The organism is Pantoea sp. ME81, assembly GCF_903970985.1.
GTDB classification, from domain to species: Bacteria; Pseudomonadota; Gammaproteobacteria; order Enterobacterales; family Enterobacteriaceae; genus Pantoea; species Pantoea communis.
Map to the genome: position 1 here is coordinate 1 of NZ_CAJCKS010000015.1, position 50,374 is coordinate 50,374.

A 50,374-nucleotide genomic window follows, 5' to 3' on the forward strand; every position below is an offset into this window, starting at 1 on the left:
GTTGATGGCGTGGCGACCCTTTAATCGGGGTTGCCACTGGGTTTGATGACGCTCTGTTAACCGCCCAAACTAAAAAGGGTCGCCCACTGGCGACCCTTTTTATGCACGCGGCAAACTTACGCCTCTGCCAGCTCGCGCAGATACTGGAAGATCTGACGGGTGGCTTTCGGTGGTTTGTTAGCGGCTTTCTCTTTCTGCGCATTACGGATCATGGTACGCAGCTGCTGGCGATCGGCCTGCGGATAGAGGTTAATCACTTCTGCGATCGCATCATCGCCTTTCTCGATCATGCGATCGCGCAGTTGCTCGAGTTTATGGAACAGCGCCACCTGCTGGTTATGGCGGTTCTTCAGCTTATCCAGTGCCTGACGAATCGGATCTTCATCGCGCGCGCGCAACATCTTACCGATCAGCTGCAACTGGCGGCGACGGCCTTCCTTTTTAATACGCTGTGCCAGCTCAATGGCGGCACGCAGATCATCGTCGAGTGGAATTTTGTCGAGGGAGTTTTTCCCCAGATCAACTAACTCGGCGCCCAGGCGTTTCAGCTCTTCGGCGTCGCGTTTAATTTCGCTTTTGCTGACCCAGATAATCTCTTCGTCTTCATCTTCTTCGTTTTGATTATCTGGCACATCGTCGAGCCAGTCATCGGGCTGCTTGGTCATCTCTTGGCTCCCTAAAAAAAAGAGGCTAATCCTACCAGTTTATCGGGCGACTGCGAAATTGTTCTCTGAGTCTGATAGACTCAATAAATTCATACTTAAGATTAGACGGCAGGTCGATGAACGTATCTACTCAGGTTGCAGAACAACGTAAAGTGTTAGAACAGGCTGTCGCGCAGGCGCTGGAACTGGCGAAAGCCAGCACTGATGGAGCAGAAGTCGCGGTGACCAAAACCACCGGCATCGGCGTCAGTACCCGCTATGGCGAAGTGGAAAACGTCGAATTCAACAGCGATGGTGCACTTGGCATCACCGTCTATCATCAGAACCGCAAAGGCAGTGCTTCTTCAACCGACCTCAGCCCGGATGCGATTAAACGCACCGTGCAGGCGGCGATCGACATTGCGCGTTACACCTCGGTTGATCCTTTTGGTGCCCCGGCTGATCCCGATCTGCTGGCATTTGAAGCGCCGGATCTCGATCTTTACCATCCGTGGGAGATCGATGCCGATCGCGCTATCGAATGGGCTGCACAGGCCGAACAGGCGTCGCTGCAGGCTGACAAGCGCATTACCAATACCGAAGGCGGCAGCTTCAACAGCCACGTCGGCATCAAAGTGTTCGGTAACAGCCACGGCATGTTGCAGAGCTACTGCTCCAGCCGCCATTCGCTCTCCAGCTGTGTGATTGCCGAGCAGGATGGCAACATGGAGCGCGATTACGCCTACACCATCGGCCGTTCCATTGACGATCTGCAAACTGCGGATTGGGTGGGACAAGAGTGCGCACGTCGCGTGTTGTCACGCCTGGCGCCGCGCAAACTGCCAACCATGAAAGCGCCGGTGATCTTCGCGCCGGAAGTGGCGACGGGTCTGTTTGGCCATCTGGTCGGCATGATCAGCGGCGGCAGTGTCTATCGTAAAGCGACTTTCCTGCTGGATTCACTCGGCAAACAGATTTTGCCTGAGTGGCTGACGATTGAAGAGAAGCCGCACCTGCTGAAAGGGCTGGCGTCTACGCCGTTCGACAGCGAAGGCGTGCGTACCCAGGCGCGTGACATCATCAAAGATGGCGTGCTGCAAAACTGGCTGCTGACCAGCTATTCGGCACGCAAGCTTGGCCTGCAGAGCACCGGCCATGCCGGCGGCATTCACAACTGGCGCATTGCAGGGCAGGGACATAGCTTTGAAGATATGCTGAAGCAGATGGGCCGTGGCCTGGTGGTCACCGAAATGATGGGCTCCAGCGTGAGTGCCATGACCGGTGACTATTCGCGCGGTGCCTCAGGCTTCTGGGTTGAGAACGGTGAAATCCAATATCCTGTGAGTGAGATCACAATTGCGGGCAACCTCAAGGATATGTGGCTCAATATGGTAACGCTCGGTAACGACATTGAAACGCGCAGCAATATACAATGCGGGTCGGTGCTGCTGCCGGAGATGAAAATCGCCGGACAATAAAGACATCGCTTCATGAAAGCAGCCCACGTGGCTGCTTTTTTTTTGCCAATAATAATACCCTCAATCATTCGCGTTAAAGGAAGGTGGCAAGTCAATGAATTCTCAGGAGCTTACATGAGTAACTGAGTTCAGTGAGCGCAGCCAATGCACCTGGAACGTGAAGGATGACGGGTAAATAAGGATATTTTTATGCGTAAGCATGTGATTGCAATGTTGTCTCTCTCGCTGTTGTTCTCCTCGGCTAGCGTATTCGCCGCTGACCTGAAGAATGATATGGATACCCTGAAAGATGGCCTGAGCGTGGTGAAAAAAACCTCCGATGCTCAGGAAATGCAAACCGCGCTCGGCAAGATGCGCCAGGCGGCGGAGGATGCTAAAAAATCCACGCCGGAAAAACTGGAAGGTCAGGCTGCCGATAGCGCCCAGATTAAGGATTATCACGCCGGTCTTGATTCTCTGATTGCGCAGATTGATGTCGTCGATCAGTTGGCGAAAGCCAACAAGCTCGATGAAGCCAAAACTGAAGCGAAGAAGCTGGAAGATATTCGTAACGCCAACCATAAGAAATTCCGCTGATAACCCGGCCAGCCCCCTGGCTGGCCTTATCTCCACTCGCATTCCCTCCGTTTAAATGCATCGATTTCCGGCATAACCCGCATTTTTGTGACCTGTTTCGCACACTTCATGCGTAGTGCGATCTGGCGCACACACGCCCGTGGGATTTCCACTTTGAGGTGGAAAAGATGCGTCTCCACAGCCTGAAGCGGAAAGCGTAATTTCTTTCTAACGCGAATTATCTCTAATTATCCGCAGTAAACAGGAGTAGCAAGGTGAGGAGTGAAGCTGTCCCGCTGAAACCGAGTACGCCAGAAGCCATTCAGGCGTTGGCGGATAACACGTTGAAGCAGATTGCGGCGATCTACGCCGCGCACCACATCGAAGCCAATGCCGTGCAGCAGCAAATGCTGGCCTCGCATGTACGGGCGATGGCAGCGCGTTCCCTCACGGGAGAAGCCTTGCCGGAAGTGGAAGCCGAACTGTTTGAAGATATCTCGCCAGAAACCATGGCGCTGGCACAGCAGGTGGTGGATCTGTTTGGCAATCTGCCCAAAGAAGAAGCCTGGTTGTTATCGGTGCATATCGAAGTGGCGAAATCCAACGAAGCATAAATCGAGAGGAATTGAACATGGTAACAGTCGTGATTGGTGATCGTCTGGGTAAAGGTCAGAAAGTCGCAGCAGGGATTGAGAAAGCAGGCGGCCGTGCCGTGGTGGTGCCGGGCGTCGCAGCGGACATGAAGCTGGGCGATGTGATGAAAGCGGAAAACGCCGACTTCGGCATCTCTTTCTGCGGCAGCGGCGGCGCGGGTGCCATCACTGCGCAAAACAAATATGGCTACAAAGCCAAACACGGTATGCGTTCGATTGATGAAGGCGTGACCGCCATCAACGAAGGCGCCACCGTGCTGGGCTTTGGCTTTATGGATAAAGAAGAGCTGGGTGAACGTCTGGTGCAGGCCTGGAATAAAAAACACGGCAGCTAAGCATGAAACAGCAATACGAGACGCAGGTCACGGTGCAGGGCAAAGGCGACAGCAAAGCGAAAGCCTTTTCCGATGCACTGAGCAAGGTGCAGCAGCAAGTGCTGCGCACCAGCCAAAAGATTCTGTTGCGCATTGAACCCATAGATGTGCGGGTGCTGCGCGCGCAGGAGAGCGTACGCACAGAGAAGTTCTTGTTCTTCTTTCTGGCGCGCGAACGACGGAATTACAGCGTCGAGCTGGAAATCACCGTCAGCGTCACCGTGATCGACACCGATAAGGTGGATTTCATCGCGACGAAATAAAAACGACAACAAAGGGTACAACAACATGTTTTTAATCATTTTGTTTAAGTCGTTGATCATTGGTGGATTGGTTGGCGTTGGAGTAGGAGCGGGCGCAGCGCGCATGTTCCATGCACCGACCACTCAAGGTATGGGCGCGTTTCGTACCTTGGGTGAACTCAATTCCTGTGAAGGCGATCCTGCATCGCACTTCTCCTTTGGTCTTGGCTTCTTCTTTAACGCCTGGGCATCGTCTGTGGCGGCAGGCTCCTTCACACAGGACGTTGACCACCGCATTCTGCCCAACTGGGGCGCGGCTGCGTTGATGGTGAAAAATCGTAACGTCGCGGAAACCCTGCACAACCCGAAACGCATGGCGATTGCCTGCGGCATCATCGGCATGATCGTGGTGGCGTTCCTCAACAGTACCGCTTCTGCGGTGCCAGCGGCATTACAGGTTACGGCGGTTAAAGTGCTGGTACCGGCGGCCAACCTGCTGGTGAACACCGTAATGCCGGTGATCTTCTGGCTGGCAGCGATTGATGCCGGTAAGAAATCCGGTTTCTGGGCGACCATCTTTGGTGGTCTGGCGCAGTTGATCATGGGCAATGCCGTACCGGGTCTGGTGCTGGGTATCCTGATTGGTAAAGGCGTGGAAGAGAGCGGCTGGAACAAAGTCACTAAAGTGATGATGTTCGCGATTGTGCTGCTGTTCGCTCTGAGTGGCTTCTTCCGTGGTTTCGACATGAAACTGCTGCAATCCTTCCAACTTGGCATTCCTGGCTGGCTGGACATGATTCACAACAGCCTGAGCGGCAAATAAGGAGCCTTGAGAATGAACGAGACCGAAAACAAAGGGTTCTGGTACGCCGACTGGTCTTTCCCGATCTTTGTTGGCCTGCTGTCCGCCGGGGTGTTTGCCGGTACGCACATGTATTACCTGTACGGCATTGGCGCGTTTAACGAAGTGGCGTTTGTTTCAATGCTGCGTTCCGGCATGGAAACCGGCGTGTATGGCGCCGTGGCGGCGTTTGGTGCCAGCTTCCTGTTTGCCCGCATCATCGAGGGTTCGCTGGTCGGGATTCTGGATATTGGCGGTGCGATTCAAACCGGTGTCGGGCTGGGCGTTCCGGCCTTGCTGCTCGGTGCGGGCATCGTGTTCCCGGTGGCGAACTTTGCCGCGTCACTGGCAACGGGCCTGGTGGTGGGTTTAGCGATTGGCTATCTGATTATCCTGGCGCGTAAGTTCACCATCAATCAGAGCGACTCCACCTACGGTGCGGACGTGATGATGGGCGCAGGTAATGCTTCCGGCCGCTTCCTTGGGCCGTTGATTATCCTGTCTGCGATGGCGGCATCGATTCCGATTGGCATCGGTTCGCTGGTGGGTGCGTTGTTGTTTTATCTGTGGAACAAACCGATCACCGGTGGCGCGATTTTAGGTGCCATGGCGTTAGGCGCGATGTTCCCGGTTTCGCTGTAAAGCTGTTTCCGATTTAACGGTCGCCCTTCACGGCGACCCTACGATTGAACAGCGCATTCTGTGGGGGCGTATTGATGCCCCCGCACAGATGTGATGCAGATTCCGAAGGGTGCGTATTCATGTGCACCAGGCTGAATGCAGGTTGTTAAGGAGTAAATATGTTTGATCTGATTCTGCGCCGCGCGCGTTTGTGCGACGAACAGCTGGTGGATATCGCCATCCAGCACGGCAAGATTGCTGCGGTCGGCGACGTCAGCGGTTCAGCTCAGCAGGAGCGCGATTTAGCAGGGCGCTACTACGTCAGTGCGGGTTGGATCGACAGCCACGTGCACTGCTATCCCAAATCCCCGATTTATCACGATGAAGCCGATGCGATTGGGATGGCGCAGGGCGTCACTACCGTGGTTGATGCAGGCAGCACCGGCGCGGATCATATCGACGATTTCTATCAGCTCACCCGTTCCGCCACCACTGAAGTACGCGCGCTGATCAACATCTCACGCACCGGCATCATCACCCAGAACGAACTGGCGGATATGGCGCAAATCGACGGTGATGCGGTGGTGCAGGCGGTGAAACGTCGCCCGGACTTTATCGTGGGATTAAAAGCGCGCATGAGCAGCAGCGTGGTGGGTGAAAATGGCATTCAGCCGCTGATTCGCGCCAAAGCCATTCAGCAGGCGGCGGGAAATCTGCCGCTGATGGTGCACATCGGCAACAACCCGCCGGTGCTGGAAGAGATCGCCGATTTGCTCACCTCCGGTGACATCATCACTCACTGCTTCAACGGCAAACCCAACCGCATTCTGTCGCCGCAGGGCGAACTGAAAGCCGCGGTGAAAAATGCCATCGCGCGCGGCGTGAAGCTGGATATCGGCCATGGTAGTGCCAGCTTCAGCTTTGAAGTGGCCCGTCAGGCCATCGCGCAGGGTATTCTGCCCGACACCATTAGCTCGGACATTTACTGTCGCAACCGCATCAACGGCCCGGTACATAGCCTGGCGCATGTGATGTCGAAATTCTTCAGCATTGGCATGACGCTGCCGCAGGTTATCGACTGCGTCACCGGTAATGCCGCTGCTGGCCTGCGCTTAGCGGGCAAAGGGCGCTTAACCGAAGGTTATGACGCCGACCTGACCATTTTTACCGTCAAAGAGGAAGCCCGCCCGTTCGTTGATGCTGAAGGCGAACGGGTTTTGGGTGAGCAACATTTGCTGCCGCTGGCCGTGGTTATCGCGGGTAAGTGGCATCTGACTGATGAAGGGAAAGCCAATCATGTCTTCGATTTATGAAAAATATGACCTGAAACAGGTCATCAATGCCTCCGGTCGTATGACCATTCTTGGTGTTTCAACGCCTTCTGCCGATGTGGTCGAGACCGTCAGCTACGGTTTGAATCACTATTTCGAGATCAAAGATCTGGTCAATAAAACCGGCGCGTATATCGCTAAACTGCTGGATGTCGAGAGCGCGGTGGTGGTCTCCTGCGCCTCTGCGGGCATCGCACAGAGCGTGGCGGCGGTGATCGTTAAAGATAACGACTGGCTGCTGGACAACCTGCATGCCGCGCCGCTGACCGTGCCGCACGATATCGTGGTGCCGAAAGGCCATAACGTGAACTTCGGCGCGCCGGTGGGGGCGATGGTGGCGCTGGGCGGCGGACGTCTGGTGGAAGCCGGCTACAGCAACGAATGTTCGCCAGAACAGCTGGCTGCGGCCATCACGCCAACCACGGCGGCGCTGCTTTACATCAAATCACACCACTGCGTGCAGAAGAGCCACCTAAGTGTGGAGCAGGCGGCGGTAGTCGCGCGTAAACACGGTATCCCGTTAATCGTGGATGCGGCGGCAGAAGAAGATCTGCAGTGCTACTACCAGATGGGCGCGGACCTGGTGATCTACAGCGGCGCCAAGGCGATCGAAGGGCCGACCAGCGGTCTGGTGATTGGCCGCACTCAGTACGTTGAGTGGGTAAAACGTCAGAGCAACGGCATTGGCCGCGCGATGAAAGTCGGTAAAGAGGGGATTCTCGGTCTGACGCAGGCGATTGAAAACTATCTGGTGCAGCCGAAAACCACCGGCGCTGAGATGGTCGCCAACATGACGCCGTTTATCGACAACCTCAATACGCTGAATGGTGTGTCCGCACGCGTAGTGTGGGATGCGGCGGGCCGCGATATCGCCCGTGCTGAGATCAAGTTCGATGAAGCCGTCACACAATGGCCAACCGGCGAGCTGGTGCAGGCGTTGAAAACCGGCGACATCGCTATCTACTTCCGTGGCTACAAGGCCAATGAAGGCATTATCGAAGCCGACGTGCGCAGCGTCAGTGCCGATCAGTTGCATATTATTTTTAGCCGTATCCAGGCGTTACTCAGCGGAGGAAAACGCGCATGAGTCTGAACCCGAATTTTTATCAGGGCCGTCTGTGCCTCAACGTGCTGGCCGGTTCTAAACAGAACGCCAAAGAGATCTGGCAGGCCGCAGAAGGCCACGTGCTGGTGGGTGTGTTATCAAAAAATTACGCGAGCAATGAAGAAGCGATTGCCGATATGCGTGAGTACGCGGCACTGATCGACAACGCGCTGTCCGTCGGACTGGGCGCGGGCGATCCGAATCAGTCGGCGATGGTGAGTGAGATCTCAGCGGTGCTGCAACCGCAGCACGTGAACCAGGTGTTTACCGGTGTGGCGACCAGCCGCGCGCTGCTCGGGCAGAATCACACCGTGGTCAACGGTTTGATTTCACCAACCGGCACGCCGGGACTGGTGAAAATTTCCACCGGACCGCGCAGCTCGCAACTGGAAGATGCGATTGTGCCGATCGACAGCGCTATCGCCATGCTGCAGGACATGGGCGGCAGTTCGGTGAAATACTTCCCGATGGGCGGCTTAAAAGCGGTGAATGAGTACCGTGCCGTTGCTGAAGCCTGTGCGCGTCACGACTTCTGGCTGGAACCGACCGGCGGCATCGATCTCAATAACTTCGAAGCCATTGTGCAGATTGCACTCGATGCGGGCGTCAGCAAAGTGATTCCACACGTCTATAGTTCGATCATCGACAGTGCCACTGGCGACACGCGCATTGACGATGTGCGTCAGCTTCTGGCAACGTGCAAGAAACTGCTGTAACAAACGAGTCACAGGTGAAGCTCCGTGAGATTTCCCAATCAGCGTCTGGCCCAACTTTTCGCTGCGCTGCAAAACGAAACGCTGCCGCAGGATGAGCTGGCGCGCCGCTTTTCTGTTTCAACGCGCACGGTGCGCACCGATATCACCGCGCTGAATGCGCTGCTGGAGCAACACGGCGCACAGTTCGTACTGGCGCGCGGCGCGGGATATCAGCTGAAGATCGATGATGTGGCGCTTTTTGACCGTCTGCAGGAAGAGAGCGCCGCGCCGCTGCGCGTGCCGCGCACTTCTCAGGATCGCGTACGCTATTTGCTCACGCGTTTTCTCACCGCCGCCTATTCACTCAAGTTGGAAGACCTGTCGGAAGAGTGGTTTGTCAGCCGTGCCACCCTGCAAAGCGACATGGCGGAGGTGCGAGAATGGCTTGGCCGCTATCATCTGAATATCGAAACCAAGCCGCATTACGGCATGAAGTTGTTCGGCAGCGAAGCGGCGATCCGCACCTGCCTGACGGATTTGCTGTGGCAAATTGATCAGGAGATGCCCGACAGCCCGCTGTTGACGGTGGAAGCGCTGCACAGCGGCATCCTGGCACAGCTGGAACCGCTGTTGCAGCACTGCTTTAATCAGTATGCGATTCGCCTGAGCGATGAGGGCGAGCGCTATCTGCAAATTTACTGTGCGGTGGCGGTGCGACGCATCAGCGAAGGTTTCCCGCTCAACGATCCCGGCGCAGAAGATGTCGGTGATGAGGTGCGCGAAGCCGCGCATCATCTGGTGAATCTGATGCAGCCGCTGGTCGGGAAACCGATCTCGCAGGCGGAAGAGAACTGGCTGCGCGTCAATATCGCCGCCCGGCAGATTCAGGCGCTGTCGCCCAGCACCATTAATGCTGATGACGCCGATGCGTTAGTCGATTACCTGCTGAACTACATCAACACCCATTACAACTACCGCTTGCAGCAGGATGAGCAGCTGCGGGCCGATCTGCTCACCCATATCAAAACTATGATTACCCGGGTGCGCTACCAGATTCACATCCCCAACCCACTGCTGAGTAACATCAAACAGCACTATCCGATGGCGTATGACGTGACGCTGGCGGCGGTCACCAGCTGGGGAAAATACACGCCTTATAGCATCAGCGAGAACGAAATCGGTTTTCTGGTGCTGCACATCGGTGTCGGGCTAGAGCGGCATTACGATGTCGGCTATCAACGCCATCCGCAGGTGCTGCTGGTGTGCGACAGCGGCAACTCCACACTGCGCATGATTGAAGCGCTGCTGCTGCGTAAATACCCGCAGTTGGTGGTCACGGCGCGTTTGTCGCAGCGTGATTACGAGATGCGCGAACACATTGACGAAGATTTCGTGATTTCCACCGTGCGTTTGAGTGAGAAGAATAAGCCGATTGCGGTGATGTCGCCGTTCCCGACCGAGTTCCAGCTGGAGCAGTTGGGTAAGCTGGTGCTGGTGGATCGCACACGGCCTTACATGCTGGAAAAATACTTCGATGCACAGCACTTTATGGTGCTGGATAAGCCGATGACGCAATCCGCGCTGTTCCGCGTGTTGTGCGATCAGCTGGAGTCAGAAGGCTGTGTGGATGCGGATTTTTATCCCTCCGTCGAAGAGCGAGAAGCGATTGTCAGCACCTTGCTCGGCGAAGGCATTGCGCTGCCACACTCACTGGGATTGCTGGCGAAGAAAACCGTGGTGTACACCGTGCTGGCGCCGCATGGCGTGAGCTGGGGTGATGAAACCGCTTCGGTGATTTTCCTGCTGGCGATCAGCAAAAGCGAATACGAAGAGGCGATGGCGATTTACGATCTGTTCGTTACTTTCCTGCGCGAGCGGGCGATGACCCGATTGCGCGATTGCGCGGATTTCGTCAGCTTTAAAGCGGTGGCGATCGATTGTCTGAGCCGGATGTGATGGTAAACCAGGGCCGGATGAAGCCAGCACTACAACGTCCGGCACGCATCCCGGCTCGTGATGTTTGCGATGAATATCCCGCTACACTGTTGGGGTAGAGTCAGTATTTATGCCGGCCTGGTCTTAATCAGCTACGCTGCTTCGCCAGCAACCGCGGGATTTCACGCAGGCACCACGCCTTGGCTTCACCCATGCTATCGCGGCGCCACGCCATAATGATATCCACTTCACGGGTGTATTCGGCACTCACCACACGCAGACGGCCTTCGGCGATATCCTGTTCCACCATCGGATAAGGCATGGTGGCGACTCCCAACCCCGCCAGCAGCGCTCGGCGTTTATCATCCATGCTGCTCACCGTCAGGCGTTGCTGTTTATCCAGCAGCTGCACCGTTAACACCGGGCGTTCGCGCGCGGTATCCGCCACCGCGATACCGCGATACTTCACGCGCGTCACTTCAGACAGCGGCTCGGCTTCCTGATGAATCGGGTGATCCGGACTGGCCACGTACACGCTCATAATGCTGTAAAGCTTACGGGTGTTGATCTCGGTTGAGGCACGGAAGTGCATATCAGGCGCAATCACGATATCCGCGCGGCCTTGTTCCAGGCGCTCCCAGGCACCGGCCAATACTTCGGTGACCAGTGAAATCTGCGTGTTGGCTTTCTCCGCCAGTTTTTCAACGACAGGGAACAGCAGGTTGGTGGGGATCAGCGCTTCGGCCACGATGGTGAGATGGGTTTCCCAACCGCGAGCCAGCGCTTCGGCATCGGTGGTGAGTTTATCGGCCGCTTCCAGCAGCACGCGCCCACGCTCCAGTAGCATACGCCCGACATTGGTGAACTTGGTGCGATGGCCAGATCGATCAAATAGAACCACATCCAACTCTTCTTCCAGTTTCTGCATGGTGTAGCTCAATGCAGAGGGAACGCGGCCCAGTTCATCGGCTGCCGCAGCAAAGCTGCCACGACGATCGATAGCATCCATCACACGTAAAGCTTCGAGGGTTAACGCGCGGTCTTTTGCCATGCCGGTTCTCTGTCAGTAAATTTGAATATGCCAGGCAGATTAACTGGCTAACAATCCGGCGTCCAGCCTTTTACCATTAACGTATAAAGCCTGTGGTCGAATCTCACCGCAGTGCGTCGGAGGTAAATCATGATGACAACCCGCTGCGCGTCAGCATGTGGCCAGGCCGATTTTGGTTGGTTGCAGGCGCGATACAGCTTCTCTTTTGGCCACTATTTTGACCCGAAATTAATGGGCTACGCTTCATTGCGTGTGCTTAATCAGGAAGTGCTGGCACCCGGTGCGGCGTTCCAGCCACGCAGCTATCCGCAGGTGGATGTGCTGAACCTGGTGTTGCAAGGCGAAGCAGAGTACCGCGATAGCGAAGGCAACCACCTGATCGCGCGGGAAGGCGAAGCCATGCTGTTGTCGGCGCGGCAGGGCGTGAACTACAGTGAAATCAATATCAGCAAAGATCACCCGCTAACACGCATGCAACTGTGGCTGGCGGCCTGCCCGGATCGAGAGAATCCGCTGCTGCAGAAAATCGCTGTGCCGCAGCAGACCCGTTTCTTGCTGGCCTCGCCAGACGGCGTGGATGGCAGCCTGCAACTGCGTCAGCAAGTTTGGGTCCATCAAGTGATACTCGCACCCGGTGAGCAGCATACGGTGAAACTGAACGGCCCTCGTGCCTATCTGCAATCTATCCACGGTTCGTTGGATCTGCAGGCAAGTAGCGCCAATCAGGAGTTACTGAGCTGCGGTGACGGCGCGTTCTTGAGTGAAGAACAGCAGATTACGTTGCAGGCGAAAACGCCGCTACGTGCCCTCGTCATCGATTTACCGGCATAAAAAAGGCAGCCCGCTGAGGCTGCCCTTGTCTGTGGTCGGGGCGCAGCTGACTGCGCCCGTCAACTGCAGATTACTTCAGGATGGTGAACGCGGTCGTTACGTGTTTCACACCGCTTACACGACTGGCCACATCGGCCGCCGCAGTGGCTTCCTGTTGTGTCACCAGACCCAGCAGGAACACTTCACCGTTTTCCGTGGTCACTTTCACGTTCGAGGATTTCACCTGATCGCTACCCAGCAGCTGCGAGCGGATTTTGGTGGTGATCCAGGTATCGGATGATGACGTGCCGAGGCTCACTTTCTGGCCGGTACGGATTTCGTTATACACTTCGGTGGCACCATCCACGCCCATCGCAATCTGCTTGGCGCGGCTCGCCAAATCCGCCGATGGTGATTGGCCGGTCAGCAGTACTTTGCCCTGATAAGCGGTGACCACGACGCGCGCCTGGTTTTTAATTTGTTCATCTTTAGCCAGTGCATTAGTGACACGCAGTTCCAGCGTACCATCATCCACTTGCGTACCGACGGTGCGCGGGTCCGTTGCTGTTTTGGTCGCCACAGCGGCGCCGCCTGCCACAACGGCAACACAGCCTTGCAGCATCATGGCAGTTAAAAGAATGGCGACAGCGTTCAATGCTTTCATTTGAGCTCCTTCAGTCATTCCTGGTGTGGGAACAAAGTGTTATCAATCAAATCACACAGGCAGTTCAGCGTCAGCATATGCATCTCCTGAATGCGTGCACTGCGATGTGACGGAATGCGAATTTCCACATCGTGCGGACCCAACAGGCCCGCCAGCTCACCGCCATCATGGCCGGTCAGCGCGACGATAGTCATATCGCGAGTCACCGCAGCTTCAACCGCTTTAACAATATCGCGGGTGTTGCCACGGGTTGAAATAGCCAGCAGCACATCACCGGCCTGACCAAGCGCGCGAACCTGCTTGGCATAAACTTCATCGTGGAGACGATCGTTGCCGATCGCCGTCAGCATGACATTGTCGGCGCTCAGTGCCAGCGCAGGCAGGCTGGGGCGCTCGGTCTCAAAACGGTTAATCATACTGGCGGCAAAATGCTGAGCATTGGCCGATGAAGCACCGTTACCACAACTCAGGATTTTGTTACCGTTCAGCAGCGACTGCACCAGCGTCATAGCGGCGCGAGAAATCGCATCCGGCAGTGCCTCCGCAGCGGCGATTTGAGTCTGAATACTTTCGGTAAAACACGCTTTAATTCTGTCCTGCACAAGACCACCTGGTTCTATCCATCGGCATTAAAGGCATCGGGCAGCCATTCCAGCTCACGCCCGGTAATGGCAATGATGTCAAAACGGCAATTCACCGTATCAAAACTGCCGCCGCGTGCCAGCAACCACCATGCAGCCGTACGCAGCAGCTTTTGTTGTTTCTGGCGCGTCACGCTGGCGGCGGCACCGCCGTAGCGCGCATCGCGTCGATAGCGCACTTCGACAAACACCCAGCAATCGGCGTCTTGCATAATGAGGTCAATTTCCCCACTGCGGCAACGCACGTTGCTGGCAACCCATCGCAGCCCGGCGCGCTCCAGATAGCCACGCGCCTGCTGCTCCTGCTCAGCGCCAATGCGCTGGCGGTTTACTGCACCGGAACGATTTGTCCCTGACGATACTGGTTCCATGCCAACTTCCTGTTGATCACGCAATCCGTGTCGGCGCTCAGCTTGCCGGTGTTGCCGTCAATGGCAAAGCCAGGCACCTGACGCATCTGGTTAAAGTGATTCGCCAGCGTCCAGGCATCAATGCCCATCGCGTAGAGGCGAACCAGCGAATAATCGTTGTTAAACGACTTCGCCGCCTGCTGCATCAGGCCCGGATTGTTGCCGGAGAGCAGCGGAATATCACTGAACTGCAGGCCATCCATTTCCAGACGGAAGTCTGGACCTGCACCCGCCTGTGCGCTGCGCGAACTGGCGTACAGCGCGATGTTGTTGCGGCTGCTGGTGCGCATCGCGATCATCGGCTTGATCAGTTGCAGCTCATCCTGGCTGGCCACGATGTACACTGCATCCACACTGCCGCCGCTGGCATCGGTCGTTGGCGCTGGCGGGGTGGTTTGCGGCGCTGGAATGGTCAGGCCCGCAACAGCCACGCCGGCAGACTGCGGCTGTTCAACTGTCAGCGGCGTGCCACTCAATGCGATACCGGCTCCGCTATTAATACCTTGTTTCAGCTCAGAAACGCCACCGAAACGCTGTTGCAGTACGGTGGAACCGCCGAGTTGCTGCCACTCCTGTGCGAACGCCTTGCTGACGCGATCGCCATAGCTGCTACGCGGTACCAGCAGTAATGGCTGGCGTTTGCCTTGCTCGTAGATATGGTGCGCGGCATCGCGCGCTTCGTCTTCAGGAGAAAGCGCAAAATAACAAATATTCGGATGGTTCTGGATCTGTTCTGGCTCGTTCAGCGCCAGCACGTTGAGTGGCGTCTGGCTGTTCACCACCGATTCCACGTCGTTTTTCAACAGTGGGCCCACCACGATGGTCGCGCCATCTTGCTGAGCCTGCTGCATTACCTGGGCAATCGGCTGACTGCTGGTGTCATAAACTTTAACCTGAGCGTTGCTGTCCGGCTGAGCCGCCGTAGTCGCCGGTTGTGCTGCGGGCTGCGGCTGTTCGGCCTGTGGCGGCATATTACCTGCCATGGCCGGGCTGACAACTGCGTTAGCGGCAGCGTTAGCATCGGCAGGCTGCTGTGCGTTCGCGTCGCCAGGCTGTTGTGCTGACGGCTGGCCATTGGCATCGGTTGCCGCTGTAGCGGCAGGGGCGGGTTGCGGGGCTGGTGCAGTTAACACGCCATTTTTGGCATCGTTAAAACCTTTCTGAATCGCATTGGCAAAAACCTGTGCCTGGCCATTCAGCGGCAGCAGTAGCGCGATGGTGCTGGTCGAGGCTTTGGTGAAGTTTTGCACCTGGCTAAGCTGCGTTGGTAATGTTTTCGCACCCGGGTTTTGCGGATAACGTGTCTGCCAGTCTTTGATCGCCGCTTTCAGCATCTGCGGATCCTGGCTGTTGGTGTGCCAGGTGTTGAGCAGATCCAGCCAGCCTTGCAGGGTGTTCTCATTGGCGTTAATCACCAGGCTGTTCAGCTGATCCTGCGTCATTTGCGTCAGAGCTTGCCAGGTGGCGTCAATATTGCTCTGGTGGTCGGCGCCTTGCAGCAACGGCTCCTGAGCAATATAGGCGCGTAAGAGCGCGAGTGAAGGGCGATTCTGCGCCGCAGCGATTTGCAGTGCGTAGTAGCGCACCTGCTGATCCTGAGACAGGCCATCAGTCTTCACCTGACCCAGCGTCTGCTGAGCGCCGCCGAAATCCTGCTGACCAATCTGCATCTGCGCGCGCAGTAATTGCAGCTCCTGCTGCTGCACTGCAGAGAGCTGCTGTGGCAGTTGCGAGATCTGATCGTTAGCCTGCGGATACTTTCCTTCCTTCAACAGGGCACGGATGGCAAGTAATTGCCAGTCGGTCTTGCTATCATCGCTGCTTTGCTGCACCTGCTGCAGATAATAGTCAGACCGGCCAGTAGCAGGCCCCTGAATATTGACGTTGGAGGTTTGCTGCGGTCCCTGGCCGCTACAGGCGGCTAAAATCAGTCCAGCGAGAAGAACAGGTACAAAGCGTCCTGCTTTATGACGTACGACTTTTGAAGGAAGCATACTGTATCCAGTGATGTTTTTTTCTAGATGCTCAATATTAAATCGGCAATTCGGATGAAACAATGAAACAACTCGATCGGGCAGAGATTTCTGCCAGCACGCTCTATATCGTTCCTACCCCGATCGGTAACCTGGGTGATATCACGCAGCGTGCGCTGACGGTGCTTGCGAGCGTCGATCTGGTCGCAGCGGAAGATACACGTCATACCGGGCTGTTGCTACAACATTTCGCCATCAATGCGCGACTGTTCGCACTTCACGACCACAACGAACAACAGAAAGCAGAAGTGTTGTTAGCCAAGCTGCAAGAAGGCCAGAGCATTGCGCTGGTCTCGGATGCGGGCACGCCATTAATCAACGATCCTGGCTATCATCTGGTACGTCGCTGCCGTGAAGCAGGTGTGCGCGTGGTTCCGTTGCCGGGTGCCTGCGCGGCGATTACAGCATTAAGTGCGGCGGGGTTACCGTCAGATCGTTTCTGTTACGAAGGATTTCTGCCCGCCAAGAGTAAAGGCCGCTGCGATGTGCTGCGCTCCCTTGAGAATGAACCACGTACCCTCATTTTTTATGAATCCACGCACCGTTTGATCGATAGCCTGCAAGATATGGTGAGCGTATGGGGTGCAGATCGCTATGTGGTGCTGGCGCGTGAAATCACCAAAACCTGGGAAACCATCCAGGGCGCGCCGGTGGGCGAACTGCTGGCCTGGGTACTGGAAGATGAAAACCGTCGCAAAGGCGAGATGGTGCTGATTGCTGAAGGGCACAATGCCGATGACGAAGCGCTGCCTGCCGAAGCGTTGCGCACCCTGGCGTTGCTGCAGACTGAGCTGCCGCTGAAAAAAGCCGCTGCGTTAACGGCGGAAATTCATGGCGTTAAGAAGAACGCCCTGTATAAGTACGCGCTGGAGCAGCAAGAGGCGTGACAAACGCGGGCGGATCGCCTATTATCCCGCGCCGAAGCTGACCAGACAGTCGCCGCTTTGTCGTCGTCCCTTTCGGGGGAGACGGGCAGAGGGGAGGAAAGTCCGGGCTCCATAGGGCAGGGTGCCAGGTAACGCCTGGGGGGCGCAAGCCTACGACCAGTGCAACAGAGAGCAAACCGCCGATGGCCCAGTAATGGGATCAGGTAAGGGTGAAAGGGTGCGGTAAGAGCGCACCGCGCGGCTGGCAACAGTTCGTGGCACGGTAAACTCCACCCGGAGCAAGGCCAAATAGGGGTTCACAAGGTACGGCCCGTACTGAACCCGGGTAGGCTGCTTGAGCCAGTGAGCGATTGCTGGCCTAGATGAATGACTGTCCACGACAGAACCCGGCTTATCGGTCAGTTTCGACTTTTTGAAAAACAATACGTTGGTGTGTCTCAGGCCTTTAAAGGTGAAAATGTGACACAGACTGTGATACAGAAGAGACACACCAACGGTTGTTCCATCCCCAATATCCTCAAGCGTGGCAATCGCTACAGCCTTCATTTCAGATTACCAGCAGGGCGTCTCTTTCGCGCTTCTCTGAGCTGCGATTCTGCCAGCAGAGCAAAATTCATTTCTTCCCGCCTTTCAATATTCATTTCTCTCGTTAAATCGGCGAGGATGGAGCCAGCCCAACTATTGGATATCGTGCAGAAAATGAAGCGGTTAGAACAAAAAGACATTGATAACTATTTGCTTAGCATTCAGATAGGATTTTATAGCGCAGCCAAAAACATCCCATCAACTGTACGTAGCACCCTGCGAGAATCAGGTTCATTAGCTCATGAAAAACGTAGTGCGTTTGATTTCGGGCAACTGCTTGATGGAACCTTTAAGAATGATGTTGAACCGATATCGACAGATACAGTCATTGAGGAACTTAGTAGTCAGTTTGATCTTACTGGCATGGAGAATGAAATCGATTATCTGGCATCAGAGTATGATCTTCTCTGGAGGCATTATTGCGATGCACACTTGGCCTTTATGGAGAACCGTAATTCTGATTATCGTCAGATCGTCAGTTCTATGCGACCAGACCGCGAATATTCCTCCATTCCAGCAGATAAACCCCACAAACCATCGAAACCCGTCATTACGCTCTCTCAGGCGTGGGAGGGGTTTGTCAGGTTTAAATCCGACTGGAAGCCGCAGATTCGGCAGGGTAATGAAAAATATTTCGAGGTGATCAAAGCGGTGCTGGGATCTGATACATCAGTTACAGATATTACCCGACGCGATATCAAAAATTTGCTCGAAGTAGTTGAAGGACTGCCACGTCAGAACAAGAAGCCATACAACAAAATGACGATCCAACAATGTCTCGATCTGGATGAAATTCCTGATGACGATCTCATATCGAGCAAGACAGTTAGAGATTATCTGAAACTTTGTCAGGGGCTATTTTCCACCTACTTAACCATGGAAATCGGAGCGCTGGATACAGCGCCAACGGATAAAGTCAGATACGAAGCTCAAAGCAAGAGTTATGGCAACTATAGCCGTACAGAGATGCGAAGACTGGTTGAGCACTTCACGACACTTGAAGACTGGAAGAAATGGGTGTTCTTGTTACTGTCATATACTGGTGCCAGACGTGCTGAGATATCGAAACTGACGGTATCGGATATTCGCTTTGATGACGACAGCCAGTGGCACTATATCATGATTGAGGACAGCAAAACGGATGCCGGGACGCGACAAGTTCCCCTTGCGCCTCGTCTCGTTGAGATGGGTTTCTTAGCATATGTGAAAGGTAAAGCGGCGGGTGAAAAGCTCTTTCCTGAAATAACTAACAGTACGCAACTTACTCGTATTTTCCATGTTATACGTGAGACGTTGGATATCGATTATATGGACGACTACAAAAGCCGACGTATCGTACATAGTTTACGCCACACTTTTATCACCGAAGTTCAAAAGACTAACAACACACAACTTGTGCAACAGGTGGTTGGTCATGAGCATTCAAACATAGGGCAGACGCAACGTTACACCCACCGATTCACTGTTTCTGATTTACTACCAGTAGTGAAATGTTTTGATTGGTTTAAATGATAATCAATCTCATCAAGGTTGATTTTTAAAAGGAAATGCTGTAAAATCAGTGGGTAGGGTGAAATCCCTTCCCATCATCATAAGGAGCATAATGTATGTAACGCCCACGCCAGCCGCTTTCACATTTCCCACCGATGAAGAGCGAATCCAACTGGCAACACTACTGAATACCGTTGACCTGCGTGCGACAACCCCAAGGATCAACGTCCTGCACTACCTGAACACAACCGATATTCCTGTAACCGCTGAGATGGTTTCAAATTACGTCGATCTCCCGTTATCTACAGCTTATCGGGCATTGACTGCGCTTGAAACCAATAGGCTTGCAGGTGTTACGTTTGGACGCTCCGAAGTAACCCGCTGGTTCCGGTTCCTCACGGACAGGCCTCAGCATTGCCCTGCGTGCGGGCAGAGCTTCTATACAGAGTACGCGTAAGCCGTACACAAAAACATTGACGAGATGATCGCACTACACGGTCACAACAAATGACGCTCACCACAGAGCGCCATTGGGCTTTTACGCCCATTTCCAACCGATTATGGAGACAATTATGACTACTAAAAGACAGGCCCATAAAGCCGCTGAGAGCGATCTACAGGCATTCCTGAGCGAAGTCGCAGAACGGTTCAAACCTGACGCCACCGTACTGGCAGCGCGGATTGATAACGCCGTCCATAGATACACAGCCACCAGCACCACTCAGCGCTTCAACGCCCCGGCAGCACTTGCAATGCAACAGCTACAGGAGCGGATTCTGGAGGGTTGGCGGTACGATATCGGCATTCCCCAATCGATATATCTCGCTGGTAGTTCAGGGAATATGGCAATCACGCTGCGCAAACCAGAATCGCTGGTGGAGCGGGAGATTGCCGACCTGAAACGACAGGTTGAAGATAGCTATCACGACGAGCTGGCAAACGCGATGGAACGCGAAGTCGACAAACTGGTACAAGACGCAGCCAACGAGAAAAAGCGCCTTGCTGAGGAAGCCGCAGCCACAGAACAAGACGGTATGCGAAAGCTCCTCCGCGATATGCTCCTGACTGGATCGATTGTATGACCGATACCAAAAGCGGGCCAGCAGTGCCCGCATATATCGATCCTGACGCACTGGAGCGAGCCATTGCCGCTGCTCGAAAAATCCGGGAAGCCAACCCGGAGCGCTACAGATCGCTACCCGTCCAGCCAGAGGAAAAACGATGAAAATTTACGATATCACCGTGACGGGAATAACCGCCGACTGGCTGACCGCCACGCGCGGAAATATGCCTCTGCCGGTATTCGTTCGTAAGCTGCTGACGGAGATCGCCAGCCAGCCCGAGAAATATAGTGACCTGACCCAAACCATTAACGACTCAGTGGAGTACAAATGCCAAACCCGAACAACGAAAAAATAATTGATAATGCTGCCAATGATTCCGATGGGATCTACATTGACGAAAAAAACGAACATGAGCGACTGGCACACCAGTTTGCGGCATACCTGATTAACCAGGGATTCATCTATCTGTCCCGGAAAAATGGCGCAGAGCTGTACAGCACGTTGACAGGTAAATTCCATCCGTTCCACGCGGAGACTAACCTCTATCAACAGTGGCTGCGAAAACAGTCAGAGCACAGACGCAGCGGTCACAATCCCCTGCTACACGATATTCTCCGCCAGCGGATTAAATACGCATCGGCGCGTGAATTTATCCCCGGAGGCGCTCGCCCTCTGGTATACGAGGCGGACGGTGTACCCGTTCTGAATACCTGGAAGCCATACGAACCACAGATAACCGCCGCAGCCGGTATTGATTTGTCACTCTGGACAGAATATCTGGAGCGCCTTTTCCCGGACGCTGACGAGCGGCACACCGTTGTACAATGGTTGGCGCATATGTTCCAGCACCCGGAGGTTAAACCCTCATGGCACCTCATGTTGACGAGTGCGACAGGCACAGGGAAGGGATTCCTGTTCGATCAGGTTCTCGCACCTCTTCTACTGGGGCAGGCATCGTTACTCAGTTCGTATGACAAACTGACTGGTCAGTTCAGCACTGTGATCGCCAATAATTTGCTGGTGTTTCTGGACGATTGTCGCAGTAGCTCAAAATCGCTGCATACCCGGTTGAAATCCCTGCTGACAGAGCGCCGCCAGCAGATCGAGGAGAAGCAGGAGCAGGCCCGGATGGTTTCAACCTATACCCGGTTTATCCTCGCCAGCAACGAGCGACGCCCGATCCGCTTTTCACCGAACGAGCGCGAGCGCCGTTGGTTCGTCGTCCGGTTCATGGAGCATCGCCATAACCCAGAGGAGACCGGCGAATTTATCGGTCGATTAGCACAATGGCTAACGCAGGATGGTAGCCTTGATGCCGTTTACTGGTGGTTGATGGCCTATGACCTAACTGGATTCAACCCGCATCATTGCCAAGCAACTGAGACACTGGAAGAGATGCAGGAACAATCGCGATCCATGCTGGATATCGAGTTATCCGACTGGCTGGAGTCAAACCGGGTCTTCAAAATGGAATCGTTTCGCTTGCTGTTTGATGCACCGGCAGACCTGATTAAGCACAGGCTGGAGGAACTTGGATATCGACAAGCGCCAATCAATACTAATGGTGCTGGTGTTGACCGTTCCCGCTACTGGTTCCCGAAGGACTGGAAGCCTAAACAGGCGGCACAGTGGCTTGAGGATGCAACAGACGGTACGACAGAGCAATTCTGACAGGGAGCTATACGCTCCCTTTTTTGCGTCCATCAGTCGAAAAAGCCCAAATAATCCCACCCATAGAGCAAGTAATCCCGCAATAATCCCATCGAAATCCATAATGAAAACCATTATAAATCAGATGATAAACGAAATAATCCCAACAATCCCAATAATCCCACGACCTCATTTAAATACAACGTAGTTACTGTGGCGCACGTCAGTAAGCAACAGGGGCAGCCGGAGGCAGAGCGTAGCATCGTGTGCAAATCCTAAAGCGGCGGCACTTTTCCTGGCTCAGGGACAAAGGCGGTGCTGGTGGAGAAATGCATATGCAACACAGGATCGCTAAACAAGGTTCGCCTTCACCGGGCAACTTATCACGCACACGATAAATTGCTGGAGGCCATATTCTCAGGACAGATTTCTCGCCAGCAGGCGCACCAATGCTTACAGTGATCCATGCGATGATACTTTTCTCATGCTAAATCATAAAAAAACATATATAGTTTTAATTAAGCCTCGCAGGCTCGTGACACATTGGGAACAAAGAAGGGGTCTACGGAAGTAGCTTAGTTCTATTAGATCAAACTTAATATGGTACACAAGCTGTGTTGAATATCACCCAAACAGAAATGGGAGTTTATACCATGGATGGATGTGGCTAATTATTTTTCATGTCATATAAAAATGCAGAACGCTAAGTAAATTCTCTTAGTGTTGAATTAATAATTAAATTAAAATTATAAGGGTTGTTATGAAATCTAAAGCTTATCATGCTTTCGAACAAAAAATAAGTTACTTTGATGATGATGTTGATTTAATAGATGTTTTAAGGGATGGTATATTAAAGGGTGAGTTGAATGATCCTGACTCTAAGTATTTAATTAAAAATATAGATGGTAGTAAACATAAACATTTATCCCGAAGAAGTAATTCAGATGGTAGTCGAGAATTAGTTATAAATCATCTTAGAACCACATTGTACTCTGGTTATATCAAGGATGTTTATGAAGAGGTGACGCATTATTTAAGAATGATACTTATCAAATCAGCTGAAAATGGATTTGATTCCGCAAGAATTGTTGGGGAACACACTTGTAAATTAGATGCTGCTAAAATACTTTCTTCTGGCAGTTGGCAAGGGGTTTCTGAACTGGTTGCAAACTCTATATTCCAAAGTTTAGAATCCGAACAAAGCACTCTTAAACTAATAAAAAAAATCTCTGATAAACTTGCTTTAAACGTCGACAGTACACTTATCAATAATGCTCTTCCCTATCTTGAGATTAGACACTTCTTGATTCACGCAGATGGTCGACTCACTCAAGACTTTATAAACAAAAATAAAAAAATAAAGCACAAAGACAGATACGTCAAGCTGGAATTAGAGCTTATTAAAAAATTAAGGTTGTCTGTGAGTGCTTTAATAAAAGAATTTGATAGTAAGGTTGTTAGTTGCAATCTATTAAAAGAAGAAGATTTGCAACCATAATAGTTAAATTTCATAAATAATGACTTCCTGATGGAGGTCATTATTTATATTGGTGGTGTGATAATTTTTAACTTTTATTATGAAGTTGTGTGTTTTTAATTAAGTGGCAAGTTAATAGTATTCTCTTTCAAGTGTCTTGCTCAATTCCGATATGAGAGATTACGATATTCACTTAAAGCCGACAGTCAGTTCCAGTCTGGACTAATGACGTTTACGCTTCCTTGATATTCCAATTCCGTTTAATTGTTGGTAGGCTCAAGCCTAACTTGAGTGCAACCTTAGACTGACTCAGTCCACTTAATTTGGCTTGCTGTACTCGCTTAAAGGTTTCAATCGCAGCCGGACGGCCTAACTTTTTGCCCTCGGTCTTGGCCCGCGCCAGACCCTCCTTAGTACGCTCAACGATGCGAGACTTTTCGAACTCAGCGAAAGCTGAAAACATGTGCAGCATCAACTTACCTTCCGCGCTGGTAAGATTACGTACTGGCAGATCCAACGACACTACATCAATACCCTTGGATAACAGCATCGCTATAGTTTGTTGCACATCGATGTTATCGCGCCCCAACCTGTCCAGCTTCAACACCACCAGCTGATCACCTTTCTCCAGTTTATGGGTGACCATATCAGCAAAGCCTTTACGCTTCATTGCCTGAACGCCACCAGACACCGTTTCCGATATCACGCGACTATCAAGGATGTCATGGCCTGCCTGGCGGATGGCTACAACCTGGTTTTCTGTCGTCTGCTCACTGGTCGAAACTCGGCAGTACGCAAAGGTGCGCCTCATAATATCCCCTCATGTGGTATCAAAAACGGTATCATAATCTATTTTTGGTATCATTATGTCAATACTCTATTTTAATGATACCATTTTTACATGGTGTTAGCTGGTGTCATAAAACGAACGATTGATGATACCTTTTTGATAAACAGCAGATGAGGCATACGCGAGATATTTTGAGAAGATCGGTGATAATTGAACAGGATGAGCAAAATCTGCCCAGCACCACAGTCCATATACATTTATTGCGAACAATAATAATGATATTTCACCATTTTCCAGTTAAATCATCCAAGAATAGTAAATGTGTTCGAGGCCGGACAGTATTGTTCCAAAGATTATTTTTTAAAGGTAGTGATTTGTACTTTTCTGCGTTACATCTATTCAGAATGTTCTGTAAAAAAATTTAATGCTCGAGTATGATTGAGTGAAAATTAAGCAAATGAAAATTGATATGTCAAACGATATTAAAAAAATCTATTGCAATAATTGCTCACGTGAAACAAAACATTCTATTCTTTCCTACAAGAAAAAAGTAGAAGTTGAGGAGGAAGGAGAGCAAATTACTTATTTTGAGGAGGATAACTATTATCTTTCTGAATGTATGGGTTGTGAAGGAATCACATTGTTCATCGAAAGCACATTCAGCGGGATGAATGACGAGTATTATTCTGTACAGTATCCACCTAAAACCATTAGAAAGGAACCGAAGTGGCTACATCGAATTGATGGTGATGCGATATTATTTAAGCAATCTGATAAAGCTGAGGTTTTCAGAGAGATTTATATAGCGTTGAAAAACAATATGCCTCGATTAGCAATTATGGGAGTTAGGGCATTGCTTGAAATGGTGATGGTTGAAGTTATTGGTGATCATGGGACCTTCAAGAAAAATTTATCTAAGTTAAAAGATGAAGGTTTCATATCAAAGTATCAATATGAAGCAATTGATAAAGTAATCGAAGCTGGTCATGCGAGTATGCATCGAAGTTACAAAGCTTCCAGTAGTGAAATAAATAGCATAATGGATATAACGGAAAATGTCATTGAATCTATCTACATAAATAAACTAAATGTAAGTAAAATAAACCCAACCCCCAGGGTTAAGATATGATAATAGAATGTGGAAAATTTATTATTTTTTAAATGGTTAGTTTTTCGTATGGTTCAATATGTAAAACATGACTTTAATATTTTTTTGATGATCTCATACAATGCCTGCAGGCTTCCTAAGATTAGCCGACTTGGATGATTTGCTCTTTAAATTATACTCATGTAAATACAAAGGGTTATCCAAAATGTCACAAGTAAAGGTGTACTGTAAATATTTCGGTTAAATCGCTATTTATAAGCGATGCATGTAAATTTAATAGGTCTAAAAATTTATCTAACTGCTTTTTATTATTTTGATAACTCGTGTTTATAGAGGAGTCAGTGGTAATTTACAAGAGAAATATTATGGTGTAACGTATCGGTAGATTGAAATGAATACAAAGGGGTATTTATCCCCAACTGTATATAATCCTCTAAAAATAAATGATGAAAATTATAGCATGAAAGAGGTATGCTTGAGATAGGGGCTGCCATTTATTTTTATTCAGCCTGGCATTAAAACTTATCTGACTCTACCATTTGTTAAGTGAAAATACCCCTGAGATATTAACTTGGATTTTGTTGGAACGTAAGGAAAGCTAAATGACAAAATTATTCGTTAAATCTGTTAGAAGTTACAGTCCTGACGTGGACGTAGAATTTGATTTCACTTCCAGAGTAAATCTAATTTATGGATTAAATGGAAGTGGTAAATCAACAATATCTGGTTATTTCTTCAATCCAAACAGTGCAGAATATGCTAATTGTAGGCTGACACCCGAGGAAGATGTTCAATTCCTTGTGTTTAATCAAGATTATATTGATGAAACATTCCACAATAGTCAAACTCAACCGGGAGTTTTTACACTTAACAGTGAAAATGCTGAAATAACTAAAATCATTGAGGATAACAAGAAGACTATAACGAGTAATATTAGAGAGATAGACATTAAGAATAATGATGCACAAGAGAAGAGAGAGTTAAAGGAGTCTGTATGCGCTAAAATAATAGATGAAGTTTGGAATAGGACTGCAAGTGTTAGGAAGTCTGAAATTAGTAATCTCGTAAACTGGATGTCAAGGAAACAAAAACTTTTTGAAGCTATTAATGAACATGATAAAGTCAAAGAAATTGAGTTTTCCAACTTGGAGGAAAGATATAAATATTTAAATAAGTTCAAAGAAGTCAAGTATTCACGCATACCTAAATTGATACTTCCAATATTATCAGACGAAGATAGTAAGGTCTTAAGCACACCATTATTAAGTACCAGTAATAGTCAGTTGTCGAAAGCTATAGAAAAGCTATCTAATTCTGACTGGATAAGAGCTGGTGTTCAATATTTAATGGATGATCAATGTCCATTTTGTCAACAGCAATTAAACAGAGATGCTTTCAAACAAGACTTAAACAATATATTCGACGAAACGTATAATGAAGGTTTATTAGAGGTTGATGCTGTAAAAAAACGTTATGCAATTTGGCGTGATAATTTAGACAACTACTTGGTTAGTTTTAATGATCTCGGTGAATTAGTAGATAATAACTTATTGTTAAAAAACATCAGAGATATTCAGCATCATTATGAAAAGAACGAAGAATTAATAGAAAGTAAAAAATCCTCTCCATCAGAGTCTATATATTTAAATGGCGACAAAAACATACTTAATGGTTTAATTGATCAGGTCAATGAGTTAAATGAAAAAATAGAAGAGCACAATAAGAGAATTGATAATTACGATGGTGAATGTGAAATATTACGACAAGACCTCCTCTCCCATTTAAGATTAATGAACGAGACATCCATCAATCGGTATCATGAGCAATCGAAAGAATTAGATGATTTGATTTATAAGCTGGTTGAAGAAGTTGAAAATATAAATAAAAAGAATAAGCAATTGCAATCCGAAAATAGAATAAAGTCGAGCGAGGTTATAAATATTGAAGAAACAATAAGTAAGATTAATGATAGCCTCGTATCTCTTGGTGTGATGGGATTCACATTAATAAAGCATAAAGATGAATCAGAAACATATAGACTTCACCGGGAGGGGCAAAGTAATACTAAGAGTGTATTTAAATCATTAAGCGAAGGTGAAAAAACGATAATATCGTTCTTGTATTTCTTAGAACAATGCAAAGGGATTAAAAATAAAGATGATGTCATCAAAGACAAGTTTATTGTAATCGATGATCCAATTTCAAGTCTTTCTCATAATTATATATATGAGATATCTGCAATGATCTTTAATGATCTAATTTTGAAGGATGTAGCAAAAAAGTTCATCATTTTGACGCACAGTCTATTTTTCTTCCAAGAGTTGGTTATAACAGCAAGTTCCGAAAAAAACATCATAAAGAATTGGAGTTTTAATCGAATAGTCAAAGGCCAGTTTAGCCAATGTTTTCAATTGAAAAGAGACGATATTCTGAATGAATATCAATCATTATGGCAAACATTGAAAGACGCAAAAAATGGGACCGTGAACTCCATCATCTTGCCAAATGTGATGAGAAATATTCTTGAGTATTATTTCAGTTTTTCTTGTAAGAAAGACAAGCTTAAAGAGGTTTTGAAATCACTTGCCGATTCTCATGCAGAACCTCGTTATAACTCATTCTATAGATTTATAAACAGGCATTCACATTCAGACGGGAAAAATATTCAGTCTATAGGTCATATTGAAGTTGGTGTTTACTTGGAAATGTTTGAGAGGATATTTACTGATACTGGAGATGAAGATCATTTTAATGCAATGATGGGAGCCGAAAAAACAGCATAACTTAAATTTATTGAGGTCGAGAGCTAACTAACTCGACCTTACAGTATCGGAGGTTACCACCGACGGGTGTATCACTTAGCGATTCGGCAATGAGCGTTTGTGCTTGCACACATCTTCCCAGCGACCGAAACGAAAGCGTTTGTATCTACATACATCGACGACTTTCGGACCCATGATGGCTCTCCTTTTCTTCCCAGTGGGACACTGGTTAGTCCTTGCACCCTGTGTACAAGCACGTAACAGGTAAGGTGAAGAGGCACCCGGGGTGGTAACATAACGAATTATAATGACTGAACATTTTATTTCAAGATGTAAGTGATTTTTTTTGCAGCTGATAAGCTGTCGGCGAGGGCTATATCGTGAGGATAAGCACTTCACTAATCTCATAAATTATGCGTTTGCGTTTGCGTTTCTTGTTAGCTTTATGAAATTAATCTTATTTATTATTTCTGATAACAGGATTCAAAGGGGGAATACGCTCCAGACTCATCAATCGATGATATGGCAATACATTAAGGGTTATGATGCTGAGTATAACGGTTTTATAATGGTGTAACATCAAAGTTATTGCGTCATAGACATTTAATGTATTAATTCATGAACACGTTTCGAACGTCACGGTATATTCGTCGGCGAAAGTTGAATTCTGAGCGTCATCCACCATACCACATTCAAAGCCCATATTATATATGTCGAATTGTGCTTTTTGTAACATTATGATTAAAATATGGGCCGGGATGAATTGTCAGCCAGTATTTCCGAAGTAGATGCCCCTCTTTTATAAAACTTAAGTTGATGTTTAAAACTTGCCATCATCTGCGATGAATGCTCTACGAAGAATGAATATCCAACTAATAATTTTAAGTGCAATAATTATGATTATGATCATATTATAGTAATAATCATAATTTCATAGGACTACAAAGTGATCTGGGCTGTATACATATCAGATAAACCACATTCGAAGATTAATTTCTCTATTGGCATGAATCAGGGAGTTTGGGGAGTAAAGGAGTCAAAGAAGGAAACTGTTCGGAACATAAAAACCGGTGATTTAGTTGCCTTTGTTTACTCTATCTCCTGGTTAAAAGCCGAAGGGGCACCACCCCCGGGCTTCTCCCGGGTGGGAAAAGAGCAGTTGCATAATTTTCGTGGGTTGGTACAAAAGATTGTAGTTGGTGAGGTTACAAATAGTTTTTATAGTTCATCGAAAAAAGTATGGCCGGATGATGATTATCCATACCGCTTCGACTTCGAAATTGTCCAAGATTATGGTGAGGACATATTTTTTGGAACAGAATTTTTCAATGAAGCATTCGTTGAGGCAGTGCGCTATTCTGCCTGTACACAGGGGGCAATCACTAAGGCCAGTTCTGTAGAACTGCTAACTGATATTACCTGCAACGCGGATGAACAAGCGGATGAAAAATCAACTCTTGAGACATCCGCGTATGAAGGTCAGCCTATCTTGAGATTGCATCTGTCCCGAGAGAGAAACTCAAAAATTGTTGAGCAGAAGAAAAAACAGGTGCGTAGTTTAACTGGCAAACTTGAGTGTGAAATCTGCTCGATGGATTTTGAGGGGATATACGGTGAATTAGGCCATGGTTTTGCAGAGTGCCATCACAAAAAACCTCTAAGCCTTCGGGATAAGAGCGAAGAAACTGAGCTTAATGACCTTGCTATTGTCTGTTCAAATTGCCACCGAATGCTACATAGAAAACGCCCATGGTTAACACTCGATGAGCTGAGGGAAATTTATGAAAAGCAAAAGTATTGAAGACTTACAGAAAAAATTAACTGATTTCGCACAAGTTAGAAATTGGGACAAATTTCATTCGCCGAAGAACCTCTCGGTTGCACTTTCTGTTGAAGTTGCTGAATTAAACGAGATTTTCCAATGGCTAACTGAGGAACAGAGTAAGAATCTTAATCTTCAACAGTCGACTCAAGCAGAACAAGAAGTGGCGGACGTTTTCTTATACCTTCTCCAGCTATCGAGCAAATTAGACATCAATATCCTTGATGCGGCTTATAGAAAGATTGAAATAAACGACAAGAAATACCCTGTGGACACCTGTTTTGGTTCAGCGAAAAAGTGCAATGAGTTTTAGCTCATATCCTCATCAACAGCAGCGAGGTGGCCAGTAGTAGTCCACTGACAATATTTGCCAATCGCTTCTTACGGTTACATTTTACCATTCAAATAGTTTAAATGTATTCCAAGAGGTACATTGCTTTTCTGGCTTGCAAGATATCTCTTGCAAGCAAATTCATTCTCGTGAGCTGTATGCGATACTCATGTAGGGAGAGGTTGAGATTAAGGATTAACTCAGAACTTCAACCGAAGCTCCTCCACGTTCATATTTAATTCTGAATTTGAAAGTCCTGTCGCATGTCACAATCAGTTCGTTGGCGAATGGTGTTGGCTGAACATCGTTTACACTGTCACATTCATAACCCACGTATCGAATTTCAGATTGCACCTTTTGGATATCCATTTTTTCTGTAGCAATGGCTTCTTGCATGACTCCGCACCAAATTACGAGCAACACAATGAATTTAATCATTTTTTATTGTACACCCTGCTGATTTCTCAATGTTAATCGTTAAATTTCACATGATTATTGATCGATAAAATCGATCAATTCAATAAAAATGATCGATTTTATCGATTATAAAAATACCAGCACTCATGACTTAACGAAGGGACTTAGGAAGGAGATGGAGTTGCAGGTGGGGATGGATTGTCCGTGGGATACAAACTGAGATACAGTGTGTGATACAAGAAAAACAGCAGTGCCGTAGATGCCTGATGTATTGGTGAAAGTTCCTGACTTATCGGTCAGTTTCGACTTCTTTATGGAAAAACCCCGCTCCGGCGGGGTTTTTGCTATCTGGCGTACGGCGCAAGATGAATGACTGTCCACTCCACTCTCTATGAAAAGAACGCGGCTTACCGGTCAGTTTCGACTTTTCAGGTAAAAACCCCGCTCCGGCGGGGTTTTTGCTATCTGGCGTACGGCGGCAAGATGAATGACTGTCCACTCCACTCTCTATGAAAAGAACGCGGCTTACCGGTCAGTTTCGACTTTTCAGGTAAAAACCCCGCTTCGGCGGGTTTTATGCTATCTGGCGTATGGCGGCAAGATGAATGACTGTCCACTCCACTCTCTATGAAAAGAACGCGGCTTATCATTCAGTTTCGACTTTTTCATGTGAAAAAACCGCCTCGGCGGGGTTTTTGCTATCTGGCGTCCAGCGGCAAGATGAATGACTGTCCACTCCACTCTCTATGAAAAGAACGCGGCTTACCAATAATTAAAATAAATTCTCGTTCGCAGAGAATAAAAAATGCCAAAGCGTAAAGAAATGAAAATCCCGCATAACAAAATAAACCTTATGCCAGAATAGGTGCGTATTTCACTACCGAGGACAATTTTTCATCCACATCGACGAAAAGCAACAGCGTGGATAAGTTGTAAAATTATGGATAAAATGCTCGCACCAATGATGGCAACCTCTATTTATCTCTCTGAACACTTCCACTGCTCGATCTGCGACCAGCACTGGCGCTTCGCGCTTTAGCACCACACTCTCCTTATTTAAAAATATTCTTAAAATTTCACATGCGTTTATTTCGCGTGATAGTTCTCTATTTCTCTTAAGGAGAGAAAGTATGCGCTATTGGCTTTTATTAGTTTTAGCTATCCTGGCTGAAATAACCGGCACGCTCTCTATGAAATGGGCCAGCGTCAATGACGACAACGCGGGTTTTATTTTTATGCTGGTGATGATTGCGCTCTCTTATATTTTCCTGTCTTTCGCCGTAAAACGTATCGCTTTAGGCGTGGCCTATGCGATGTGGGAAGGTATCGGCATTCTGTTTATCACCCTGTTCAGCGTCACGCTGTTCGATGAACCCTTATCGCTGATGAAGGTGGCGGGCTTAATCACGCTGGTGGCGGGAATTGCGCTAATCAAATCTGGCACGCTGACACGCAAGGAGCTGCAACATGGCCACGTTTAATGCGGTGCACGTTGCCTGGCTTGCACTGGCGATTGGGTTGGAGATCGTCGCGAATATCTTTCTCAAATACTCCGATGGTTTCCGCCGTGTCATTTACGGCCTGCTCTCACTGGTCGCGGTGCTGGGGGCATTCAGTGCGTTGTCACAAGCGGTGAAAGGGATCGATCTCTCAGTGGCTTATGCACTGTGGGGTGGTTTTGGTCTGGTGGCAACGGTAGCGGCTGGTTGGGTACTGTTTGGTCAACGTCTGAATCGCATCGGCTGGTTAGGGGTGGGATTGCTGATTGCTGGGATGGTGCTGATTAAGTTTGCTTAAAAGTGGGCACATCGGCCTGACTCTTAGCGGCTAACGCGCATGAAGAAATGGAGTGTCAGGCGGTTCACCTCGTATTCCACCTTTTAAAACCTGCACAACACACTCCTTAAAAAAGGAGTGTGTTGAACGCAATGATCCCCACTAACCTCAACCGCGGCCGTGTGGCTCATCCCAGTCAAACGCCGGGCCTAGCGAAATCACGCCGCTCGGGTTGATGGTCTTGTGGCTACAGTAATAGTGATGGCGAATATGTGGCAGATTCACCGTATCGGCGATGCCCGGCATCTGGTAGATATCACGCAGGAAGCCGCTCAAATTGCGGTAATCACTGATGCGGTGACGGTCGCACTTGAAATGCGTGACATACACCGGGTCGAAGCGGACTAAGGTGGTCCATAAACGCAAATCCGCTTCTGTCAGGCGATCGCCGGCCAGGTAGCGATGCTGCCCGAGGATCTGCTCAAGTCGCGCCAGCGAATGGAACAGCGCGGTGACTGATTCATCATAGGCCGCCTGTGAGGTCGCGAATCCGCTCTTATACACGCCATTGTTCACCGTGTCGTAAATCCAACCGTTCAGCTCATCGATCTTATCGCGCAACGCCGGCGGATAATAATCCCCGGCGCGGGCACCTTGTGCATCGAAGGCCGTGTTGAGCATACGGATAATATCAGCCGATTCATTACTGACGATGGTGTGCTGAGTTTTATCCCACAGCACCGGAACGGTCACGCGGCCTGTATATTGCGGGTCGGCGTGCAGGTAGAGTTGATAGAGGTATTCGTTTTGATACAGAGAGTCGCCGGTTGCGTCCGGGAAATCGTCGTCGAAGGTCCAGCCGTTTTCCAGCATCAATGGATGCACCACTGAGACGGAAATCATCTCTTCCAGCCCTTTAAGCTGGCGCATCAGCAGCGTGCGGTGTGCCCACGGACAGGCAAGAGAAACATAAAGATGATAGCGATCGCGCTCGGCAGCGAAACCCGCCTTGCCGGTGGGGCCAGCACTGCCATCTGCGGTGATCCAGTTGCGCCAGACTGCTTCTGTGCGTTTGAAGCGGCCACCGGTTGACTTCGTATCGTACCAGGTGTCATGCCATACACCGTCAATCAGTTGTCCCATAAGCCCTCCATAAAGAAAAAGGGCGAGGAAAATCCTCGCCCCTGCAAATCAGTATATGTGTTCTGGCAGCGCTTGTGTGCTTAGCGTGCGGCTGCTGGTGCGAAACGAGCACGAATCAGACGGTCGATGCTGTATGCACCCGGACCTACCAGACCCAGCACCAGGAAACCACCGGCGATGGACAGGTTCTTCATGAACATCAGCTGGTTAACGCCTTCAGCAAAGTTGCTGTGGAACAGGAACGCAGTCAGCACAGTGAAGCCCGCAGTGAACAGTGCGGTGAAACGCGTCAGGAAACCGAACAGAATTGCCAGACCGCCGCCGAACTCCAGCAGAATAACCAGCGGCAATAAGAAGCCCGGGACGCCCATCGCCTGCATGTATTGTGCGGTACCGGCATAACCGGTGATTTTGCCCCAGCCCGCAGTGATGAACAGAATGGTCATTAATACGCGTGCCAGCAACAGGCCTGAGTCTTCGAATTTTTTCATCATTTACTCCAACAAGAATTAAGAAGCAGGTTGTTGGCCTGCAAGGTTTTGATCCCGCAGAATCGCTGGTCGCAATTCGTTGGGCTGATGGAGGAAGATGATAGTCGCAGGTTGCAACAGTTGTAAGCGAGTTAAACTGTCAATGTTGTTCAGGGATTTTGATAAAGAAAAACCGAATCTTTTAGATCCGGTTTCAAATGAAGGCGTTAGCGAGGTTCGAGCGTGGATTTAATCATGCGCCAGGTACTCCAAAGCCCAAAACCGCGTTTTGCCCAACGCAAAATACGGTTAGGACTGCGGATTGACCAGATAGCCAGTGCGCTGCTGCCAATCGCCAGATAGCGGCGTAAGCTGAGAAACGTTAGCCAGCCGCGATCGTAGTGAGCGGTGCCATCCAGCCAGTCACGGCGTGCAGCACTGAGATCCAATCGCTGCTGCTGAACCTGATTCAACAGTTCATGAATGCGTGCTTCACGTTCACGACGGCTCATGAGCGATGCTCCTCCAGCAAGCTGCGATCGGTTTCCAGCTCCTTGCGGGTATGACGTAGCAACGTTGACTGGCGTGACTTATATAGCGTCCACACACCAAAGATCAGCGCCAGCGCAAACAGTACGGCGGTAGTAATGGCAATCGCCATCAGCCGATACTGCGCATCTACCGCCCAGATGATCAGCACCATCAGGCTCATTAAACCAAAAGCGGTAAACAGCATCGTCAGTCCAACCATCATCAGCATCTGAATCAGATTGGCTTTCTCCTCCTCCAGCTCGACAATCGCCAGACGGACGCGCGTTTCCACCATCCCGACCAGGGTGGTGACGATGCGCTGACCGATGTTGAAGACCCCTTTGCCTGGGCCGTGGCTCTGACTATCGCTCATATCAACGACGTGAGATCAGGATGCCGATCAGTACACCGACAGCTGCACCGATGCCTACGCCGTGCCACGGATTATCGCGCACATACTCGTCGGCCTTTTCTGCCGCTTCACGCGTGGATTGCGCGATGCGTTCACCGGAATCGCCCAGTCTCTCACGCGAACTTTCAATCGCGCCGCGCGCTTTGCTGCGCAGTTTGTCCAGTTCGGTTTTCGATTTATCCGCCGAGCTGCTCAGTACTTCTTCCAGGGTGTCAGCAAGGTTTTTCAGTTCCGCACGCAGATGTTCAGATGTGGTGTCTTTAGACATGAAGTTCTCCATTACATCATCTATTTAAGTCCGATTAGTAGGGCTCAGCCTCAAGCTTTTTCAGCTCGTGCTGTGCCTCTTCCAGCTTACGTTCGCGCTTCTCAATCTTATCTTTGTCGCCATCCTGACGCTCTTCCTTCAACTCACGCTCACGTTCCGCAATTTTGTGTTTTTGCTCTGCAATGCGTTCGCTGTGGGCTGACTTCAGTCTCTCATCAGTACAGTTCGCACGTACTTCAGTGAGCGCGCGCTCCAGCCCGGTCACCCGGCGCTGGTTATCATGCTGTTTAGCCATGTCGATTTCGCGCTGAATGTCGTGCTCTTTTTGCTGACACAGCGACTCAGCTGCCATCAGAGATCCCGAGAGGGAGAACAGAATAGCACCCAGCAGTAATTGATGTTTCATCAGGTTTTACCTTCCATTGTTGATGACCTGCCGCAAACCGGGCAGGAGAAGCGTCCCAGCTTGTCTTAACTCGCGCTACCTTTAAGCATAGACAGCAGACGAAAAAATTCAACGAAGACGCGGGGATAGCGAGGATTGATTCACCGTCTGGCTTATCACCAGACGGCTAAAATCAGCTGTAAGTTGGGCGGTTGCTGTCAGGTACTTGCTGCGAAGCTTGCGGTCCGCTTGCGACGACAAAGCCCTGTGGCAGTAAGCGTTTCAGCACTTTTTGGGCGGCAAGGCTTTGTTCTTCATTTTCGAAATGAATCACCAGCGCATCGCCCGCAGGTGTAATGCTTTTGATACGCACACCTTGCGCACTAAGCTGCTGATACAGATAAAAGCCATCCGGCAGATTGGTGCCATTGTGGGCAACACGGATTTGCACCACGGTATCGTGCTGCAACATCGACGGCACAAAAATCACCGCCAGCAGCGCCAGCACAGCGCCAAGCGCCCAGGGCACGAAGCGCCTGGGGAATCCACGGAATCTGATCATGGCTGTGAATTCCCATTGCGTGAAGACTGACGTTTACGCCACAGCACCACCAGAGAGCCCACCAGACCAATCACCAGTAACACCAGCGGTAACAGCATCAGGCAGAACATCAGTTCATCTTCATAGCGGCGGAAAATCGGCGTTTTGCCCAGCGCGAAACCGAGCACCGTCAGAATCAGCACCCACAGGAAGCCGCTCATCCAGTTGAAGAACTGAAAGCGTGCATTACTCAGGCCAGAAAGCCCCGCGATGGTCGGCAGCAGGGTGCGCACAAAGGCAATGAACCGACCGATCAGCAAGGCCGAAAGACCATGGCGATGGAATAAGCTGTGCGCGCGTTGATGATATTGCGCCGGAAGGTGCGAGAGCCACTTCTGTACGGTAGGCGTATTCCCCAGCCATCGGCCCTGAATGTAGCTTACCCAGCAGCCCAGACTGGCGCCAGTGGTCAGAATCAGGATGGTCAGCGGGAAACCCATGGTGCCTTTGGCAATCAAAACACCGACTAAAATCAACAGACTATCGCCGGGCAGAAACGCGGCGGGTAGCAGGCCATTCTCAAGAAACAGGATCAAGAACAGCACGCCATAAATGGCCCAAACCAGTGTCGGGTCGGAGAGCATTTCGTAATCCTGCTGCCACAGGGCATGCAGCAATGCTTTCAAAATATCCATCAATCATTCCTGAACATCATTGTTAAACGTGCCCGTAAGGGGCTGAGGCGCAGGCTGGCTTGGTTATACATTTTTGGTATGCAGCCGTTGCGGGATTTCCGGATCCATCCAGAATTGATTGTTAAATCAGCGACTTTTTAAAGCCCTGTCGCAAAGGGTAAGAAAAGGGCGATAACTGTAACAAAAATCACGCAGGTCAGACAGTGTAAAGTGGCGCTCGCACAGGAGTTTTACCTTTTGACGCAGATGCTCAAAAGGAGCTTTACATGAGCTGACACTATTGCAGATTAACTGACTTATTCGCCTGGAAATGCAGCAGAATCAATAAGAATTATCATTACCTTCCGGCAGGATGACGGGATTTTCCGCAAACATGTAACGGTCGACATTAAATTCAAAATCGTCGGCGGTGGCGTTAAACAGCATCTGTTTAGTATTTTCCAGGTGCTGCCACATTGCCAGCTTACTGGCGGCGGGATCTTTGCGCATAAGTGCTTTCAGAATCTGGTCATGATCGTCGCACCAGCTGGTGATGTTGCGCGCATCAATATGTTCGTGCAGTTTGAGCCAATAAGGGTTGTGCAGGCGATGCAACCACATCTTCTCGACAATCGCGGCGAGCGCGCTATTTTGCGTGGATTGAGCGATGCGGACGTGGAAATGCATATCCCATTCTGAATCACGAGAATGGTCTTCCTGGCGGGCTTTTTCCTGAATCGCCATCAACGCCATAATGTCCTGGCGTGTGACCTGGGTGGCGGCAAACTCGGCCACGTTGCTTTCTATAAGCTGGCGCGCCTGTAACAGCTCAAACGGTCCGAAGCTGGCAAATTCCAGTTGGCTGGGGGTGGTCTCACGGTTTTGCTGTTGATTGCTGATGACGTGGATGCCTGAGCCTTTACGTACTTCAACATACCCTTCCACTTCCAGCATAATGATGGCTTCGCGAACCACAGTGCGGCTGACTTCCATCTCTTCAGCGATCAGGCGTTCAGCAGGCAGCTTATCGCCTACACGATAATCATCCGCCTCGATACGACGTTTGAGTTCACTGGCGAGTTGTTGGTAAAGACGACGGGATTCGTTCAGATCCATTGCGCGGTTCGCTGTGGCAGGGAAGGATGAGTTGTTATACCACTTTGACCGGGTGGAGGAAATGGGCTGACGTGCGCCAGCCCAAAGCGTGGAGATTAAGTGCGAGCTGTTGCCGGTTGTGCCACGTGCTGTACGTCCAGCTCCGATACCGGCTGGTTTTTCAGCACGGTCCAGATCACACAGGCACCGAGCAGGTCAAATACTGCCAGCGCGGCAAACAGCGGACTGAAGCCCAGCGTATCAGCCAATGCACCCACCACCAGCGCAAACAGGGTGCTGGCAGTCCACGCGGCCATGCCGGTCAGGCCATTTGCCGTGGCCACTTCATTACGGCCAAATACATCCGAGGAGAGGGTGATCAATGCACCGGACAGTGCCTGATGGGCGAAGCCACCGACGCACAGCAAACCAATCGCTACGTAAGGGCTGGTAAACAAACCAATGGTGCCCGGTGCAATCATCAGCACCGCGCCCATGGTCACCACCAGTTTGCGCGACACAATCAGGTTCACGCCAAACCAGCGCTGGAACAGCGGTGGCAGGTAACCACCGACGATACAGCCGAGGTCGGCAAACAGCATCGGCATCCAGGCGAACATGGCGATCTCTTTCAGGTTGAAGCCGTATACCTTAAACATAAACAGCGGGATCCACGCGTTAAAGGTGCCCCATGCCGGTTCCGCGAGGAAACGTGGCAGGGCAATACCCCAGAACTGACGATTACGCAGAATCTGACGGGCTGACATTTTGCTGTTATTGCCGGTCTGATGCTGTACTTCCTGACCGGAAATAATGTAGTGACGCTCTTCATCGCTGAGCTTGGTTTGCTGTTTAGGATGTTTATAAAATATTAACCAGCACAACGCCCACGCCATGCTCAGCACGCCAGTAATGATAAAGGCCAGCTGCCAGCTGTGCGCCAGAATCGCCCATACCACCAGCGGTGGTGCCAGCATCGCACCAATCGATGAACCAACGTTGAAGTAGCCTACCGCGACGGAACGCTCTTTGGCCGGGAACCATTCGCTACTGGCTTTCAGGCCTGCAGGAATCATTGCCGCTTCGGCCGCGCCCACCGCGCCACGTGCCAGCGCAAAACCGCCCCAGCTGCCTGCCATGGCGGTGGCAGCACAGAAGATCGCCCAGAGGATGGCAAACACCGCGTAGCCAATTTTGGTGCCCAGCAAATCCAGCACATAACCTGCCACAGGTTGCATCACGGTGTAGCACGCCGAATAGGCGGCGACGATATAGGAATATTGTTGGGTGGTAATACCCAGCTGCGTTTCCAGCGTCGGCGCAGCCACGGCAATGGTATTACGCGTCAGGTAACCGAGTATGGTGCCCACTGTCACCAGCCCAATCATGTACCAGCGTAGCCCTTTGATCTTACGCATCATTAACCTCTTCCAGTCTGTCGTGACACTTGCCATTAAAGGTAGGGGAGCACTTGAGCACTCCCGCTGGCGGCGATGACGAATCAGACCTGCCGCCTTGTTGTTATGAGATGTGCCAGGAGGTTCGGCATCAACGAGGCGAGAGATTAACTTGTTATACAACTTTAAAAGTTGAATGCCATCACAAAAACCCTGCATGTGCTGTGTGATCCGCTAAACAGGCGTTATAACAGCAAGTTAGTACAATATGGCTGACTATTTTGTCCATATACCCACAGGGAAACTGTCATTATTGTGAGGTCTATCGCAAACAATTTTGCCGATCGTCAAAATTGGTATGATAACTTTGAATCAGAAGCCAATTGGCCCCAAACATGAGGAAGCAGGTATGTCGCGTTTTATGAGTGAGGATTTTCTACTCGATAGCGAGTTCGCCCGTCGTCTGTACCATGACTACGCCAAAGACCAGCCGATTTTCGACTATCACTGCCATTTACCGCCGCAGCAGATTGCCGAAAATTACCGCTTTACCAATCTCTATGACATTTGGCTGAAAGGCGATCATTACAAATGGCGTGCGATGCGTGCTAATGGCGTACCCGAAACGCTGTGCACCGGCGACGCCAGCGATCGCGAGAAATTCAACGCCTGGGCACGCACGGTGCCGCACACTATCGGCAATCCGCTGTATCACTGGACGCACCTTGAGCTGCGCCGTCCGTTTGGCATTACCGATGTATTGCTGAATGAGCAGAGCGCGGATCGCATCTGGCAGCAGTGCAATGAGCTGCTGGCGCAGGATGCCTTTAGCGCACGCGGCATCATGCAGCAGATGAAGGTGAAAATGGTCGGTACCACTGACGATCCACTTGACGATCTGCAGCACCATCGCACGCTGGCGGACGATGCCAGCTTTAGCGTTAAAGTGCTGCCAAGCTGGCGTCCGGATAAAGCCTTCAACATTGAGCTGGATACCTTCCTGCCTTGGATTCAGCGTCTGGAACAGGTCGCCGATGTCAGCGTGCAACGCTTTGATGATCTGCGCCGCGCGTTGAGCCTGCGTCTCGATCATTTTGCCGCACACGGCTGTAAAATCTCCGACCATGCGCTGGACGTAGTGCTGTTTGCCGAGGCCGATGAAAGCACGCTGGATAGTATCCTGGCGCGTCGCCTGCAAGGTGCTGCACCGACGCAAGAAGAAGTGGCGCAGTTCAAAACAGCGGTGCTGGTGTGGCTCGGCAGCGAATATGCGCGTCGCGGCTGGGCGCAGCAATATCACATTGGCGCGCTGCGTAATGCTAATCGTCGGCAGTTCGATATTCTCGGCCCGGATGTAGGCTTTGACTCCATCAATGACGCGCCGATGGCGATCCCGCTGGGCCGTTTACTGGATGCGCAGAACCGCAACAATGCACTGCCGAAAACCATCCTTTATTGCGTTAACCCGCGCGACAACGAAGTGCTGGCGACCATGGCGGGCAATTTCCAGGGCGAAGGTGAACCCGGCAAGATGCAGTTTGGTTCCGCATGGTGGTTTAACGATCAGCTTGATGGCATGCATCGTCAGATGACGCAGCTGGCGCAAATCGGCCTGTTGAGTCGCTTCGTCGGTATGCTCACCGACAGCCGTAGTTTCCTCTCCTATACCCGCCACGAGTATTTCCGCCGCCTGCTGTGCCAGATGATCGGCAACTGGGTTGAGCGCGGTGAAGCGCCAGCCGACGAAGCACTGCTGGGACAGATGGTGCAAAACATCTGCTTCAACAACGCGCGCGATTACTTCGGCATTGAGTTGGGAGCCTGATGATGCAGCGGCTAAACCGTCACGATTTCCCCGGCGCAAGCTATAGCGAGCGCGTGATCCAGTTTGGGGAAGGCAACTTCCTGCGGGCGTTTATTGACTGGCAGCTCGACTGGCTCAATGAGCATCAGGGCACCGATGCGGGCGTGGTGGTGGTGCGGCCGCGTAACCGCGTGGTGGAAGACTCACTGAATCAGCAGGACGGTTTGTACACCACGCTGATCCGTGGATTGAACGCGCAGGGCGAGCAGGTGAGTGAAACCCGCCTGATCCGCAGCCTCAATCGCGAGATCCAGCCCTATCAGCAGTTTGAGGATTTTCTCGCACTGGCCCGTGCGCCGCAGATGCGCTTTGTGTTCTCTAATACCACCGAAGCAGGCATTGCCTTTGTTGAGCAGGATCGGCTGGAGGATGCGCCAGCCTCTTCCTTCCCAGGCAAGTTGACACAACTGCTGTGGGCGCGCTTCCGCCACTTTGGCGGTGCGGCAGAGAAAGGCTGGTTGATCGTGCCGTGCGAGTTAATCGACCATAACGGCGATGCGTTGCGTGATTTGGTGCTGCGCTATATCAAGCACTGGCAGCTGCCGCCGGAATTTGCCCGCTGGGTGCTGGATCATTGTGCGTTCTATAACACGTTGGTGGATCGCATCGTTACTGGCTATCCAGCCGATGGTACCGACATCGCTGCACAGTTGGGTTACGAGGATCGCTATCTGGTGGCGGGCGAAGTCTATTACCAGTTTGTGATTCAGGGGCCCGATGCGCTGGCGCAAGAACTGAAACTTGCCGCGCTGGCGCCGGAAGTGAAGTTCGTCGATGACATCACGCCCTACAAAGCGCAGAAGGTGGCGATCCTCAACGGGGCGCACACCGCGATGGTGCCGGTGGCGTTTCAGGCCGGACTGGAGAGCGTCGGTGCAGCGATGGATGATGCCGACATTGCGAACTATGTTGATGCGCTGCTGCGTGAGGAAGTGATTCCGACGCTGGATCTGCCGCGCGATGAACTGCACGCCTTTGCCGATGCAGTACAGCGTCGCTTCCGCAATCCGTTTATCCGACATGCTCTGCTCTCCATTGCGCTCAACGGCATGACCAAATTCCGTACCCGTTTGCTGCCGCAGCTGTTGTTGTCTCAGCAGCAAACCGGCGAATGGCCACCGCGCCTGACCTTCGCCTTTGCCGCGCTACTGGCGTTTTATCGCGGCAAGCAGGGCGACCAGCAGTGGCCTTTGCAAGACGACGACCACTGGTTGCAGCAGTTCGCAGAACTGTGGCCAGCCGTAAACCAGCACACATTGACCCCGGAACAGTTGGTGCAGGCGGTACTCTGCAACCGCTCACACTGGGGCGAAGATCTCACTCAGCGGCCCGGATTAGTGGCCGCAGTCAGCCAACACCTGCAAAACATCGTTGTCCACGGGATGCGGACAGCGCTGGTACAACTGAGATAACGCTATGCAAGATGCGATAAGAATCCATTCGCGCGACAACGTGGCGGTAGCGCTGCGCGATTTGCCTGCCGAAGCCAAAGTCGAAATTGATCGCCAGTTTATTACCTTGCAGCAAGAGGTTGGTCGGGGCCACAAGTTTGCGCTGGCGCCGCTGGCAACGGATGCGCTGGTGATCAAATACGGCTTGCCGATTGCCCATGCCACGCGCCCGATCGCCATTGGCGAAATCATTCACTCCAGCAACGCACGCACTAATCTGAGCGATGTGGATGAGTACGACTACCAGCCGGAGTTTCTCGATATCCCCGCTCAGGCCGGCGATCGCGAGGTGCAGATTTACCGCCGCGCCAGTGGTGAAGTCGGTATTCGTAATGAGCTGTGGATTCTGCCAACGGTGGGCTGTGTGAACGGCATCGCCCGGCAGATTCTGTCACGCTTCCTCAAGGAGACCAACGAGGCAGAAGGGATCGATGGGGTGCACCTGTTCAGCCATCCGTTTGGTTGTTCTCAGCTCGGTCAGGACCATGAAAACACCCGCACCATGCTGCAAAACATGGTGCGCCATCCCAATGCCGGTGCGGTGCTGGTGATTGGTCTGGGCTGTGAGAACAATCAGGTGGATGTGTTCCGCGAAACGCTGGGCGGCTTCGACAGTGACCGCGTGCACTTTATGGAGTGTCAGAAGCAGGACGACGAAGTCGAAGCCGGCCTTGAACGGCTGCATGCACTGTACAACGTGATGCGTAGCGATCAGCGTCAACCGGGCAAGCTCAGTGAACTGAAGTTCGGACTGGAGTGCGGCGGATCTGACGGTTTCTCTGGCATCACCGCCAACCCGATGCTGGGCTGCTTCTCCGATCAGATGATTGCCAACGGCGGCACTACGGTGCTGACCGAAGTACCGGAAATGTTTGGCGCAGAGCGCATTTTGATGAGCCGTTGCCGGGATGAAGCCACCTTTGATAAAACCGTGGCGATGATCAACGACTTCAAGCGTTACTTTATCGACCATCAGCAGCCAATTTATGAAAACCCATCGCCGGGTAACAAGGCGGGCGGCATCACCACGCTGGAGGAGAAATCCCTCGGCTGCACGCAGAAAGCAGGGCAGAGTCAGGTGGTGGATGTACTGAAATATGGCGAGCGTCTGGTCACGCCTGGCCTCAATCTGCTGAGCGCGCCAGGAAACGATGCGGTGGCTACCAGCGCGCTGGCGGGCGCAGGTTGTCATATGGTGTTGTTCACCACCGGACGCGGCACGCCTTATGGCGGATTCGTGCCTACCGTGAAGATTGCCACCAACTCGCAGCTGGCAGAGAAGAAACCGCACTGGATTGATTTTAATGCCGGGCGTTTGATTGAGGGCATGAGTATGCCGGAGATGCTGGCCGATTTCGTCGATATGATTGTGGCGATTGCCAACGGCCAACCGGCGCGTAACGAAGCCAATGATTTCCGCGAGTTAGCGATATTTAAGAGTGGTGTCACGCTGTAAACATCAGGTGCGATCGATGTGCATCTGACAACAATCACACCTGCTTATCTTAAGGGCGGCATGAATGCCGCCCTGTGCAATGCCAATTTATTCTGTTTCAGACACCGTACACGGTTCGCGCTCGGCTTCCGCCTGGCACACCGCTGCCGTAAACAGAATGTCGGTTGAAGAGTTCAGCGCCGTCTCGGCGGAATCCTGCAATACGCTGATGATAAAGCCGATGGCCACCACCTGCATCGCCAGGTCATTCGGAATCCCGAACATGTTACAGGCGACCGGAATCAACAGCAGCGAACCGCCGGCCACACCCGAGGCGCCACAGGCACAAATCGAGGCCACAAAACTCAGCAGGATTGCCGTCGGCACATCCACGGAAATGCCCAGCGTGTGTACCGCCGCCAGTGTCAGCACCGTGATGGTGGTCGACGCGCCCGCCATACTGATCGTCGCGCCAAGCGGAATAGACACAGAATAAGTATCTTCATCAAGATTCAGGCGTTTGGCGATCGCCATATTTACTGGAATATTTGCGGCAGAGCTGCGGGTAAAGAAGGCGGTCACGCCACTTTCACGGATGCAGGTAAACACCAGCGGATAAGGGTTACGACGAATCTTTTGGAACACCAGAATCGGATTCACCACCAATGCCATGATGGCCATGCATCCCAGCAGCAGCGCCAGCAGCGTTGCGTACTCCTCAAGTGCACCAAAGCCGGTTGAGGCCAGAATCGAGGCCACCAGACCAAAAATCCCCAGCGGCGCACAGCGAATCACGCAACGCACCACCCACGTCGCCGCATGCGAAGCATCGGTAAGAAACGCCTTGCTGCTTGGGCTGGCATGGCGGAAAGCCAGACCGAGGCCGATGGCCCACACCAAAATGCCGATGTAATTGGCGTTGAGTAACGCGTCAATCGGGTTAGCCACCATGCTCATCAACAGACCGTGCAGCACTTCGGTAATGCCAGACGGCGGTGAAATTTCGGTTGCGCCCACGTTCATTGACAGAGTTTGCGGGAACAGATGGCTCAAGGTGACCGCGACCACAGCGGCAAAGAAGGTGCTCAACAGATAGAGCATGATGATGGGACGGATGTTGGTTTTCTGCCCTTGTTGATGATTAGCAATCGAAGAAATCACCAAAACCAACACCAGCAGCGGGGCCACCGCCTTCAGGGCGCGAACGAACAGTTCACCCAGCAGACCTACGGCCAGAGCGGCATCACGTGAGAACCACGCCAGCGCTACGCCGGCAATCAGGCCAATCATGATTTGTTTTACCAGGCTTCCTGCGAACAGCGCGCCCAGACGTCCAATAAAGTTATTTAGCATAGTTCGGTCTTTTTATAGCGGTATGAGTGTTGTGCGCGGTTGCTCCGCGCCAAACGGTTTGCCCGGCGGAGTATAAGGAAAAGTCCTGGTGAGGGAAGAGATAATTCTGGACGTGCGGCGCAGATCGGTTTTTTGATCTGCTGACGATATGAAATGTGACAGAGCTATGAAAGGTGAAATTTGCAGCTGGCGAAACAAAGCAGGGGCGATTACCGCCCCTGCAGAAGATTATGATGAGATGCGTTTCTGGTCGTTTCTGTGGTTAACCCAGGCGTTAATCAGCAGGGTACCGCCCAGAATCACGCCCACCACCGACAGTGAGATGCCCACCGGGATATGGTAGAACTCGACGATCAGCATCTTGATACCGATAAACACCAGCACAATCGCCAGGCCATATTTCAGCATCGAGAAGCGCTCAGCCACGTTCGCCAGCAGGAAGTACATGGCGCGCAGACCGAGAATCGCGAACAGGTTCGAGGTCAGGACGATAAAGGGATCGGTCGTCACTGCGAAGATCGCCGGAATACTATCAACCGCGAAAATCACATCGCTTAGCTCCACCATGATCAGCACCAGCAGTAGCGGGGTGGCAAACAGCACACCATTTTTGCGGGTGAAGAACTTCTCGCCTTCAAGATTATCCGTCATGCGCAGATGTTTACGCAGCCAGCGCACCACCGGTTTGTCGCCCACCGCCGCGTCATCGCCTTCTTTGGCAAACGCCATTTTCAGGCCGGTGAACAGCAGGAAAGCGCCGAACACGTAGAGGATCCAGCTGAACTGCGTCACCAGATAGCTGCCGGCGAAGATCATGATGGTACGCAATACGATCGCGCCCAGCACGCCATACACCAGCACGCGACGTTGCAGGTTTGCCGGAATAGCGAAGTAGCTGAACAGCATCAGCCACACGAAGACGTTATCCACCGCCAGCGCTTTTTCCAGCACGTAGCCGGTGAGGAAAGCGAGGGTTTGTGCGGTCGCCACTTCTCGGCCGGCGGTGCCTTCGAGGTACCACCAGAAAGCGGCGCTGAACAGCAGGGAAACGGAGATCCACACCAGCGACCAAACGGCGGCCTGCTTAAATGACATGGTTTGCGCGCCGCGACGTCCCTGTAAGAAGAGATCGATCGCCAGCATGATGAGCACAACAACAGCGAAGCTGCCCCAGAGTAACGGTGTGCCTACAGTGTGCATAGTTGTAATCCTGTCCGGAAAATAAAAAAGCGGCTAAGTCAGAAGACGTTAGCCGCTTTGATCAAGCTGCAAGCAAACCTCGCCTTCCGGCAAGGTCTCACTTACAACTCAGAATAGATTCCGGGTTGCCTGACGACCGGATGCGTTTAGCATCGTAATGACGATCAATCAGCTTACAAGTTACTCCCCTTTGCAGCGGTGAAGATACGTCCAACCGCGCAAGGATTCAATGGGGAGTTTGAAATATTTTGCAATATTTACACTTAAGCCTGGTCTGCCGGGAACACCACGCCAGTCTGGCGGCGGATTTCCGTCAGCAGTTTTGCTGTGATGCGCGAGGCTTCCAGTGCCGGATGCTCGACCTGGCGCTGCTCAACCCGTTGGGCAAAGGCCTCGGCTTCATACAGCATGGTGTTGATATGCTGCGGTTGCGTCAGATTCTGGCTCTCGCCACCGCGTGGGATAAAGCGCAACTGCTGGCATTCCGAGATTTTCTCAATCACCAGTGAGCCGGCTTCGCCCTGAATTTCGCTCGGAATCAGTGAATCGCTCACCTTGGAGTGCAGCAGCGTGACATCAAAATCGCCGTAGCTCAGCACCACCACACCGTGCGCATCGACGCCACTCTCCAGCAGCGAAGCCTGCGCTTTCACCTGCTGCGGTTCGCCCCACAATGTGACGGCAGCAGCCAGGCAGTAAAAGCCAATGTCCATAATCGAACCGTTCGACCAGCGCGGATTAAAGGTATTGGGATTTTCGCCGTCGAGATAACGCTGATAGCGTGAGGAGTACTGGCAGTAGTTAATCAACGCTTTACGCAGCTTGCCAAGTTGCGGCAGGGTGTTCTGCAGTTGCAGGAAGGTCGGCAGGCTGGCAGTTTTAAACGCCTCGAACAGTACTACCTGATGCTGGCGCGCGCAGGCGATCATCGCCTCGGCCTCACGCAGATTCGATGCCATCGGCTTTTCGCAAATCACATGTTTGCCGTGCGACATAAACAACATCGCTTGCTCAGCGTGTAACGCATTCGGGCTGGCGATATACACCGCATCGATTTCCGGGCTGGCCGCCAAATCGTCGAGGGAAGTGAAGGTAAGTTTGCAGGGATAGTCAGCGATAAAGGCATCCGCCTGTGACTGCTGGCGCGAATAGACACCGCTTAACTTCATTTTGCCGGTCTCATGCGCGGCGTCGATAAACTGGCGGGTTATCCAGTTGGTTCCCACAATGGCAAAACGAATCACGGCTTTGAACTCCTGCAACAGTAAAGCGGCAGAGTAGCATGTTCAGCGGATCGTTCGTCAGACGAAATTTGATCATGCGATCCGCATTCCAATATGATGATGCGGCACATTTTTTTAACCAGCTAGCGGGGACGCGCGGGTGAGTGGAAGTAAACATGCATTGAACTGGACCACACTGCTGATTGCTATCCCCGTGGGATTCGTCGCGTCGCTGGTGACCTTAGCCTTTCGCGGCGTCATTGATCTGATTAACCGCCTGCTGTTTAACAGCGACAGCGAAATCACTGTGGCGATGCACGTCTGGCCGTGGATTTTCTGGCCGCTGCTGGTGGGCGCGGGCGGTGTGCTGGCGGGGTTCTTCCTGCGCTATGCGGTGGCGATTGAGAAACAGGAAACGGTTAAAACCGACTATCTCGAAGTGATCAACGCGCGCCTGGATGCGGTGCCGACCAAAACTTCGCTGTTCCGCGCACTCTCCTCGATTGCCAGTATCGGCAGCGGTGCTTCGATTGGTAAAGAGGGGCCGATGGTGCAGCTCTCCGCGCTGAGTGGCAGCCTGATGGGCCGCTGGTTTCCGCAGATGCGTAACAGCGATATTGTGGCGATGGCGGCAGCGGCCGGGCTCTCTTCGGTGTACCACGCACCGCTGGCCTCGGCGATATTTGTCGCTGAAATTGCCTTTGGTATCTCAGCGCTACAGCGGCTGATCCCGCTAATTGTCGCCTCGGCGGTGGCGGTGATGACCATGTGGTCACTTGGCTTTCGTAGTGCGCTCTATCCGCTCTCCGAAGCCTTGTTCCAGATGGATATCAGCAGTTTGTTGATGACCATCGTGATTGGTTTGGTAGCCGGTTTAGCCGGTTGGTTGCTGATCAAGTTGATTGCCCGCAGCAAAATGCTATTTGGTCGTGTTAAGTCATTGCCTGCGCGTCTGGGACTTGGTGGCTTAGCGGTGGGTTTGCTGGCATTGATCTCCACCGATATTCTGGGCAACGGCTACGAAGTGATCGTCAAGATTATCGATGGTCACTATGTACTGGCCGGATTGATTGGCCTGCTGGTGCTCAAAACCCTGGCCACCACGCTGTCGGTGGGATCGAACGCGGTGGGCGGTCTGTTTACCCCTTCGCTACTGATTGGTGCGCTGCTCGGCGTGGCGCTGGCGCAGATGGGCGTGGCACTTCATCTGCCGGTTGGCGATACCCTGCTTTACGCGGCGATTGGTATGGCGGCGGTATTAGCGGCCGTGAGTCAGGCGCCGTTAATGGCGATGCTGATGGTGCTGGAGATGACGCTCAACAGCAGCCTGTTATTCCCGATCATGATCGCCTCGGTGCTGGCTTCCATGGTGGTGTACCGACTGCAATCGGCCAGCACCTATCCGGTGGTGAGCAACCACTTTAGCCGCTCAGAAGCCAAATTCGATTTCGATAATATGCGCGTAGATCAGCTGATCATTCCTGGTGCGGCGCTCCAGCCGGAAGAGTCTGTGGGGCAGGCGCTGGCTGTGAGTTCGCTGAAGCGCGAACGCTATGTGTATGTGATCAACAGTGCGGGGCAGTTTCTGGGGGTAGTATCGATCCATGACATCTCGCGCAAAGTGTTATCGCAGGAGATCACCCTGGATTCCCCGGTCAGCAGCGTGATGGATGATAACTTCCCGTGCATTTATCAGAACCAGAGTATGCGTGAAGGCTGGGAGGCTTTTGCCCGCGTGACGCTGGAGCGTTTACCGGTGCTCAACAACCCGCAGGAGCGCCGCTTTATGGGCGCCTTGACCAAAACCAGTTTGATTCAGAAGGCGCAGGAGTTTCTTTAAGCCGCGTTACCGCGCATCGCCTGATCCGTCATCCACAGGCGCGCATCGAACTCCAGTTGGTGGTAATCCGGTTCCATATGGCAGCAGAGTTGGTAGAACGCTTTGTCGTGATCCTTCTCTTTCAGGTGCGCCAGTTCGTGCACCACGATCATGCGCAGGAACGGTTCCGGTGCCAGACGGAAGAAGGTGGAGATACGAATCTCGGCTTTGGCTTTCAGGTTGCCGCCCTGCACGCGCGAGATGGCGGTGTGCAGGCCAAGCGCATGTTTCATCACCTTAATTTTGTTATCCCAGAGCACTTTGCTGATCGGCGGCGCGCTGCGCATATAGCGGCTTTTCATTGCCTGGGTGTAATCATACAGCGCACGGTCACTGACAATATTGTGCGTGTCAGGATAGCGTTCCTGCAAAAAGCTGCCCAATCGCTGATTATCGATCAGCAACTGCACCTGTTCGAGGATGTTTTCAGGATAACCCTGCAGATAGATTAATGACATTGGGATTCCCGACGAAAGACAGTATACTGCGCCCCCTTTTTAGGGCGAAAATCGCGCAAAGTGTACCACGCCGGAGATTCCATGAGCCAACTTGAACTGACCAATCGCACGCTGACCTTGCAGCGCTTCCCGCCGATGCGTGAAGAAAGCCCGTTACAGGCGTGGGATTCCGCCGATGAATATCTGTTGCAGCAAGAACTGCCAGAAGGACCGGTGCTGGTGTTCAACGACAGCTTTGGTGCGTTGACCTGCGGACTGAACGGCCGTGAAGTGTGGCACGTCAGCGACTCGCTGCTGAGCGAGCAGGCGGCGAAACAGAACCTGCGTCTTAATGAGATGGACGAAGATCAAG

The 50,374-nt window shown here is 51.4% G+C and carries 52 protein-coding genes, 1 other RNA gene and 1 pseudogene; 32 read left to right on the forward strand and 22 right to left on the reverse strand.

The window, feature by feature from the left end; translation table 11 throughout:
* Positions 1–116 precede the first annotated feature (116 nt).
* Positions 117–665, reverse strand: coding sequence for a ribosome biogenesis factor YjgA (gene yjgA, locus H7A81_RS04545; RefSeq protein ID WP_034829237.1), 549 nt, complete (start codon positions 663–665; stop codon positions 117–119).
* Positions 666–781: 116 nt separating this feature from the next.
* Here yjgA and pmbA point away from each other — a divergent pair, with 116 nt between their 5' ends.
* From pmbA to H7A81_RS04600, 11 genes are all read left to right on the forward strand, one after another.
* On the forward strand, positions 782–2,122 hold the full coding sequence (gene pmbA, locus H7A81_RS04550) for a metalloprotease PmbA (RefSeq protein ID WP_045816560.1): 1,341 nt from the start codon (positions 782–784) through the stop codon (positions 2,120–2,122).
* A gap of 189 nt (positions 2,123–2,311) precedes the next feature.
* On the forward strand, positions 2,312–2,698 hold the full coding sequence (cybC, locus tag H7A81_RS04555; RefSeq protein ID WP_034829233.1) for a cytochrome b562: 387 nt from the start codon (positions 2,312–2,314) through the stop codon (positions 2,696–2,698).
* Between the two features lie 254 nt (positions 2,699–2,952).
* A complete protein-coding gene (locus H7A81_RS04560) occupies positions 2,953–3,291 on the forward strand; it encodes a glycine dehydrogenase (protein WP_034829231.1) in 339 nt (112 codons plus the stop codon).
* Between the two features lie 17 nt (positions 3,292–3,308).
* A complete protein-coding gene (locus tag H7A81_RS04565; protein WP_009087404.1) occupies positions 3,309–3,665 on the forward strand; it encodes an SFCGS family glycine-rich protein in 357 nt (118 codons plus the stop codon).
* Positions 3,666–3,667: 2 nt separating this feature from the next.
* On the forward strand, positions 3,668–3,967 hold the full coding sequence (locus tag H7A81_RS04570; protein WP_034829228.1) for a DUF4312 family protein: 300 nt from the start codon (positions 3,668–3,670) through the stop codon (positions 3,965–3,967).
* 25 nt (positions 3,968–3,992) lie between these two features.
* Entirely contained in the window at positions 3,993–4,769 is a 777-nt protein-coding gene (locus H7A81_RS04575; protein WP_034829226.1) for a DUF4311 domain-containing protein, read from the forward strand.
* Between the two features lie 12 nt (positions 4,770–4,781).
* Positions 4,782–5,429 (forward strand): DUF4310 family protein, encoded by a 648-nt coding sequence (locus H7A81_RS04580; protein WP_034829224.1) that lies wholly within the window; start codon positions 4,782–4,784, stop codon positions 5,427–5,429.
* Between the two features lie 158 nt (positions 5,430–5,587).
* Positions 5,588–6,721, forward strand: a complete 1,134-nt coding sequence (locus H7A81_RS04585) for an amidohydrolase/deacetylase family metallohydrolase (protein WP_166933395.1) — start codon at positions 5,588–5,590, stop codon at positions 6,719–6,721.
* Positions 6,705–7,826, forward strand: coding sequence for a DgaE family pyridoxal phosphate-dependent ammonia lyase (locus H7A81_RS04590; protein ID WP_182056873.1), 1,122 nt, complete (start codon positions 6,705–6,707; stop codon positions 7,824–7,826). The genes H7A81_RS04585 and H7A81_RS04590 overlap by 17 nt, the downstream gene beginning before the upstream one ends.
* Complete coding sequence (locus H7A81_RS04595; RefSeq protein ID WP_038644502.1) at positions 7,823–8,560, forward strand: KDGP aldolase family protein; 738 nt, start codon at positions 7,823–7,825, stop codon at positions 8,558–8,560. Before H7A81_RS04590 ends, H7A81_RS04595 begins: the two co-directional genes overlap by 4 nt.
* A gap of 24 nt (positions 8,561–8,584) precedes the next feature.
* Positions 8,585–10,495 (forward strand): transcription antiterminator, encoded by a 1,911-nt coding sequence (locus H7A81_RS04600; RefSeq protein WP_097119515.1) that lies wholly within the window; start codon positions 8,585–8,587, stop codon positions 10,493–10,495.
* A gap of 127 nt (positions 10,496–10,622) precedes the next feature.
* Here the strand turns inward: H7A81_RS04600 and H7A81_RS04605 are convergent, their stop codons facing one another.
* Positions 10,623–11,525 carry a LysR family transcriptional regulator gene (locus H7A81_RS04605; protein WP_038644506.1) on the reverse strand — a complete coding sequence of 301 codons (903 nt, stop codon included), beginning with the start codon at positions 11,523–11,525 and terminating at the stop codon, positions 10,623–10,625.
* Positions 11,526–11,654: 129 nt separating this feature from the next.
* On the opposite strand from H7A81_RS04605, the gene H7A81_RS04610 reads away from it, so the two are divergent.
* A complete protein-coding gene (locus H7A81_RS04610; protein ID WP_034829215.1) occupies positions 11,655–12,356 on the forward strand; it encodes a pirin family protein in 702 nt (233 codons plus the stop codon).
* A gap of 70 nt (positions 12,357–12,426) precedes the next feature.
* Here the strand turns inward: H7A81_RS04610 and dolP are convergent, their stop codons facing one another.
* From dolP to H7A81_RS04630, 4 genes are read right to left on the reverse strand one after another with little or no spacing between them, the layout of a single operon-like run.
* Positions 12,427–12,999: a division/outer membrane stress-associated lipid-binding lipoprotein gene (dolP, locus tag H7A81_RS04615; RefSeq protein WP_038644509.1), complete on the reverse strand. Its 573-nt coding sequence runs from the start codon at positions 12,997–12,999 to the stop codon at positions 12,427–12,429.
* Between the two features lie 14 nt (positions 13,000–13,013).
* Entirely contained in the window at positions 13,014–13,601 is a 588-nt protein-coding gene (gene diaA, locus H7A81_RS04620) for a DnaA initiator-associating protein DiaA (protein ID WP_034829211.1), read from the reverse strand.
* A 14-nt stretch (positions 13,602–13,615) separates the two neighbouring features.
* On the reverse strand, positions 13,616–14,011 hold the full coding sequence (locus tag H7A81_RS04625) for a YraN family protein (protein WP_045816567.1): 396 nt from the start codon (positions 14,009–14,011) through the stop codon (positions 13,616–13,618).
* Positions 13,969–16,044, reverse strand: a complete 2,076-nt coding sequence (locus H7A81_RS04630; RefSeq protein ID WP_182056875.1) for a penicillin-binding protein activator — start codon at positions 16,042–16,044, stop codon at positions 13,969–13,971. Before H7A81_RS04630 ends, H7A81_RS04625 begins: the two co-directional genes overlap by 43 nt.
* A 62-nt stretch (positions 16,045–16,106) precedes the next feature.
* Between H7A81_RS04630 and rsmI the strand changes: the two genes are divergently transcribed.
* The 9 genes from rsmI (at position 16,107) to H7A81_RS04670 (ending at position 23,258) form a co-directional block, all read left to right on the forward strand.
* Positions 16,107–16,970, forward strand: a complete 864-nt coding sequence (rsmI, locus tag H7A81_RS04635; RefSeq protein WP_182056877.1) for a 16S rRNA (cytidine(1402)-2'-O)-methyltransferase — start codon at positions 16,107–16,109, stop codon at positions 16,968–16,970.
* 33 nt (positions 16,971–17,003) lie between these two features.
* Positions 17,004–17,380, forward strand: an RNA gene (rnpB, locus tag H7A81_RS04640) — RNase P RNA component class A.
* A gap of 49 nt (positions 17,381–17,429) precedes the next feature.
* Positions 17,430–19,067 (forward strand): tyrosine-type recombinase/integrase, encoded by a 1,638-nt coding sequence (locus tag H7A81_RS04645; RefSeq protein ID WP_255478881.1) that lies wholly within the window; start codon positions 17,430–17,432, stop codon positions 19,065–19,067.
* A 91-nt stretch (positions 19,068–19,158) separates the two neighbouring features.
* Complete coding sequence (locus tag H7A81_RS27940; RefSeq protein ID WP_370529935.1) at positions 19,159–19,503, forward strand: helix-turn-helix domain-containing protein; 345 nt, start codon at positions 19,159–19,161, stop codon at positions 19,501–19,503.
* A 115-nt stretch (positions 19,504–19,618) separates the two neighbouring features.
* Positions 19,619–20,128, forward strand: a complete 510-nt coding sequence (locus H7A81_RS04650) for a hypothetical protein (protein WP_182056878.1) — start codon at positions 19,619–19,621, stop codon at positions 20,126–20,128.
* The gene (locus H7A81_RS04655) at positions 20,125–20,271 is read left to right on the forward strand and encodes a hypothetical protein (RefSeq protein WP_182056879.1); all 147 of its coding nucleotides are present in this window, start codon (positions 20,125–20,127) and stop codon (positions 20,269–20,271) included. Before H7A81_RS04650 ends, H7A81_RS04655 begins: the two co-directional genes overlap by 4 nt.
* Positions 20,268–20,465, forward strand: a complete 198-nt coding sequence (locus H7A81_RS04660) for a hypothetical protein (RefSeq protein WP_182056880.1) — start codon at positions 20,268–20,270, stop codon at positions 20,463–20,465. Before H7A81_RS04655 ends, H7A81_RS04660 begins: the two co-directional genes overlap by 4 nt.
* Positions 20,438–21,781: a primase-helicase family protein gene (locus tag H7A81_RS04665; protein ID WP_182056881.1), complete on the forward strand. Its 1,344-nt coding sequence runs from the start codon at positions 20,438–20,440 to the stop codon at positions 21,779–21,781. The genes H7A81_RS04660 and H7A81_RS04665 overlap by 28 nt, the downstream gene beginning before the upstream one ends.
* A gap of 739 nt (positions 21,782–22,520) precedes the next feature.
* Complete coding sequence (locus tag H7A81_RS04670) at positions 22,521–23,258, forward strand: hypothetical protein (protein WP_182056882.1); 738 nt, start codon at positions 22,521–22,523, stop codon at positions 23,256–23,258.
* 211 nt (positions 23,259–23,469) lie between these two features.
* Here H7A81_RS04670 and H7A81_RS04675 read toward each other — a convergent pair whose 3' ends face one another.
* Positions 23,470–24,048, reverse strand: a complete 579-nt coding sequence (locus tag H7A81_RS04675) for a recombinase family protein (protein WP_182056883.1) — start codon at positions 24,046–24,048, stop codon at positions 23,470–23,472.
* 448 nt (positions 24,049–24,496) lie between these two features.
* On the opposite strand from H7A81_RS04675, the gene H7A81_RS04680 reads away from it, so the two are divergent.
* The 4 genes from H7A81_RS04680 to H7A81_RS04695 all read left to right on the forward strand — a co-directional run bounded on the left by H7A81_RS04680 (position 24,497) and on the right by H7A81_RS04695 (position 30,032).
* On the forward strand, positions 24,497–25,156 hold the full coding sequence (locus H7A81_RS04680) for a DUF4145 domain-containing protein (protein WP_182056884.1): 660 nt from the start codon (positions 24,497–24,499) through the stop codon (positions 25,154–25,156).
* A gap of 581 nt (positions 25,157–25,737) precedes the next feature.
* Positions 25,738–27,918 carry an AAA family ATPase gene (locus tag H7A81_RS04685; RefSeq protein WP_182056885.1) on the forward strand — a complete coding sequence of 727 codons (2,181 nt, stop codon included), beginning with the start codon at positions 25,738–25,740 and terminating at the stop codon, positions 27,916–27,918.
* 925 nt (positions 27,919–28,843) lie between these two features.
* Positions 28,844–29,698, forward strand: coding sequence for an HNH endonuclease (locus H7A81_RS04690; protein WP_182056886.1), 855 nt, complete (start codon positions 28,844–28,846; stop codon positions 29,696–29,698).
* Positions 29,679–30,032, forward strand: coding sequence for a nucleotide pyrophosphohydrolase (locus H7A81_RS04695; RefSeq protein ID WP_182056887.1), 354 nt, complete (start codon positions 29,679–29,681; stop codon positions 30,030–30,032). Before H7A81_RS04690 ends, H7A81_RS04695 begins: the two co-directional genes overlap by 20 nt.
* Before the next feature lie 213 nt (positions 30,033–30,245).
* Here the strand turns inward: H7A81_RS04695 and H7A81_RS04700 are convergent, their stop codons facing one another.
* Positions 30,246–30,446, reverse strand: coding sequence for a hypothetical protein (locus H7A81_RS04700; RefSeq protein WP_182056888.1), 201 nt, complete (start codon positions 30,444–30,446; stop codon positions 30,246–30,248).
* A 1,151-nt stretch (positions 30,447–31,597) separates the two neighbouring features.
* Between H7A81_RS04700 and mdtJ the strand changes: the two genes are divergently transcribed.
* Together mdtJ and mdtI are read left to right on the forward strand one after the other, a co-directional pair.
* Positions 31,598–31,948, forward strand: coding sequence for a multidrug/spermidine efflux SMR transporter subunit MdtJ (gene mdtJ / locus H7A81_RS04705; RefSeq protein WP_034829204.1), 351 nt, complete (start codon positions 31,598–31,600; stop codon positions 31,946–31,948).
* Positions 31,935–32,264: a multidrug/spermidine efflux SMR transporter subunit MdtI gene (gene mdtI / locus H7A81_RS04710; RefSeq protein ID WP_034829202.1), complete on the forward strand. Its 330-nt coding sequence runs from the start codon at positions 31,935–31,937 to the stop codon at positions 32,262–32,264. The genes mdtJ and mdtI overlap by 14 nt, the downstream gene beginning before the upstream one ends.
* A gap of 147 nt (positions 32,265–32,411) precedes the next feature.
* Here the strand turns inward: mdtI and H7A81_RS04715 are convergent, their stop codons facing one another.
* The 10 genes from H7A81_RS04715 to H7A81_RS04760 form a co-directional block, all read right to left on the reverse strand.
* Positions 32,412–33,386: a glutathione S-transferase family protein gene (locus H7A81_RS04715; protein ID WP_160868601.1), complete on the reverse strand. Its 975-nt coding sequence runs from the start codon at positions 33,384–33,386 to the stop codon at positions 32,412–32,414.
* Positions 33,387–33,466: 80 nt separating this feature from the next.
* Positions 33,467–33,877: a DoxX family protein gene (locus tag H7A81_RS04720; protein WP_058959530.1), complete on the reverse strand. Its 411-nt coding sequence runs from the start codon at positions 33,875–33,877 to the stop codon at positions 33,467–33,469.
* A gap of 206 nt (positions 33,878–34,083) precedes the next feature.
* Positions 34,084–34,368 (reverse strand): YqjK-like family protein, encoded by a 285-nt coding sequence (locus H7A81_RS04725; protein ID WP_038644523.1) that lies wholly within the window; start codon positions 34,366–34,368, stop codon positions 34,084–34,086.
* Positions 34,365–34,760, reverse strand: a complete 396-nt coding sequence (locus tag H7A81_RS04730) for a phage holin family protein (protein WP_034829196.1) — start codon at positions 34,758–34,760, stop codon at positions 34,365–34,367. The genes H7A81_RS04725 and H7A81_RS04730 overlap by 4 nt, the downstream gene beginning before the upstream one ends.
* 1 nt (position 34,761) lies before the next feature.
* Positions 34,762–35,067 carry a YqjD family protein gene (locus tag H7A81_RS04735; protein WP_034829194.1) on the reverse strand — a complete coding sequence of 102 codons (306 nt, stop codon included), beginning with the start codon at positions 35,065–35,067 and terminating at the stop codon, positions 34,762–34,764.
* A 34-nt stretch (positions 35,068–35,101) separates the two neighbouring features.
* Positions 35,102–35,473 (reverse strand): DUF1090 domain-containing protein, encoded by a 372-nt coding sequence (locus H7A81_RS04740; RefSeq protein WP_034829192.1) that lies wholly within the window; start codon positions 35,471–35,473, stop codon positions 35,102–35,104.
* Positions 35,474–35,645: 172 nt separating this feature from the next.
* A complete protein-coding gene (mzrA, locus tag H7A81_RS04745) occupies positions 35,646–36,014 on the reverse strand; it encodes an EnvZ/OmpR regulon moderator MzrA (RefSeq protein WP_034829191.1) in 369 nt (122 codons plus the stop codon).
* Positions 36,011–36,688, reverse strand: coding sequence for a DedA family protein (locus H7A81_RS04750; protein ID WP_034829190.1), 678 nt, complete (start codon positions 36,686–36,688; stop codon positions 36,011–36,013). Before H7A81_RS04750 ends, mzrA begins: the two co-directional genes overlap by 4 nt.
* A gap of 321 nt (positions 36,689–37,009) precedes the next feature.
* Positions 37,010–37,783 carry a transcriptional regulator ExuR gene (gene exuR, locus H7A81_RS04755; RefSeq protein WP_034829188.1) on the reverse strand — a complete coding sequence of 258 codons (774 nt, stop codon included), beginning with the start codon at positions 37,781–37,783 and terminating at the stop codon, positions 37,010–37,012.
* Positions 37,784–37,878: 95 nt separating this feature from the next.
* Positions 37,879–39,180: an MFS transporter gene (locus H7A81_RS04760; protein WP_097119559.1), complete on the reverse strand. Its 1,302-nt coding sequence runs from the start codon at positions 39,178–39,180 to the stop codon at positions 37,879–37,881.
* A gap of 388 nt (positions 39,181–39,568) precedes the next feature.
* On the opposite strand from H7A81_RS04760, the gene uxaC reads away from it, so the two are divergent.
* From uxaC to H7A81_RS04775, 3 genes are read left to right on the forward strand one after another with little or no spacing between them, the layout of a single operon-like run.
* The gene (gene uxaC / locus H7A81_RS04765; RefSeq protein ID WP_182056889.1) at positions 39,569–40,984 is read left to right on the forward strand and encodes a glucuronate isomerase; all 1,416 of its coding nucleotides are present in this window, start codon (positions 39,569–39,571) and stop codon (positions 40,982–40,984) included.
* 2 nt (positions 40,985–40,986) lie between these two features.
* Positions 40,987–42,435, forward strand: coding sequence for a tagaturonate reductase (locus H7A81_RS04770; RefSeq protein ID WP_182056896.1), 1,449 nt, complete (start codon positions 40,987–40,989; stop codon positions 42,433–42,435).
* A 4-nt stretch (positions 42,436–42,439) separates the two neighbouring features.
* Positions 42,440–43,930, forward strand: a complete 1,491-nt coding sequence (locus H7A81_RS04775) for a UxaA family hydrolase (protein ID WP_182056890.1) — start codon at positions 42,440–42,442, stop codon at positions 43,928–43,930.
* Positions 43,931–44,017: 87 nt separating this feature from the next.
* Here the strand turns inward: H7A81_RS04775 and sstT are convergent, their stop codons facing one another.
* From sstT to H7A81_RS04790, 3 genes are all read right to left on the reverse strand, one after another.
* Positions 44,018–45,262: a serine/threonine transporter SstT gene (gene sstT, locus H7A81_RS04780; RefSeq protein WP_182056891.1), complete on the reverse strand. Its 1,245-nt coding sequence runs from the start codon at positions 45,260–45,262 to the stop codon at positions 44,018–44,020.
* A 228-nt stretch (positions 45,263–45,490) separates the two neighbouring features.
* Positions 45,491–46,462, reverse strand: coding sequence for a TerC family protein (locus tag H7A81_RS04785; protein WP_182056892.1), 972 nt, complete (start codon positions 46,460–46,462; stop codon positions 45,491–45,493).
* Positions 46,463–46,725: 263 nt separating this feature from the next.
* Entirely contained in the window at positions 46,726–47,706 is a 981-nt protein-coding gene (locus H7A81_RS04790; RefSeq protein ID WP_058959522.1) for a Gfo/Idh/MocA family protein, read from the reverse strand.
* A gap of 139 nt (positions 47,707–47,845) precedes the next feature.
* On the opposite strand from H7A81_RS04790, the gene H7A81_RS04795 reads away from it, so the two are divergent.
* Complete coding sequence (locus H7A81_RS04795; RefSeq protein WP_182056893.1) at positions 47,846–49,525, forward strand: chloride channel protein; 1,680 nt, start codon at positions 47,846–47,848, stop codon at positions 49,523–49,525.
* Here H7A81_RS04795 and H7A81_RS04800 read toward each other — a convergent pair.
* Positions 49,522–50,022 (reverse strand): M48 family metallopeptidase, encoded by a 501-nt coding sequence (locus H7A81_RS04800; protein WP_182056894.1) that lies wholly within the window; start codon positions 50,020–50,022, stop codon positions 49,522–49,524. The genes H7A81_RS04795 and H7A81_RS04800 overlap by 4 nt on opposite strands.
* A gap of 81 nt (positions 50,023–50,103) precedes the next feature.
* Here H7A81_RS04800 and H7A81_RS04805 point away from each other — a divergent pair.
* Positions 50,104–50,374: pseudogene (locus tag H7A81_RS04805) on the forward strand (23S rRNA (guanine(1835)-N(2))-methyltransferase); the annotation flags it as partial.

What these genes read in the sequence shown, in the direction of transcription:
- yjgA (WP_034829237.1), bottom strand. Translation starts at nt 665, where the DNA reads ATGACCAAGCAGCCCGATGACTGGCTCGACGATGTGCCAGATAATCAA.
- pmbA (WP_045816560.1), top strand. Translation starts at nt 782, where the DNA reads ATGAACGTATCTACTCAGGTTGCAGAACAACGTAAAGTGTTAGAACAG.
- cybC (WP_034829233.1), top strand. Translation starts at nt 2,312, where the DNA reads ATGCGTAAGCATGTGATTGCAATGTTGTCTCTCTCGCTGTTGTTCTCC.
- H7A81_RS04565 (WP_009087404.1), top strand. Translation starts at nt 3,309, where the DNA reads ATGGTAACAGTCGTGATTGGTGATCGTCTGGGTAAAGGTCAGAAAGTC.
- H7A81_RS04570 (WP_034829228.1), top strand. Translation starts at nt 3,668, where the DNA reads ATGAAACAGCAATACGAGACGCAGGTCACGGTGCAGGGCAAAGGCGAC.
- H7A81_RS04575 (WP_034829226.1), top strand. Translation starts at nt 3,993, where the DNA reads ATGTTTTTAATCATTTTGTTTAAGTCGTTGATCATTGGTGGATTGGTT.
- H7A81_RS04580 (WP_034829224.1), top strand. Translation starts at nt 4,782, where the DNA reads ATGAACGAGACCGAAAACAAAGGGTTCTGGTACGCCGACTGGTCTTTC.
- H7A81_RS04585 (WP_166933395.1), top strand. Translation starts at nt 5,588, where the DNA reads ATGTTTGATCTGATTCTGCGCCGCGCGCGTTTGTGCGACGAACAGCTG.
- H7A81_RS04590 (WP_182056873.1), top strand. Translation starts at nt 6,705, where the DNA reads ATGTCTTCGATTTATGAAAAATATGACCTGAAACAGGTCATCAATGCC.
- H7A81_RS04595 (WP_038644502.1), top strand. Translation starts at nt 7,823, where the DNA reads ATGAGTCTGAACCCGAATTTTTATCAGGGCCGTCTGTGCCTCAACGTG.
- H7A81_RS04605 (WP_038644506.1), bottom strand. Translation starts at nt 11,525, where the DNA reads ATGGCAAAAGACCGCGCGTTAACCCTCGAAGCTTTACGTGTGATGGAT.
- H7A81_RS04610 (WP_034829215.1), top strand. Translation starts at nt 11,655, where the DNA reads ATGATGACAACCCGCTGCGCGTCAGCATGTGGCCAGGCCGATTTTGGT.
- dolP (WP_038644509.1), bottom strand. Translation starts at nt 12,999, where the DNA reads ATGAAAGCATTGAACGCTGTCGCCATTCTTTTAACTGCCATGATGCTG.
- H7A81_RS04625 (WP_045816567.1), bottom strand. Translation starts at nt 14,011, where the DNA reads ATGGAACCAGTATCGTCAGGGACAAATCGTTCCGGTGCAGTAAACCGC.
- H7A81_RS04630 (WP_182056875.1), bottom strand. Translation starts at nt 16,044, where the DNA reads ATGCTTCCTTCAAAAGTCGTACGTCATAAAGCAGGACGCTTTGTACCT.
- rsmI (WP_182056877.1), top strand. Translation starts at nt 16,107, where the DNA reads ATGAAACAACTCGATCGGGCAGAGATTTCTGCCAGCACGCTCTATATC.
- H7A81_RS27940 (WP_370529935.1), top strand. Translation starts at nt 19,159, where the DNA reads ATGTATGTAACGCCCACGCCAGCCGCTTTCACATTTCCCACCGATGAA.
- H7A81_RS04650 (WP_182056878.1), top strand. Translation starts at nt 19,619, where the DNA reads ATGACTACTAAAAGACAGGCCCATAAAGCCGCTGAGAGCGATCTACAG.
- H7A81_RS04655 (WP_182056879.1), top strand. Translation starts at nt 20,125, where the DNA reads ATGACCGATACCAAAAGCGGGCCAGCAGTGCCCGCATATATCGATCCT.
- H7A81_RS04660 (WP_182056880.1), top strand. Translation starts at nt 20,268, where the DNA reads ATGAAAATTTACGATATCACCGTGACGGGAATAACCGCCGACTGGCTG.
- H7A81_RS04665 (WP_182056881.1), top strand. Translation starts at nt 20,438, where the DNA reads ATGCCAAACCCGAACAACGAAAAAATAATTGATAATGCTGCCAATGAT.
- H7A81_RS04670 (WP_182056882.1), top strand. Translation starts at nt 22,521, where the DNA reads ATGAAATCTAAAGCTTATCATGCTTTCGAACAAAAAATAAGTTACTTT.
- H7A81_RS04675 (WP_182056883.1), bottom strand. Translation starts at nt 24,048, where the DNA reads ATGAGGCGCACCTTTGCGTACTGCCGAGTTTCGACCAGTGAGCAGACG.
- H7A81_RS04680 (WP_182056884.1), top strand. Translation starts at nt 24,497, where the DNA reads ATGTCAAACGATATTAAAAAAATCTATTGCAATAATTGCTCACGTGAA.
- H7A81_RS04685 (WP_182056885.1), top strand. Translation starts at nt 25,738, where the DNA reads ATGACAAAATTATTCGTTAAATCTGTTAGAAGTTACAGTCCTGACGTG.
- H7A81_RS04695 (WP_182056887.1), top strand. Translation starts at nt 29,679, where the DNA reads ATGAAAAGCAAAAGTATTGAAGACTTACAGAAAAAATTAACTGATTTC.
- H7A81_RS04700 (WP_182056888.1), bottom strand. Translation starts at nt 30,446, where the DNA reads ATGCAAGAAGCCATTGCTACAGAAAAAATGGATATCCAAAAGGTGCAA.
- mdtJ (WP_034829204.1), top strand. Translation starts at nt 31,598, where the DNA reads ATGCGCTATTGGCTTTTATTAGTTTTAGCTATCCTGGCTGAAATAACC.
- mdtI (WP_034829202.1), top strand. Translation starts at nt 31,935, where the DNA reads ATGGCCACGTTTAATGCGGTGCACGTTGCCTGGCTTGCACTGGCGATT.
- H7A81_RS04715 (WP_160868601.1), bottom strand. Translation starts at nt 33,386, where the DNA reads ATGGGACAACTGATTGACGGTGTATGGCATGACACCTGGTACGATACG.
- H7A81_RS04720 (WP_058959530.1), bottom strand. Translation starts at nt 33,877, where the DNA reads ATGAAAAAATTCGAAGACTCAGGCCTGTTGCTGGCACGCGTATTAATG.
- H7A81_RS04725 (WP_038644523.1), bottom strand. Translation starts at nt 34,368, where the DNA reads ATGAGCCGTCGTGAACGTGAAGCACGCATTCATGAACTGTTGAATCAG.
- H7A81_RS04730 (WP_034829196.1), bottom strand. Translation starts at nt 34,760, where the DNA reads ATGAGCGATAGTCAGAGCCACGGCCCAGGCAAAGGGGTCTTCAACATC.
- H7A81_RS04735 (WP_034829194.1), bottom strand. Translation starts at nt 35,067, where the DNA reads ATGTCTAAAGACACCACATCTGAACATCTGCGTGCGGAACTGAAAAAC.
- H7A81_RS04740 (WP_034829192.1), bottom strand. Translation starts at nt 35,473, where the DNA reads ATGAAACATCAATTACTGCTGGGTGCTATTCTGTTCTCCCTCTCGGGA.
- mzrA (WP_034829191.1), bottom strand. Translation starts at nt 36,014, where the DNA reads ATGATCAGATTCCGTGGATTCCCCAGGCGCTTCGTGCCCTGGGCGCTT.
- H7A81_RS04750 (WP_034829190.1), bottom strand. Translation starts at nt 36,688, where the DNA reads ATGGATATTTTGAAAGCATTGCTGCATGCCCTGTGGCAGCAGGATTAC.
- exuR (WP_034829188.1), bottom strand. Translation starts at nt 37,783, where the DNA reads ATGGATCTGAACGAATCCCGTCGTCTTTACCAACAACTCGCCAGTGAA.
- H7A81_RS04760 (WP_097119559.1), bottom strand. Translation starts at nt 39,180, where the DNA reads ATGCGTAAGATCAAAGGGCTACGCTGGTACATGATTGGGCTGGTGACA.
- uxaC (WP_182056889.1), top strand. Translation starts at nt 39,569, where the DNA reads ATGTCGCGTTTTATGAGTGAGGATTTTCTACTCGATAGCGAGTTCGCC.
- H7A81_RS04770 (WP_182056896.1), top strand. Translation starts at nt 40,987, where the DNA reads ATGCAGCGGCTAAACCGTCACGATTTCCCCGGCGCAAGCTATAGCGAG.
- H7A81_RS04775 (WP_182056890.1), top strand. Translation starts at nt 42,440, where the DNA reads ATGCAAGATGCGATAAGAATCCATTCGCGCGACAACGTGGCGGTAGCG.
- sstT (WP_182056891.1), bottom strand. Translation starts at nt 45,262, where the DNA reads ATGCTAAATAACTTTATTGGACGTCTGGGCGCGCTGTTCGCAGGAAGC.
- H7A81_RS04785 (WP_182056892.1), bottom strand. Translation starts at nt 46,462, where the DNA reads ATGCACACTGTAGGCACACCGTTACTCTGGGGCAGCTTCGCTGTTGTT.
- H7A81_RS04800 (WP_182056894.1), bottom strand. Translation starts at nt 50,022, where the DNA reads ATGTCATTAATCTATCTGCAGGGTTATCCTGAAAACATCCTCGAACAG.